Consider the following 57219-nt stretch of genomic DNA (forward strand, 5'->3'; position numbering starts at 1 on the left):
CGTTCTTCAACGGACTGCCCACCGCCGAGCTGACCGTGCCCGCCTACCGGGGGCTCGGGGTGAGCCTGTACTCCAGCGCCGTGTTCGCCTTCGCGCCCGAGATCGCGCTGGCCTTCCACCAGGCGGTGACCCGCGGGGACGACCTGCTCGTGCGGCGGCTGCTCACCGGGTTCTACCTGCCGCTGGTGGAGCTGCGGGACCTGGTGCCGGGGTACGCGGTCTCGCTGGTCAAGGCAGGCGTGCGGATGCGGGGGCTGGACGTCGGCGGTGTCCGCGCCCCCCTGACGGACCCGGCCCCCGACCACCTGGCCACCCTGCGGCACCTCATCGCGAGGGGCCTCGAACTGGCCACGCCCTGACCCGCTCTTCGCTTCGAGAAGCGCCTGGTGGGTCCGCTTTCCACGGCCGTGGGCGGCCTGTCACGCCGTCCGCGGGCGGCCGTCCACCCGGCGCGGGATCCCGAGGGGGTTGGCGTCCTTGAGCTCCTCCGGGAGCAGCGCCTCCGGCCAGTCCTGGTACGCGACCGGCGCCACCCACCGCCCGATCGCCGTCGCCCCCACCGACGTGTACGCCGACGTCGACGCGGGCCACGGCCCACCGTGGTGCATCGCCCAGCAGACCGCCACCCCGGTCGGCCATCCGTTCCAGATCAGCCGCCCCGCCTTCCGGCCGAGCACCTCGACGATCGCCTCGGCCTCGTCCGGATCGCCGCCGTGAACGGTCGCCGTGAGCGACCCCTCCAGCCGCTCCAGCACCCTCCTCAGCTCGGAAACCTCCCGATAGGTCACCACAACAGCGGCCGGTCCGAAGCACTCCTCCGCGATCCCCGGCAGCCGCTCGCCGAACGACTCCAGATCGGTCGTGAACACCTTGGGCGCCACCGCCCAGGCCCCCTCCCCCGGCTTCCCCTCCGCCAGCAGGGTCAGCTCGCCGAGCCGGCCGAGCCCGCCCAGATACCCGTCCCTGATCCGCTCGGCCAGCATGGGGCCGCCGCTCGTGCCCTCCACCGCCGCGACCAGCGCCTTGCGCAACTCGTCGTCCTCGGGCACGAACACGAGCCCCGGGTTCGTGCAGAACTGCCCGACCCCCAGCGTCAGCGACGCCGCGAACCCGCTCGCCACCTCCTGCGCCGGCGCCGACGGCAGCACCACGACGGGGTTGACGCTGCCCAGCTCGCCGTAGAAGGGGATGGGCGTCTCCCGCTCGTCGATCAGCTTCTGGATCGCCCTGCCGCCCGCCACCGACCCGGTGAACCCGGCCGCGACCACCCGCGGGTGGCGTACCAGGTCGGCGCCCGCCTGCATCCCCTGCACCAGCCCGAGCAGGTCCGGATAGGGCAGGGCGTTCCGTACGATCTTCGCCACCCGCTCGGACGTGTGCGGATGCCCCGGATGCGCCTTGACCACCACGGCACACCCCGCGGCCAGCGCCGAGGCGGTGTCCCCGCCGGCCACCGAGAACGCGAACGGGAAGTTGCTCGCCGCGAACACCGCGACGACCCCGGGCAGCGGATGGTTCATCCGCCGCACGTCCGGCCGCGGCGGCGTGAGCGCGGGGTCCGCGTGGTCGATGACGGCCTCCAGGTAGCCGCCGTCTCTGACGACCTGGGCGAAAAGCCGGAACTGGCCGGCCGTACGCGCCACCTCGCCCCGCAGCCGTGCCTCTCCGAGCGCGGTCTCCCGGTTGGCGAGTTGCCACAGTTCGTCCACGTGCGCGGCGAGCGCGTCGGCGACGGCCTCCAGCGCCGCCGCCCGCTCGTCCGCCGGGGTGGCGCGCCACGCGGCCCCGGCCGCCGTCGCCGCGGAGACGATCAAGTCGACCCCGGCGCCGTCGGTCTCGGGCAGGCCGCCGCCCACGGTCTCACCGGTCCTGGGGTCGTATCCGTAGATCATCGAGTGGCCCTTCGGAGTCTTGACACTTTCTCCGCCCGATTCTTACAGTTGCGGCAACCTGTCCACAAATCTGGCTATTGTTCACATATATGGACGGCGGTTCTGAAATGATTATCCGGCAGATCCACGTCACCCCCGTCGCCTTCCGGGACCCGCCCCTCCTCAACGCCGCCGGCGTGCACGAGCCGTGGGCCCTGCGGACCATCGTCGAGATCGTCACGGACGAGGGCATCTCCGGACTGGGCGAGACCTACGGCGACCTCGGCCACCTCACCAAGGTCCGCGAGTGCGCGCAGGTCCTGCTCGGGCTCGACGTCCACGCGACCAACGAGATGTACGCCCGCATCGCGGCCACCGTCGGCGACGTCGTCACCGACCTGCACGGACTGACCGGCGTCGCCACCAAGGAGAAGAGCGTCGACCGGGTCTTCTCCCCCTTCGAGGTGGCCTGCCTGGACATCCGCGGCAAAGCGGCCGGCGTGCCCCTCGTGGACCTGCTCGGCGGGCGCGTCCGCGACGCCGTCCCCTACAGCGCGTACCTGTTCTACAAGTGGGCGGGCCACCCCGGCGCGGACCCCGACCGCTTCGGCCCGGCCCTCGACGAGGCGGCCCTGGTGGCGCAGGCCACCCTCCTGATCAAGGAGCACGGCTTCTCCTCGATCAAGCTGAAGGGCGGCGTCCTGCCACCCGACCAGGAGATCGCCGGCATCCGCGCCCTGCACGAGGCGTTCCCCGGCGTCCCCCTCCGCCTGGACCCCAACGCCGCCTGGACCGTCGAGACGTCCATCCGCGTCGGCCGCGAACTCGACGGCGCCCTCCAGTACCTGGAGGACCCCACGCCGGGCATCGCGGGCATGGCCGAGGTGGCCAGGGCCGTCCCGATGCCGCTCGCCACGAACATGTGCGTCGTCACCCCCGCACACCTGCCGCCCGCCATCGCCGCCGGCGCGATCGGCGTGCTCCTGCTGGACCACCACTACTGGGGCGGCCTCGTACGATCCGCGCACATCGCCACCCTCTGCGGCACCTTCGGCCTGGACCTGTCGATGCACTCCAACTCCCACCTCGGCATCAGCCTGGCCGCGATGACCCACCTGGCCGCCGCCACCCCGAACCTGACCTTCGCCTGCGACACCCACACCCCCTGGCAGGACGGCCAGGACGTGGTGCTCCCCGGCAGCCTGCGCTTCGTCGACGGCGCCGTACCGGTGCCCACCGGCCCGGGCCTGGGCGTCGAACTGGACCGGGACGCGCTGGCGGTCATGCACGAGCAGTACGAGACCTGCGGCCTCCGCGCCCGCGACGACACGACCTACATGCGGCGCATCGAACCTTCCTTCTCCGCGAAGATCCCCCGCTGGTGAACGTCGCCTACGTCTACCCCTGGGACGTCGTCGGCGACCCGGCCGCCCCCGCCCGCCTGGCCGAGCTGGGCGTCGACACGATCGCCCTGGCCGCCGGCTACCACTCCACCCGCGCGGCCACGCCGCACCACCCGGCACACCGCGTCCTGGACGTCCCCCATCCCGCCTTCTACCTGCCGATCCGCCCCCATGCCTGGTCCCGCCTGGTCCCCGCCGCCCCCACCTGGACCCCGCCGGACGCCTACCTCCAGGCCCAGACGGCCCTGCGGCAGGCCGGCCTGAAGGTCCATGCCTGGGCCGTCCTCACGCACAACTCCTACCTCGGAACCCGGTTCCCCGACGTGGTCGTGCGCAACGCCTTCGGCGACCCGTACCCGTACGCGCTCTGCCCCGCCCATGAGGACGTCCTGGCGTACTGCGAGGCCCTCGTCACGGAGATCCTCACCCTCGCCGAACCGGACGGTCTGATCCTGGAGGCGTGCGGGCCGATGGGGTTCGGGCATCAGGGCGTGCACGAGAAGACGTCCGGCGCCGACTGGACCCCCACCGACGCCGCCCTCCTCTCGTTGTGCTTCTGCACCACCTGCGCCCCTCGATACCCCCCGGAAACCGCCGCACAAGTCCGCACCACCATCGACACCGCCAAGCCCCCCTCCACCACCATCCCCCTCCCAACCACCCCCCTACCTGCCTCACCGCTCCCCGCCCTTGCCTCCCAAACCCCAGCCGACGCCCCTTCGGCTGCCGACACCTCAACCAGCTCCACCGCGACCTCTCCTCCCCCAACCACCTCCACCGCGACCTCTTTGTCCCAAGCCGACACCACCGCGACCACACGCGCGAAAGGCGCACCGCCCGCAGCTCCAAGCAGCGCACAGACCGTCTCCCGAGCCCCCCACCCCCCGAATCCCCCCTCCCCAGGCCCCGGCTCCGCGTGCCTTGGCACCCCGCTCTTGGGCACCCCGCTCTTGGGCACCCCACCCCCGTGGCCCTCAGCCGCGGAGACCCCAGCTCCAGGGCTCTCAGCCTCGGAGACGCCGGCTTCCGGTCGGCCAACCTCAGAAACCCCGCCCTCAGAGGCCCCCACTTCAGGGACCCAAGCCTCAGAGGTCCAACCCTCACGGACCTTCACCTCAGAGACCCCACCCTCACGGCCCCTCACCTCAGAGACCCCACCCTCACGGCCCCTCACCTCAGAGAACCGAGCCCCAGAAGCCCGAGGTTCGGCGCCCCGAGCGTCAGGGGGCCCAGCGCCCACCCCCACCGCCTCGGACACCACCGGCCATCCCACCCCCCACCACCCCATCGACACGATGGACCTCGCCCTCGGCCCCCTCGCCGACGAGGTAAGAGCAACCCGGGTGAGACTGTCAGCCTCCCTCCGCCACCGCCTCATCTCAGCCGCCCGGCGAACAGCGCCGAACATCCCCATCACACTGCACGCCGACCCGAGCCCATGGGCCACCGGCGCCTTCGCCGCCCTCCCCTCGGGCGACCCGAACCTGAACGTCCTCGTGGGCAATTGCTGGGGCGACACCCGCACCGACGCCGCCCGCCTCACAGCCCTGGCGAACCTCTGCACGCCCGGCCAACGAGTAGGCGCCTACGTCCTGACGCTCCCACCCCGCCCCGCCGACGCAGCCGCCCTGGCCGAACAACTGAGCATGTACGCCGATGCCGGCGCCTCAGAGTTCCACCTCTACCACGCAGGCCTGGCGTCCCCCCATCGCCTCTCCGCCATCGCAACCGCGCTCCGCCTCTTTGAGTAGCCGCACTCCAACGGCCTGCACCAGCCCCCCGAAGCCCGACCACGAACCACTGACCGGTCACCGCTCCGAACCGAGCCAACAGCGGGCCCTGAGCTCCCAAGAGACCACCAACAGCGCAGCCCACAGCGAGCCCCACGCCTCACCACCAACAGGGCAGCCGCCGACAACTCACCGAGACACGGAACCACCTGATCAGTAGCGCCGCCCCGTGACCCGGCACCTCACCCCCTCAGACGGACAGACACCAACCCAGCGGTGCCTCACTCCTCACCCGCCGATGCCTCTGTCGCGAACGAGCCACCCTCGCAGAGAGCAGCGATGCACCAGGCACGCGTCGATCTCCAAGCCCTCGGATTCACACCGGAGAGCCCGCACGAGGTCGCTGATAGCTCGCCCTGCGAGCCGAAGCTCCAAGCAACGATCGCCCCCCCAGCGTGATCGACCACCTGGCGAAGGTCGCAGACCGCCCTGCCACGATCACCGATTGCCCGCCTTGGCGCAGCCACAGGCGGGCGAACACTCACCTACCAGCGCGAGCGAAGAAAGCCACAACCAGCCGCTCTCGAACAGCACGCCATGACACAGGCAACCCGCCGCACCTCAACGGGCGCAAGATTCCCACCACAGACCAGGTGCTCCCCCGCCACCCATCACCATCACCGTCCGGAACCCAAGGTCACCCACCTGACCAGCGCCAGCCGCCACCCGACGCACCCCGCCGTGTCAGCCGTCGGCGCAAGCCCGAACTCGCCGCCCCACTTCGCCCACCACCCGAACCGACGGCACTCATTCCATCATCGCAAGCCACTTCACGTGCGCTCCCCCGAACGGCCCTCTACGAGCCCCGACCGCGTCCATCAGCCACCGCGCGCTCGCTTCCGCCCCGGCGATCAACTCCGGCGGATACCCCAGCACCACCTGATGCTCGGCGAACTCGTCCTCATCGTCGAGAATGAGCCGCCCATCCCGCTTCCTGATCACGTCGAGATCGAGATCCAGCATGGTCACCTCGTCATCCCGCCACTCGGGAACCGTGGTGACATCCACATAGACCTCAGTGCGATGCGGTGCCGCATTGAACGATGCCGTCCACCAGGCATCCCGCGGGAACAGCATGATCGCGTGGTTGTCCCAGGTGATGGCCGGCCCATCTCCCTTGCGGGCAACCGTCCCTCCGGGCACGGCCACCCAAACCCCGTATTGATCATCTCCGAGCACCGTGCCCGGATGGTTCCAGTGCAACGCCCCGCCGTACTTCCGAAACACCACCCGTACATCACTCATAGAACAAATCTACTTTTCGTCGCCCCCCACCACGAGGACCGAGAGGTCACCTCTCTCCTCCCCTCCTCAGCCCGCCCTCTCCCAGCCCCTGGAACCGTGCCTTCGCCACAGACTCAGTCCGTACAGCACATGCCTCAAGCCACTCAACACTCCCCAGAGTCGATGGACCTTCCCCTTATCCCACTCCTAGAAGACGAGCCAGCCATCAGCGGCCACTCCCGACTACCCTCGAGACCTCTGAGACCTCTGAGACCTCTGAGGGACTTGCACTGGAAGCAGAAATACAGCTCGTCCATAACTCAAAAGTCCACATCGAGCACATTCAGACTTCTGACCTGCGAACCACAACGACGAGCGCCCCGTACTCCCAACCGGTCCAGCGCCAGCCCACTCGCGCCACACCAACGCCAGCACGCTCTACTCCCGCCGGAAAGTCACATCAATCTAAACAGTCACGCCCTCATCAGGACAAAGCCCATCACGCATCAGCAGAACCGCATCGCCCACAGCCAGCTCTATCCGTTTCCACTTCAAGCAATCCCCGAGGAACTTCTACAACCGCACGCCAGATGCCACAAAGTAGCCTTGTCAACCCATCAGGCCCTCAACAATATCAGCCTTGACAGGCTGCGACCTTTCACCCAAATACCCAGGCATTTTCACCGTTCCCACCCCCGCTCACACACTTCCAGCCGAAGAACGCTCCAAGGAGCCCCTTACCACTCCCCTCAAATCCCGCTTAAATAGTGAGCCGTGGCAACACGTAGCGACTTGACCGATAAAGCATGGGGCCGGACCGCCTCCTACTCCCGTCCGCCGCGGGCCCTGGCCGCCCCTGGCGTGAACACCGGCTGCTACGAACGCTACAAACGCTGGACCGAGGACGAAACATGGGCATGGGTCCTAGCGGAATCACAAACCAAAGAAGACCCTCTCCCCCAGAGCATCACCCAACCACCCATCAACCCGCACACCCCGAAACCCTCAAAAAGACTCAAATCCCACCAGACAACCCCTCAAATTCGCGACAATTGCACCTAAGGCGCAAAAAGCACCTGGCCCCACTCGCACCAAACCGTCCACCTTCGCCATCCCACCAGCATCAAGATAAGAATTCGCTACCACAACTAGGCCACCGACTAGTAATCTTCACCCTGAGCAAGCCGAAACAGCGAACAGCTCCACACCCACCTGTTCAAGTAGGACAGATCGATCCGATACCGGATCCCATAGACACCCGCGCGGGCACATAGAATCCCCCTCCATTTTGCCCGCGCGGGCACCTACCAGTTCCCCCATTCCGGCCCGCGCGAGCACCAACCCCTACACCTGTGCCCGCGCGGGCCGCTCCTTTGGGGTCATGCAATGCCGCACAAACCCACCATCGATGTTCACACCAAAGCCCCACGAGCGCGTGAGCCCCCCGAAGGCACAACCGCCTCCATCACGACCAAACAGACCCTGTAACCCACCCCAGCATGTCCATCCTCAGTACGCCCCCATGCCGCTCACGCCGCCCCTGCCTGCTGCCCCCATCGAGCCATCGGCCAACGACTTCAGCCGCACCTCCCCGAAACCAGGCATGCATTTACACGCCTCGGCACCGACATCACGCGGCTCCAGCGGAAACCCCTCCCGCCGCCCCGGCTCCCCTACGCCGGAACACTTTCCCCTCGGCGCCCGTCGATGCCGACACAGTCGACGAACACACCACCTGGTCGAACCCACTGCCCCCGACTCGGTTGACGCGAATCGCCCCAGGACCGCCCCCTGAAGCGAGAACCAAAAGCACCCTCAGCGGCGGAGACGTCGCCCGCGTCTTCGCCGCGTAGCCATGATCGAGCCTGATCAGTACCTACGCCCCGCCTTCGCCTCGCATAAGGCCCGAACCAGCCGAGAATCGATCAAGGACGATTGCCACGCGCCCGGCAGACAATGGTTCCCCCGGCCCCCTGAACCCCGCCGCCGAAACTCGGCCGACCGCCCAGAAGCCCAAATCATGAACGGTGCGGCTCTGCTGGAGTGAGCGGTTCCACGAGCGTGGGCCGCGTGGGTGTGCCGAAGTTCATGCGCCAGCGAGGAACTTCGGCGAGGTTTGGACCGTATCTCTTAATGTGAGCGATGAGGTGCAGAACGACCGGTTCCGGCATCTGCCGGAGCGGCCCGACCCGGCCACGTGGCGGTCCGGCGTGGACGAGGAACCGCTGCCGCAGGTCATCCTCGAGCCGGCGGAGGCGGAAGACACTGGCCTGCGCTGGGTGGCGCCCGAACTGGAAGCGGCACGGCAGATCAGCGACGCGATCGTACGGCGCCGCAATTCCCGTGTCTGAACCGGACAAGATGTAGCTCGTTTCAACGACTGAAGCGATCAAGCCCCTGCTCGGTGATGGTCTCCTCCAGCCGGTCATGGGGCAGCGTCCCGGTCTGCGCGTCGACGAGGTGTCCGATGAGCCAGTTGAGTGCGTTCTTCGCCTTTGCAAAGACGTCAGCGGACATCTCGGGTCCTCCTCCATACGACCGGCGACGCACGATCGCCTAATACGCGCGGATCGGCTTCCCCAAGTCTCGACCCCGGCCTTACGAAATCCGCCTCTTGTGAAGATCCCTTACGCCCAGAGAAGCATTGAGCACTGGGCGATCCAGGCCCGCTTGAATCACCGCCTTGCAGAAACCAACCCGCTCTCGTACGCCGCGATGACCAACTGCGCTCTGTCACGAGCATCCAACTTCGCGAGCAAGCGGCCGATATGTGTCTTGACGGTGGCCAAGCTCAACTGCAAGTGATCAGCGATCTCCCCGTTGGACAGCCCACGAGCGATCAACAGCAGCACTTCCCTCTCGCGCTCCGTCACCCTGTCCAACCCCTGTGGCCGCTGCGCCACAGGGGTCTTCGTGAACTCCTCGATCAAGCGTCGCGTCACCGTTGGCGCCAGCAAAGCCTCACCGCTCGCAACCACACGAACAGCAGCGAGCAGGTCAGCAGGCGGCGTGTCCTTAAGGAGAAATCCACTCGCACCGGCCCGAAGCGCGTCGTAGACATACGCATCCAGGTCGAACATCGTCACTACAAGAACCCGAGAGACATCCCCGATACGCCGAGTCGCCTCGATGCCATCCATGTGCGGCATGCGAACATCCATCAACACCACATCGGGTCGATGCTCCAAGACGACCGCCACTGCTTCAGCACCGGTTGACGCCTCGCCCACCACTGTCATGTCAGGCTCGGAGTCGACCAGCATCGTGAAGCTCCCCCTGAGCAGAGCTTGATCGTCAGCAACGACCACCTTGATCACGACACCTCCTGATACGGCAGACGCGCGAAGACACGAAACCCTCGTCGAGGCAGACTCGCCGCCTCAAAAACTCCGCCGTACATCATGACCCGCTCCCGCATCCCGATCAGTCCGTGGCCGGAGCCGTCCCCGGGCGACACCCGTCTTCCTGGGCCCTCGTCAACCACCTCGATCCGCACCTCGCCCCCGTCCGTCACGACAGAGACCTGACAGCGGGTCGGTGAGGCATGCTTGACCACGTTCGTGAGTGCCTCCTGCACGATGCGATACACGGACAGCTCGACGCCATCGGGCAACCGTCTTGCCTGCGCCGGACCCCCTCCTCGTCGTCCCCCCACTTCATTCGGGGCGACGACTCCTCCGAACAAGCCTTCATCCGGCACACGGTCACCGGTCCACGGCATGGCCTGTTCCCCATCAAGAGGCCCACCTACTTCGCCAGGCCCCGGTTTTGGCCGTCCCCGTGGCGTGCTTTCAGCCTGCCCCCGCAGACCTGGACTTTCCTGGCCGGCCTCATCTCCACCGATCCGGAGATCAAGGTCGATCTCGACCCCAGCTTGCCTGGCCTGCTCCACCAAACCCTCCAGGCCCGCGATACCCGGAACGGGAACAAGATCTGGCAGTTGGGTCGAACGGAGCATGCCTAGAAGATGGCGCATCTCCACCAGAGCACTCCGGCTGGCGGTCTCGATCACACGCAAGGCGTCGTGTGCTTCTTCAGGCCTGTTCGCCAGCACATGATTGGCCACGCCTGCCTTGACCGCGATCAATCCCACGCTGTGAGTCACGACGTCGTGCAGTTCCCGCGCGATGCGTAACCGTTCCTGCGTCACTGCATGCTCGGCCATTCGCTCGGCCTCACGAGCGGCGTACAACCTGCGTTCCCGGACGGCCCGACCGATGGTCCAGGCTCCACCGAGCGCGGCGATGCCGACCAGCGGTTGATCGATGTGCACCAGCCAAGCTGGCGTGCCCCCGCGCGGCGCGCCGCCTGCGACCACCAGCCCGAAGACACTGATCATGCTGACCACACCGATGGCCGAGGACGGCAGCACGGCCCCGAACCTGTCGGACATCGCCACGATATAGATCGCATAAGCCGGTGCGATGCAGGCGTACCCCACCACGTCAACTGCAACTGCGAAGACGGCGAGCGTCAGGGTGAAACAGAAGACGGGCACAGGCCACAGCCTTCGCACCGCCAAAGGCAGGCCCAACCCGCAGGGGAGGGCTATCTTCAACCACGGCGGCATCCCAGGCGCGGTGACCGCTGCTGTGACGAACACGAACGCAAACCCCAGCCCCGCTGCCAGATCGAGCACGATCAGCTGACCGCGACTCCAACGCCTGGCGAAGAAGGGATGGTTCTCGTTCACGCGTTGAACGGTAGCCTCTCGCCGAGCTGAGCACGTCAACCCAGGGTCTGACCTTCAAGTTCGAACCGTGGTCTGATGCGCCGCCGGCCCGGCATGCCGCATCTTCTTCAGCGTGATCGAACTTCAGCACCTCACCAAGCGCTACGACGACACGGTCGCCGTGGATGATCTGTCTTTCAAGGTCGAGCCGGGCCATGTGACGGGTTTCCTCGGCCCCAACGGCGCCGGCAAGTCCACCACGCTGCGCCTGATTCTCGGCCTGGACGCGCCGACCTCCGGCCAGGCTCTGATCGGTGGCCGACGATACGCCTCCTTGCGCAAGCCCATGTTCGAGGTGGGGGCGCTGCTCGACGCGAGTGCGGTCCATGGCGGGCGCAGCGCCTACAACCATCTGCTCTGCCTGGCCGCCACCAACGGCATCGGCGCCACACGCGTGGCCGAGGTGCTTGAGCTGGTCGGATTGGCGAGTGTGGCACGAAAGCGCGTGGCCGGCTTCTCCCTCGGCATGAAGCAGCGACTCGGCATTGCCGCTGCGCTGCTCGGCGATCCTGGTGTGCTGCTGTTCGACGAGCCCGTCAACGGCCTCGATCCCGACGGGGTGCGCTGGATCCGCGACCTGATGCGGTCACTGGCTGCCGAGGGCAGGACCGTTCTGCTCTCCAGTCACCTGATGAGCGAGATGGCGTTGACCGCTGAACGCATCGTGATCCTGGGCCGCGGGCGGTTGGTCGCGCACTCCACGCTCAACGAACTGACCGCACGCTATCCCTCGCTGGAGGACGCCTACATGGCTCTGACGGCGAGCAGCGTCCAGTTCGGAGCAGCGAGATGAGGGCGGCCATGCTGGCCGAATGGCTGAAGCTCCGGTCAGTGACGTCCACCTGGCACGCGATGGGCGCGGCGGCTCTCATGGCGGTGCTCGGCGTGGTCTGGACGCTCTACGTCAGTGACCTCGCCGAAGATCGAGGGACGCTGCAGGCAGCCGCGCCGGAACAAGGATTCCTGCCCCTTCTTCAGATGAGCCTCACCGTGCTCGGCGTGCTGGCGGTCACATCCGAATATGCGACAGGGATGATTCGCGCCAGTCTTACCGTCGTTCCGCGGCGCAGCACCTTATTTCTGGCCAAGGCCGTCGTCGTCGGTCTGGCCACGTTGACAGCGGCTCACGTCATCCTTCTGGTCACCTATTCGGCGAGCCGCCTGATCGCCCACGACCATCGGCTGGGCTTCAACGAGACTTCGCTGGCCGACGACGTGCCGATGCTGTTGGCTGCGGGGATCTCGGTGACCGCGCTGGCTCTGGTGGGGCTCGGCCTGGGCATGGCCACGCGGTCGACGGCTGGCGCGCTCATCTCGGTCGTGGCCTTGCTGTTCGTCCTGCCCGGTGTCGTCGTTTACCTACCTGCGCCGTGGAACACGCGTGCCGCATCACTACTGCTGCCGAACCTGGCTCCCCAACTCGTCGGCGATCACTTGTCGTCCCGACTTGGAGACGGCTTTCTTCCGCCTTGGGCCGCGCTGTTGGTCCTCCTGGCATACCCGGTAATCACGCTCGTTGCCGGTTTCATCTCGCTCAAGCGGAGGGACGTATGAGCGTTCTGGCCTCGGAGTGGCTGAAGGTCCGTTCGGTCCGCTCTTCCTATCTCATCGTCGGCATCAGTCTCGGCACGATCCTTCTGGGCCTTGCCTTGGCCTCCATGGCAGCCGGCATGTACGACGACGCCCCCGTGGAGCAGCGTCCGACTGCCCGGATAGCGGATCTGGAGGAGGTTCTGGTGATCGTCCCGCAGCTTTGCATGGGCATCCTGGGCACATTGGCCGTCACATCTGAATACGCCACCGGCTTGATCAGGACGAGTCTGACGATCGTCCCCCGTAGATGGCCGCTTCTTGCTGCGAAGGCCGCCGTGGTCGGCGTATTGAGCCTGGTCATTGGCCCGATGGCGGTGTTCGGGACGTATTTCGTCTCACGTTGGGTGCTTGGCGACCGATTCTCCGGCGCATATCTGACCTCGTTCGCGGACAAGCTTCCGTTCCTGCTCGTCACCAGTTCCACGGTGGTCGTATTCGCGCTGCTCGGCTTGGGATTGGGCGCGCTTCTGCGTTCCGCCACCGGTGCGATCGCCATGTTGGTGGGTCTGGTCTACGTCCTTCCGATGATCGTGGGCAACATCCCAGAGCCTTGGAGTGAGCGGCTGGGCTCGATCATGATCGGTGCACTTCCCCGCGAGATCACCGGCGACATCATCACCACGTCGGTGTACGGGTCACTTCTGCCTCCGCCTGCGGCCGCCACCGTGCTGGTGTTGTACGCGGTTCTTCCCCTGGCGGCCGCCCTCTGGCTCATACGCAGGAGGGACGCTTGAAATGCCCACTCCATGGACCTTGTTGCGATGCACCATCTGCCGTCTCGTTCCACAACTGCGGGTACGGCAGGCTCAGGTGCCTGCCGTACCGCTCAGTGGCTCAGACTTCGAGCACGACGGGAATGATCATGGGTCGGCGGCGGTAAGTGTCGCTGACCCAACGGCCGACCGTGCGGCGCACGACCCGGCGGATCTCCTGCATGTCGACCACGCCGTCCGCGGCCTTGTCCTGAAGAGCTCTTTCGATCTGCGGAATGAACTCCTCGAACTGCGCCGGATCAATGCCGGAGCCTCGTGCGTGAATCTCGGGGCCGGCGGTGAGCTTGCCGGTGGCCGAGTCGACCACGACGACCACCGAGATGAACCCCTCGTCGCCGAGAATCCTGCGGTCCTTCAGCGAGGTGTCGGTGATCTCGCCCACCGAGGTGCCGTCGACATAGACGTACCCGGCGTGAACCGCTCCCACGATCTTCGCTCTGCCGTCGACCAGGTCCACCACGACGCCGTCCTCGGCGATCACGATGTGGTCATCGGGAACACCGGTGAGCGCGGCGAGCTTGGCGTGCGCCCTCAGGTGCCGCCATTCGCCGTGAACCGGCATGAAGTTCGAGGGGCGAGTCAGGTTGAGGACATAGAGCAGCTCGCCTGCGGCCGCGTGGCCGGAGACGTGCACCTTCGCGTTGCCCTTGTGCACGACACGAGCGCCCCACCTGGTGAGCCCATTGATCACCTTGTTGACCGCGGTCTCGTTCCCCGGCACCAGCGACGATGCCAGCAACACGGTGTCACCCTCGGCGATGCGGATCGGATGATCGCGATTGGCCATCCGCGACAGCGCCGCCATGGGCTCGCCCTGGGATCCGGTGCAGACGAGCACCACATCCTCCGGCGGCCACTGCTCGATGTCGCGCGAGTCGACGATCAACTCCGGCGGCACCTTGAGGTAGCCCAGATCACGAGCCACCCCCATGTTCCGGACCATCGACCGGCCCACCAGGGCCACCTTGCGGCCGTGCCTGGCCGCCGCATCCATCACCTGCTGGATGCGGTGCACGTGCGAGGCGAAGCTCGCCACGATCACGCGCTGCTCGGAGGTGCGGATCACCTCGTCGATGACCGGCCCGATCTCCCGCTCGCTGGTGACGAAGCCCGGCACCTCGGCGTTGGTGGAGTCCGACATCAGCAGGTCGACGCCCTCAGTGCCGAGCCTGGCGAAGCCGCCGAGGTCGGTGAGCCGGCCGTCGCTCGGCAACTGGTCCATGCGGAAGTCGCCGGTGTGCAGGACGATGCCGGCGGGCGTCCTGATCGCCACGGCCAGCGCGTCGGGGATCGAGTGGTTCACCGCGAGGAACTCGCAGTCGAAGGGCCCGAAGATGTGCCGTTCGCCCTCGACGACCTCGACCTTGGTCGGCTGGATCCGGTGTTCCGTCAGCTTGGCCTCGATCAGGGCCAAAGTGAGTCTGGATCCGATGAGCGGAATGTTGCGCCGCTCCCGCAGAAGGTAAGGCACCGCCCCGATGTGGTCCTCGTGGGCGTGGGTCAGCACGACGGCTTCGATGTCGTCGAGCCTGTCCCTGATGTATTCGAAGTCGGGCAGGATCAGATCGACGCCCGGCTGATCGGGCTCGGGGAACAGCACCCCGCAGTCGACGATCAGCAGCCGGCCGTCGTATTCGAAGACGGCCATGTTCCGGCCGATCTCCCCCAACCCGCCGAGCGCGACGATGCGCAGGCCACCGTAAGGCAGCTCCGGCGGGGGGCCAAGCTCAGGATGCGGATGGCTCATGCCCGGCCCCCATGGTCAAATCGTGTTCTCAAAACTCCCGGTTCCTCCCCGTTCCTATGCGTCTGTCAACTTCACCCCGCCGGCCACCAGGCAAGCACGCAGCTCGGCGATTTGCTTCTCTGTCGCGGCCACGAGCGGCAGACGTACCGGTCCCACCGGCACGCCCACCAAGCTCAGCGCCGCCTTTGCCATGATCGCGCCACCGGCCTTCAGCATGATCCCGTCTACTACAGGGGCCACCTGGCCGTGTACCTCCAGCGCTTGCTTCACGTCACCGCTCCTGTGCAACTCGATCATGCGAGCCAGTTCGGAGCCCACGACATGTCCGACGACGCTGACGAACCCCGCGGCGCCGAGGGACAGCCAGGCGAGGTTGAGCAGGTCGTCGCCGGAGTAGAAGACGAGATCGGTCGCCGTCATGACCTGGCTCGCGGCAAACAGGTCGCCCTTTGCGTCCTTCACTGCCACGATGCGGTCGTGCTGCGCCAGGCGGATCAAGGTCTCGGTCTTGATCGGCACGCCGCTGCGCCCAGGAATGTCATAGAGCATCACCGGGAGCTCGGTGGCGTCGGCCACGAGGGTGAAGTGCTGATAGAGCCCCTCCTGCGGGGGCTTGCTGTAGTAGGGAGTCACCACCAGCAGCCCGTGGGCGCCCACCTCCGCCGCCTGCTTCGCGAGCTTGACGGTGTGGCGTGTGTCATTCGTCCCCACCCCCGCCACTACGGCGGCGCGGTCGCCAACGGCCTCCAGGACGGCGCTGACGATCCGTCGCTTCTCATCGTCCGAGGTGGTGGGCGACTCGCCTGTCGTCCCATTGACGATCAGGCCGTCGTTGCGCTGCTCGTCCACCAGGTAGGTGGCCAGGCGTCGTACGCCTTCGTAGTCGACGTCGCCGTCAGAGGTGAACGGCGTGACCATCGCGGTCAGCATGCGACCGAAGGGCGCTTCGGCGGTTCCAGTTGGCGATGCCATAGTGCGAACGCTACCTGGATTCGGAAAAACGTTGGACGTCGCCACCCCGCTTTGCCTGCCCGACGGAGCCATTTGCCCTCATTCGCAGGCATTTGGAGGAGCAAGGTGACAGGGATGACCGCATGGGGTAACCCGATCTACTTCGCTCGCGATCACCTCGCCAGCAGCCGAGTCCCCATCATATCCGCCCACGTCCACCTTTCCCTGGACGGGTCCGAAGAGGGAAGATCAGCCACCACCCGGCGCCCCCTACCGGGACAGTTCGATCTGGTACCTGATGAAACCTCTGTTCTCGGCCACCTTGTCATAGAGGCGGCGCGCGGTGCTGTTGGATTCGTGGGTGTTCCAGTAGACACGGGAGCAGCCGCCGTCCCGAGCCCAGTCCGCCACAGCCTCGATCAGTTTGCGTCCCACTCCCTTGCCTCGGACATCGGGAGCGGTGAACAGATCCTGGAGGTAGCAGACGTCGGCGTCAGGGGCCGAGGTGCTGGCATGGACCAGGAAGTGGGTGATGCCGACGAGCCGCCCGTCCAGTCTCGCGCCGAAGGCGTGCATCCGAGTGTCTGCCTGGAACTCCTGCCAGGCCCGTCCATACATCTCGTCGGGTTCGACTCTCTGGTAAAAGTCGATGTACGCCCGGAACAAGCTCTCCCACGCATCCCGGTCGGACGGCATGAGCTTGCCAATGCTGATCACGTGGTCTCCTTACAGGCACGGCCTCAGACAGCCGAGCCCAGGGGATGGACCGGGCCGACAACTAAGACGAAGGCGGAGCTCACAACCTAGGGAGAAGGTGGCTCTCTACGACACGGCCACTTCTTTGGGATACCAGAAGACCACTCTTCCTGAGCCGACCACAGCCCAGGGGTATGCGGCACGAAAATCCCGCCGCTCTCACCAGCCATCAATCTAGAGAGGCACTCCGACGCTGCACCGCCGCACAACCCCTCGGCGAGAGCACTGAGCTGCGGGAAATCCCGCCGACTGACAACTCCTGCCGGCGCTAAGGCTCTACAGGCACTGATGACACTGGAGTGCTCCTGATGACCTTGCGCGTGTTGATGACCTTCTGGGCGTTGGTGGCGCTGCGGGCGTTCGTCGCCCTGCGGGCGTTGGTGGCCCTGGGGGCGTTGGTGGCCCTGGGGGTGCCAGGGGCCTTTCGGGTGCCGGCGGCCGCTGCTGACGGCCGTGCGGGTACCGATGACCCTACGGGTGTGAGCGCCGTCCTCGGCTGCCCTCTCGGCCGCTGAGCACCACAGCTGGGACTCCTGCCGGGGCCGATCACGTGCGCCCGTTCAGCCCGTCACTCTCCGCGTTTGCGGGCACGCGCGGCTGCGGCCGTCTCGTGGTCGCGGGCCGGGACAGGGCAACTGGGTGCTGTTTCCGTTCCCATCCGACAGGTTCTTCTCGCAGCGCTCCGCTGTTGCGCGTGCCCAGCCGTCCATCCGGCAAGTTGGGTGGGACATGCCATGAAAAGACAGGAAGCGGAGCTCGACGTACTGAATGAGCTGCGCAAGCGCGCCTCGACGGCTGCATCTGAGGGCGCGCATTGGAAGAGGCCGCCGATATGTGCTCGGGGGTACACACATCGACGACCTCTACCGGAGAATCGGTGTCCCTTACATCAGCGTTACAGGGTTTCTCCGATAATTTTGCGCCATCGCAAAGTTGGGGCTCCAGCAGTCATCGATGACGGTCGGTTACCTGTCGAATACGGCAACATGGGGCAACGCCTCACACGAACCCCCAGGGATGGACTAGTGGCCACCTCAGATCCGGTCTACCTGCGTGTCGTCGAAGACATCCGGCGGCAGATCCTCGACGGCACCCTCCCCCCAGGCGCGCCCATTCCCTCACGGGCGCAACTGACCCGTAAGTATCAGGTCGGTGAGACCGCTGCCCGCCACGCTCTACGCGTCCTTGCGGGCGAGGGTCTCATCATCGGCCGTGTTGGTTCAGGCCATTACGTCAGGGACCGTCCAAATTTGACCCCCTTGCATCGATGGCGCTTCCTGGACCACCCCGCGCCGTTCGCATCCGACCTGCAGTCCCAAGGCAGGCGCGTGACGTGGGACTGGCACAGCGAACCGGCCGACGCCAGCCCCGACATCGCCAGACGTCTACGCATCGACGAACATTCCACGCTGACCAGAACGCACTACGTCTTTCGCGGCGACGGCAAGCCAATCCAACTTGTCACCGCCTACGAGCCGATGGCGTTCGTCGCCCACACTGAGGAGGAACGCCGTAGCTTGGTCGCGAGAATGTACGCGCATGGCATAAAGATCACCGAGGTCGTCGAGAGCATCCACACCCGGGTGCCCCAACCGGCCGAGAGCGATGCGCTCGATCTGGCAGCAGGGGTTCACGTTCTGCATGTCGAACGTACGCACTGGGCCGGCGAACGTCCTGTCGAAACGAGCGACATCGTCATCCCGGGCGATCGCTTCAGAGTGATGTACAGCATGCCAGTCTGACCGGTTCAGGGCTCCGGGTGGCGCCGCACCTCGCCGCCTGGAGCCTCACGTACCCACACAAAGGCCCCCTGGGAAGCGACACCTCAAGGAACCGAAGGACCGCAGGCCGGATCGCCATCCGCCGATTAATCGGCCGCAGGGCGCGGTAAGACTCACCCTGCCCCATTCCCCTCGTGGAGCCCCACATGGGGACTACGCGCCATGAGGCTCCGATGTTCTGGTACTCGGTCGCCTCACAACGAATCCTCTTCCGGCCGCGAATCACCTCCGGCTCTGGCGGGAGGATCGCATCAGACCACGTCAAGAGCGGCCGCAACCTGAGCCGCGGATCATGAGTCTCGCCCGCTTGTGATCAGCATTGGTGACGGGCCTCCGCGCCACTGCACAGGCTCACTGTTCGTAGATCAAGTCCGGCCATCCGTCGTAGATGGCGGCTTGCGCCTGCGGGCGAGGAACGCCTCACTGCTTGCCCCGTCAGTGGTCGGCGTCCTGCACGGCCCCGGGCGGTGGGACGCGATAAGCCGCGCAGCCGCACGCGAATAACCTGGCGACGTCGGTGGTCATCCTCGCGATAATGGCCGACGTGGAGCAGATCGAGGTCGTCGTCGCGCATAACGAGCGCGCGACCCTGCGTGCCGGGGACGTGTTTCTGAAGATCGACGCCGACCAGACGCGCACTGACGTCGAGGTCAAAGCCATGGCCATGGCGCCGATCCCGACGCCGGAGGTTCTGTGGCGCAAACCGCCCGTGCTCGCGCTCGCCACTGTTCCAGGGACGGCACTCGGTCGCCTGGGCGAGCCGTCTGTCGCGTCGCCGGCGGCATGGGCCGCGGTGGGTGCCGCCGTGCGGATGCTGCACGACGCGCCCCTGCCACCATGGCCTGGTCAGAGCTTGGACGCGGTCACCTCGCGTCTCGACGCCGAATGCGAGTGGCTCGTCACGAATGGCGTCCTTTCGACCGATCTGGTCACGCGCAATCGCGAGGTTGCCGCGACTGCGCTCCGGCCATGGAAACCGGTGTTCACGCACGGCGATCTGCAGATCGCGCACGTGTTCGTCGACGGCGACGAGGTCACCGGCGTGATCGACTGGTCCGAGGCTGGCCAGGGCGATGCGCTGTTCGACCTCGCCATCTTGACGCTCGGACATGAGGACCGCCTGGGCGATCTGATCGCCGGCTACGGGGCCGATGTCGACCTCGACGTGATCCGCGGGTGGTGGTCTTCGCGAAGCTTGCTGGCGATCAGATGGCTGATCGAGCACGGCTTCGACCCGTTTGCGCCAGGCTGCGAGGTCGACGTGCTGAAAGCCCGGATGTGAGCTGGACGAGCTGACGGCCAGGAGCGCTGCTCCGCCGGGTCGAGTGAGGCGTATCCGCAAGTGCGTCGTCTTCCTGGCCGACGATGTGATGGCCTCGATAACCGCTGGAAGGCGGTCAACGACATCGGGCTGCCGAAGCACGACTCGAGGCGACGATACGCCTCGACTGCCGAAGGCGTGGGTCACGAACATGCCCGCGATGAAGCCTCGGGACGGTTGGTATAGCTCGTGCTCGGCGGGGATCTCCGAATCGACGCTAATGAGGCTCACTGCCCTGTATCGGAATCAGCGCGATAATCACCACTTCGGCGAGCGAGCCTCCAACGAAGCCATCAATACAGCCCCTGGAACCATGGGCTTGGATGACAGAAATCCGGATACCGGATCGACTTCTTCTGCATAGAATCTGATGTCCGAGCATTCTGTCACTTTTTCGGGCGAACAAGAGCGGTCGAGAGCAAGCGGTAGATCGTAAGTAGCGCTGCCGGGCGCCCCGGGGCGAGCGCCTAGAGCACCCACCAGCGTCAACGGTCCCAACATCGACGCCGGCCAGTCGCGTGTTCCAGCTGGCGACCATGCGGTGGCTGGAGAACAGCCCTCTCATCATGCCACGCAAGATCACTCGCTTGCGGTTTGATGCGCGTCACGGCATTGCGAAGACGGTCATTCTTCGCATTCATGGATAGCGGTTGCCATCAACGTAGCTCAAGCGCGATATATCCGCCCACTCCGTCCTTATCGGCCTGGATATCAGAGCCTGAGATTGTCGGTCCTCGTTGATAGAACGGGTGCGGAGGTTGCGAATGCGAGTCAAAGATCTGTGCGAGCGCGATCGGCCGCGAGAAAGGCTCATGTCGAGCGGCGCGGCGGCGCTTGCCGACCGGGAGTTGCTGGCCGTTCTGCTCGGCTCCGGCTTCCGCGGGGCGAGCGCGCTGGAACTGGCCAGTCAAGTCATCGAACACTGCGGCGATCTCGATGCGCTCGGGCGCGCTGATCCGCACCGGCTGCTCAGACTGCGAGGCATAGGGCCGGCCAAAGCCGCGCGCGTGGCGGCGGCCTTTCATCTCGTACGGCGTGCGGCGTCGGAACCTGCGCGGATGCGCATCGCCAGCACATCCGACCTGGCGAAGGTCTGCGCCCCCTTACTGCGTGGCCTCGGGCATGAACGCTTCGTCGTGGTGGTGTGCGATACGCGCGGTGGTGTGCTGAAACGTTCGGTGCTGACAGAGGGCGGCGCCGATCACACGACGGTGCCCGTGCGGGAGACGATCTCCCTTGTGCTCACCACCGGTGGCGCCATGTTCGGCGTCGCCCATAATCACCCTGGAGGCTCTCTCGATCCCAGCGAGGCCGATCTGGAAGTCACCGCCCGCCTCGCCGAGGCCGCCCGGACAGTGGGGCTGCGTCTCCTCGACCATCTCATCATCACGGATGCGGCTTGGAGGCGGATCTCCATGTGAATCATTTCATCCAGGACCTCGGCGGACGTATTAACCGCGGGGCGCCTAAAGACCTCTTCCTCCGGCAGCGTCGAACAGGAGAAACACATGAGGCGGCCATGAGAGCCTAATGGCACGAGTTGCGGCCGTAATGGACGTCGGCCGGCCAACACACCCATCCAGGCGTGGTCCCGCACATCCGAGAGAGCACGGGACCACGTTCTCCTTTCTTGCGAATAGATTTCGTGGGGCTAGAGGTCGGCGGCAAGAAGGGACCGCGGCCCCTGAATCTGCTCGATGGCTGGCAGCACACGGAAGCCTGCACCTGCACCCGTCCGTCCGTCCGTCCGCCAAGGAAGCCTGACGGGTGGCGCCGGGACAGATCGCATGTCCGAGGCTCGCTTGACCACTCAAAGGACATGGCCGGATTGTCCATCATCTCTAAAATGGTGACTGTTCGGGTTACAGGTTACTGTTGAGCGCAAGACGGTAGTCATGAGGAAAAGTCGTTGATGGCCTACGTCCTCGTCACAGGTGCTCGAAAATTTTGGCCAATCCTTGCCGATCTGCTGCGCTGGCCATGACGGAGAAGGCACACTGGTTCCTGCGGCCATTGCAAGCCTCCTTCACCCCTTGAATCGTTGCTATTCGAAGGAGCTTGCGATGGCCGTCCTTATTGTCCTGGTGACGAGGATGAGAGAAGAAAGCAGCCGAGGATAGGGATCAATGCGCCATACGGACCTGACGAATGCGGAGTGGGAACGACTGGTGCCGTTGCTGCCTGACGGCGACGTTGGACGCCGGCGGCACGGAGACCAGCGAACGCTGATCAACGGGGTGCTGTACCAGGCGCGAACCGGGTCGCCTTGGCGCAGCCTCCCGGATCGGTTCGGATGCTGGATCACGGTCTACAAACGGCAGCGCCGCTGGGCGGCGGACGGGACCTGGGGGCGTCTACTCAGGGATGTGCAGGCCGCGCAAGGCTTCGGCAGGCACGTGAACGGGGATGTTGTGGTGCATCCTGGCGCTGTCGTGACTTACGACATCGGGCCGTCGGCTGGGGCTGCTCGCGAGACGGGGTCCGGATCGGTACAGCAGAGAGATCCAGTGTTGGCGAGCTTGGAACTCCGGCTGACCGAGGTGATCAAGATGGGGAAACGTAAGGGTTGATGTGAGGGCGCTGGTGCCGGCAGGCGCCTGTTGGCTGTCTGGGGAGGGTGCCTGCCGTCCCGATTTGATCGGCTGTGTGATCAAGGGGCGGCGGGTGAATCGGTGTGGTGCTTCGCCTATGGGATCTATCCGGCCCACGCGCAAGCATCAAGCGTCCGGCTGATCATCGCCTACCTCCGCTCGGAGGGTCACTGGTGGGGGTGAGCGAGCTTGTTCAGTTGCTGACAGGTCGCGCCAATGCGGACAAGGGGCGAGTGCGGTGGCGGCCTGGGCGCCTCGGTCGTGGCTTTGGGCGCCGAGCGGCACGGGGGCCGCACTCGACGAGGCGACGAAGGTCTCGTGACGTCCTGGTCGACGGCCACTTTGTGTGCGAAACAGTGGTCACGAATGTTGTGTGTAGTAGTTCGGGCGAGACCCAGCTTCCGCTTGCTGCGGTCGCCGGCTCGCCGCTTGTTACCAACGGCTCGCCTGTACGTCGGGAGGTGGGCCAGTCAGCAGGGTGTGATGCCCACGCATTTAGCCAATTCTGCGGTCCCTGTTTCGGGAGGCTGCCATCCCATATCCGACCATATGCCAGGTAATAGCAGGACATGACGGTGCTACGTCCGCACTTCTGCGTGCTTCTACAGGCGGGCGAGCGAGGCTGAACGATGGCGTACCTTCGATCTGGCTGCTCATTTGAGCGTTCCGGCCCGACTGCGGCCCTTTGCCGCGGGCGGCGGCAGATTGATCCACCTCATCTAGGTGGTCTTATTTCCCCCGACAAGGCGGATGGATGGGGATGTTCACTGGAAAAGCGTCGGTGGGCGGAGGAAGAAAACCACTCCGGGGCGCTTGTCGGGGATCGCTTCAGGCAGGGACGTCTTGCCAATATGTGCTCGCAGCAAGTGGGGGCCGGCCGCTGTGGGTGGGCTCCCTTGTCATCCGCTGGTGTAGGGGGTAGGGGTACGTGAACGTTGAGGTGGAGATCCTCGATCTACAACTCCGTCTGCAGGCGCTGGAGGCTCGCTCGTGCACGGGTGAGCGTGATGCGGTGTTGGCAGGGCTGGCTACGGCGAGGGCGGAGATCGTCGAGGTTCGCTCAGGGGTCGGTCGGGACTTTGAGATCCTCAACTTCGAGATCGCGCGCCTTCGCGAACGGTTCGACGAGAGCTGCAAGGCCAGCCTGGCGGAGACGTTGACGATGCTTGAGGGGCTACGGTTCCAGCTCGATGATCTCGGGCTCAGACTGGATCGTCTGTTGGCGAAAGATGATGCTTGAGCGGCCTTGAGCCCCCGGTCTGATCCGGGGGCTCTTTGTTGAGGTCTATCGGCTGCTCCAACATTTGGTGGCGATGATGCTGGAGGTCATCTTCAGAGCTCGTTTGGACCGCATCGGCCAGGAGAGGCGTCGGGAAATGGTGACGGCCATCCCGTACTCCTTCTAGGGCCTTGTCCGAGAACGAAGGAGCCAACGTGATGGCCGCGAGGAACAGTGTGCCGTCTTCGAGATGGCATGCAAAGCCGTTTCGAAACTGTGGCTCCTACTTCTCTCTTCTCGGGCCGGCTTCGGACGGAATGCCAAGGCGTCCCTCTTAGTCAGGAAATCTGGCTTGAGTGACAGCTTGTTGGCGAATTGCAGTACAGCGACCGGGCCGTTGAACGTTGCCCAGGATGGCGCATGAATATCTTCAGGGGGCAAAGGGTCTCGGCAAGCCCTGGTGTGCAACTGCGAGCTTGTAGAGGTGCCGCCATCGTCGTTGGCCGGCGCTGCCGGCCACTCAGACGACCGCACGCAAGTAGACCGTGTTCGTGTCGCGAGACGAATAGGTCCGCGGGGGCCTACGCAGGGCCGCAGAGCTGCGCTTGAGTGGCACAGGGAGCTTGGGGGTGCGTTCGAGCGGGAGGGCTGGTTTTGTCAGGCTCTCTCGATAGGTTGCCTCAGGTGGGCGAACAACGCGGGGTTCGTGCTGCTGCAGGTAGCGACTCAGGGGCGGGGGCTTCTCTACGCCTAGAGGATGCGCCGAAGGTGAGTGCTGGTCTGGCGGGCGCCCGGGCTATCGGGCGTTGCCGGCCAGCAGGCAGTCCCAGAGCAGCTGGGTTCTGAGGGCGGAGCCTCGGGAGGTCTCCTCCAGGATCGGGATGCTGCCATTCTTGCGGGCTCGGCGGATGAAGCGCTGCCCTCCGATCTGGCAGAGCTCGTAGATCATGGGCTCGCAGTGGCAGGTGTATGCCCGGACCCGTACGCGTTCGTAGGGGGAGCGGGTGGGATACCAGCGGATGGCTGTGCGGCCTGGGCGGGGTTCTGGGAGGTGGATGCCGATGCAGGGTTCGTAGTCCAGGGAGAGTACGGCCATGGTCGGAGAATACGTCTGGTTGTATCCGCTCGTCTATTCGGAAAGATGACTCTGTCTGGGCAGGCAGGAGGATATGGGAGGGCTCGTACACCTTCGTCTATGTTGCCGGTGTGCTGGACTACGACGGCGACACCCACATCTACGTACAGATCGCGGAGATCCTTCGACAGCGGGTCGAAGGGCTCGCGTCTGGGCATCCCGTGCCGAGCGAGGCCGACATTCAGCACGAGTTCGGGGTCGCCCGGACGACGGCCCGCCGGGCCATCCACGTGTTGCGCGAGGAAGGGCTCATCTACACGGTCCAGGGCGAGGGAACGTTCGTCGGCGCGCCTGATGAAGCGCCGCGTAAGCAGCGGAAAGTGCCGCTCTACCGGCAGATCGCTTCCGATATGGCCAAGCAGATCAGGGCGGGGCACTTCCAGCCCAAGCGTGCGATCCCGGGTGAGACAGCGTTGGTGCAGCAGTACGACGTGGCGCGGGAGACGGTGCGGCGGGCCATGGCGTTGTTGCGGGAGCAAGGGTGGATCTACACCGTGCCGCAGCGTGGGAGTTACGTGTCTCCGGAAGAGTCGTGGCCCCAGGATTGAGATTCACTCATCTGCTTGTATCCAGACGTCTAAGGTATGAGCATGCTCGACCGAGACGGCCCTGTGCCGATCTATGTGCAGATTGCCGAGATGATCGAGGGGCAGATTCTGAGAGGTGAGCTGCTGGCCGGCGAGGCGGTGATGAGCGAGCTGGCCATGGAGGCCGAGTTCGACGTGGCGCGGTCAACCGTCCGGAACGTGGTGCGGGAGCTGCGTCGGCGGCAGCTCGTGCACACGGTGGCAGGGAAGGGGACGTTCGTCGGAGGCGCCATGGATGGGGTGTGACGACGGCACAGGGGACGACGGAGGTGGAAGTACGCGGGAGTCGGGTGGGGCGGTTCGCTGAGGGCGTCGGTGGGGAGTGACGGCGGCGCGGGTTGGATCGCCTTTGTGGCAGGACTTGAGTCCGGGGCCGTGAATGCGTGCCTGGCGGGAGGCGGATGCTTGGCTGGGAATGGGTGCTTGGCCGGGAACGGATGCTCGGCCCCAGGGGTGGATGCTTGGCCGGGAGTGGATGCTTGGCCGAGGGGCGTGGTCGGGGTCTGAATATAGGTGGTTGATGGGCGCGCGCCCCCCAAGCGTGGGTTGAGGGGCGGTGCGGTTGGAGGTGGTTGTTCGGGGGCTGGTTGTGTTTGGGGGCTTGGTGTTTGGGCGCGGGGGCTAGGCGGGGAGCAGGCGGTAGTGGAGGCAGACGATTGTGGAGGTGTCGTTCACCTCGTGGCCCAAGGATGACCAGTAGCGCTGGTGGACGTCCCGCCAGTGCTGGATCGAGGTGAATCCTTCGCCTTCCGCCTCGGCGAACTCCCACGGCACTTCGGCGAACGGCACCAGCGCCACTGAGGTGATCTCGATCGTGGCGGCCTTCTCGCCGGCGTCGTTCACGAGGATCAGGTGTTCGCCGACGTGTTCGACCTCTTCGCCCTCCGCCTCGTAGTCGAGGGGCAGGAGACCGGCGGTGGCGGTCTTCGTGCCTGAGAGGGTGAGGTCGGCCAGCAGGGTGCGCACCTTGCCGGGCGTGCCGAGGGCAAGGACTCTGCGTCCGTCGATGCGGGGCCACATACGCGCATTCTAGAAGACGGGGATGATCTCCTCCGGGTCGATGACGTTCACCTCGACGCCTTCCAGGTCCAGTTCGGGAATGGCGGGGAAGGCGATGCCCCATCGTTCGACGATCGCGCGGACCTTCGCCATGGCCACGCGCCAGTTCTCCTTCTGTTCCTCGTACGACAGCACGCCCAGTCCCGCTTCCCTGGCGTGGTCCATCAGGACGCGGTGGTTGCCGAGGAAGTAGGGCGGGAGTTCCCAAAAACCTTCCGGAGGCTCCCAGAGAATCATGGAGAGGAACACGAAACCGGCCCGCAGCTGGCGGGTGATGAGGCTGCGGGTCTCGTCGGTGAGGCCCGGCCACTCGTTTTCCAGAATGGTCATGCAGATTTGCAGATGACGGGACTCGTCGAGGCCGATGCGCTGGAACATCTCGCCGAAGACCGGATGCCGGGTGCCCGTGGCCATGCCTCTGAACAGCGTGGAGGCGGCCATCTCGCCCATCATGAAACTCGTGAACAGGACCGGTAGCGAGTATCTTCCGACGGCGCTGGTGTAGCCGTTCCAGTAGCGGCCGCCGTTGTGGTAGAGCCAGCCGATGTTGTTGTGGGCGGCCTTTTCGAGATCGTCTTCGGGGGTCCAGTTCAGGGGGCCGCCGGGCCACAGCCGGGCTATGGTGCGCTGGCAGCACTCCTCATGGTTCATCTCGTCGCGGGTGATGGAGAAGAAGCACTTCCGGACCGGGTCTTCCTCGTGTTTCTCGAAAGCCTGGATGGTTGCGCGGGCGAACACGGCCGGGCCCGAGGCGTCGAAATTGGCGAGGACGGCGAACCAGTACATGATGCCCAGGCGCTGTTCGCGGGTGAAGTCGTCCGGGTCGAGGCCGTCCCATGGGAGGTCGGCCGGGTTCCAGAGTTTGCGCTTGGACTTCTCGTAGATGGCCGCGAGTTTCTCGGTCTCCACGCGCCATTCCATCGGATAGATGTTGGGCTGCGGGATCTCCGGCGCGGGCCAGAAGCCGCCTTCCGGGATCGTGAGGTCCGCCATGGTTGTGACACCTCCCCTGCCATCCTGCGTGGCGGCGTCACGCCATGCAAGCTTCGCCGCGGCCCGGTGCGCACGTCGTCGTGCCAGGCCTTTCCCTACGAGCGGGTGCGCTGCGTGACGGCGACGCAGGCCAGGACGGCGAGTGCGGCGGCCACGGTGGCCGGGCCGAAACGTTCGCCCATCAGGACCCAGGCCCAGATGAGGGTCAGCAGCGGCTGCGCCAGCTGGGTCTGGCCGGCTCTGGCGATGCCGCCTCTGGCCAGGCCGGCGTACCAGGGGATGAAGCCGAGGAACATCGAGATCAGCGCCACGTAGGCGAAGCCGGCCAGGGCGGGGGCGGTCGGCGTGATGGGGGTGGTGAGGGCCAGGACCGCGGTGATCACGGCGGTCAGCGGGAGGGAGAGGACGAGGGCGTGGCTGATCACCTGCCAGCCGGGGGTCGTCCTGGTCAGGCGGCCGCCTTCGGTGTAGCCGAGCGCGGCTGACAGGAGGGCGCCGACCAGGAGCAGGTCCGGCCAGGCGGCGCCGGCCTGGCCTCGGGTGAGGGTGAAGGCGGTGATCGCGGCGGCGCCGGCGGCGCAGGCGGCCCAGAACAGGGGGCGGGGGCGTTCGCCGGCCCGTACGACGGCGCAGGCGGCGGTGGCGGCGGGAAGCAGGGCGATGACCACGGCGGCGTGGGAGGTGCTGGCGCCCAGGTCGAGGGCGAGGCTGCTGAACACCGGGAAGCCGAAGACCACGCCCAGGGAGATCACGGCGTAGGAGGGCCAGTGGCGGCGCGGCGGGAGGAGGGGCAGGCGGGCGGCCTTGAGGCAGACCAGGGCGATGAGGCCGGCGACGGCGGCGCGGCCTATGGCGACCAGCCAGGGGTCGAAGCCGCGCATCGCGTAGACGGTGCCGGGGAAGCTGCCGGAGAAGGCCAGGACGCCCAGGAAGGCCAGCATCGTCCCTTGCCGGGCGCGGGCGGCTCCGCCGGTGCCTTTCAGGGCGTCGCGAAGGGTGGGGGCGCCGTTGGAGGTCCCGGCGCCGTTCGAGACCCCAGCGCCGTTCGAGACCCCAGCGCCGTTCGAAGTGGCGGTCCCGTTGGAGATCTCGGCGCCGTTGGAGGTGGCGGTGGCGTTGGAGGTGGCGTGTCCCTTCAAGAGGGCGGGAGAGAAGGCGGGAGGGGCGGCGGGCTCCAGGACAGGAGCGGGGGAGGTGGAGGGTGAGGTGCTGGTCCTGTCGGACGGACTGGAAGAGGTGGCCGGGTTCTGAGGGGCGGCCGGCTGGTTGAGGGTGGCGGAAGAGCCGGTGGTGGAAGAGCCCGAGGCGAAAGAGCCGGGGGCGGGAGAGCCCGGGGCGGGAGGTGGGGTGGGGGTTGTTTTGGGGCGAGGGGTGGGTGGGGGTGCTACTGCGTTTTGGGCGGTAGCGCTATCCTTGTCCTTCATGACCAACGATAGCAGTATCGCCCAGATTGCTGCGATACTGCGGGAAGAGGCCGCCCGGTTGGGGCCTGGTGCGCGGCTTCCGTCCAGCCGGGAGATCATGCGGCGGCACAACGTCAGCCCCGTGACGGTCTCGCGCGCCATCGGCCAGCTCGCCGCAGAAGGGCGGGTGGTGTCGCGTCCGGGAAGCGGCGCGTTCGTGGCGCCGCGGCAGGTCGTGCGCGGGCAGGACCCTCTGGACCTGTCCTGGCAGACGGTCGCCCTCGGCGACCGGGTGGTGGACGACGGGTCGGTGGCGGCGCTGCTCGCGCAGCCACCCGAGGAGGTGGTGCCGTTGACCGGCGGCTACCTGAACCCGGGGTTGAGGCCGGACAGGCAGCTCGCGGCGGCCGCCGCGCGGGCGGTGCGCCGTCCGGACGTCTGGGCGACGCCGCCGTTGAACGGCCTGCACGAGCTGCGCGGCTGGTTCGCCCGCCAGGCCGGGGGCGACGTGACGGCGGCGGACGCGCTGATCGTCAGCGGCGGCCAGGCGGCGCTGACGCACGCGTTCAGGGCGCTGGCGGCCCCCGGGACGCCGGTGCTGGTCGAGACGCCCACCTATCCCGGAGCGCTGGCGGCGGCCAAGGCGGCCGGGCTGCGGGCGACGGCCGTGCCGATGGACCGCGACGGCGTACGGCCGGACCTGCTCGCCGAGGCGTTCGCCGTCACCGGCGCGCGGGTGTTCTTCTGCCAGCCCACCCTGCACAACCCCACCGGCGCGACGTTGCCTCTGGAGCGGCGCGCGCAGGTGCTGGAGGTGGCCAGGGCGGCGGGGGCGTTCGTGATCGAGGACGACTACGCCCGCTACCTGTCCCCCGCCGCTCCCCCGTCGCTGGCCTCAATGGACGCGCACGGCACGGTCGTCAACGTGGGCTCGCTGACCAAGATCCTGTCCCCCAGCCTGCGGGTGGCCGCGGTCGTGGCCCGTGGGCCGGCCGCGCACCGGCTGCGGGCCAGCCAGCTCGTCGAGTCGTTCTTCGTGGCGCGGCCGTTGCAGGAGACGGCGCTGGAGTTCGTGGGCTCGGCGGCGTGGGGCAGGCATCTGAACACCGTGCACGCCGAGATCGCGACCAGGCGGGACGCGCTCGCCGCGGCGCTGGCGGCCCACGTCCCGGGGGCGGAGGTGCATCTGCTGCCGATCGGCGGTCTGCACCTGTGGCTGCGGCTGCCCGCGGAGGTGGACGAGAACGCCCTGGTCGAGACGGCCCGGCGGTACGGGACGCTGGTGAGCCCGGGGCGGATGTACTACCCGTCGGAGCCGCCGGGCCCGCGGATCAGGGTGACGCACATGGCCGCCGCCAACCTGACGGTCCTGGCGGAGGGGGTGCGGAGGCTCGGGCGGGCGCTGGAGGCACAGGTCCGGTGATGGGACGCCCGGTTCGGGCGACATGGGCGCGCCCGGCCGCGATCACCGCCGCATGGGCCGTCCCGCCTCAGTCGGTGGGCGGGGATCGACACGCGCGGATGGGCCGGCGCGGACCAGCCGGCGCGGATGAGCGGACGCAGATGGGCGGACGGCTGGCGGCGGCGGGCGGAGGCCGTTGGAGCGGGGCGTCGTACGGGTGGAGGGGATGTGTCGGCGGGTGTTCGGCGATGTGCCCGGGAATCGTTCGCGCTCATGGTGTTCGATGCGGGTATGCGGTGACAACACCAAGACACGCGCATACCGGGCGTGGAAGCGGGGTTCGCGTCATCTCCAAGGCTCAAACACCGATACGGTGTAACTCGTGCCTTGTGGCACGAACGGCAGGCGAAGGAGCGGGCCGAGATGGCAGACGTAGGCGTCCGGGCGGCCCGGCGCGAGGATGTTCTCCAGGTTGCGAATACTCAGATCCGCGCCTGGCGCTACGGATATCGGGAGTTCCTCCCGGAAGGCCCACTCGAGCAGATGACGGGGCCGGCGGCCGAGAAGATGTGGCTGCGTCAGTGGGACGAGGCGATCGTCGCCCCGCCCGGCCCCTCGCACCGGGTGCTGGTCGCGGTGGAGACCATCCTCGACACCGAGGGTTTCCCCGCGCTGGGTGCGGGCGGCAGCGCTGCGCTGACGACCCCGCGCGGTGGCGAGCGGGTGGTGGGGCTGGCCTCGCACGCCCCCGCCGAGGACCCCGACCTGGATCCGGGCAGGGTCGCCGAGATGCTGACGCTGCTGGTCGATCCCGACTTCGTCCGCCGCGGCCACGGCAGCCGCCTGCTCAACGCCACCGTCGACTACCTGCGTGAGGACGGCTTCCGCCAGATCGTCACCTGGGTGTTCGCCGACAACTACGCTGTGCTCGGTTTCCTGGAGTCGGCCGGCTGGGGCGAGGACATGGCCGAACGCGTCCTCGACATGGGCCGTCCGATCCGCATGGTCAGGCTCACCACGGATATCAGCTAGAGGTTCGACAGCATGGCAACCCCCGGTCAGTGGATCGCGGGCGCACGCCCGCGCACGCTTCCCAACGCCGTAGTCCCCGTCATGGTCGGTACGGGCGTGGCGATCGGCGACGGCGGATTCGTCTGGTGGCGCGCGGTCCTGGCGCTGCTCGTGGCGCTGTCCCTGCAGATCGGCGTCAACTACGCCAACGACTACAGCGACGGCATTCGCGGCACCGACGACCAGCGCGTCGGCCCGATGCGGCTGGTGGGCTCGCGGGCGGCCACGCCCCGGCAGGTCCTGACGGCGGCGCTGGGCTGCTTCGCGGTCGCGGCGGTGCTCGGGCTGGTGCTGGTGGTCGTGACGCGGGCGTGGTGGATCCTGCTGGTGGGGGTCGCGTGCATCGCGGCGGCCTGGTTCTACACCGGCGGCAAGCGACCCTACGGCTACCGCGGCCTGGGCGAGCTGGCGGTCTTCGTGTTCTTCGGCGTGGTCCCGGTGATGGGCACCGCGTACGTGCAGACCGAGCAGCTGAGCTGGACGGCGTTCCTGGCCTCGATCCCGGTGGGGTTGTTGTCCTGCTCGATGCTGGTGGTCAACAACCTGCGCGACGTCCAGACGGACGGCACGTCGGGCAAGCGCACGCTGGCGGTGGTGCTCGGTGCCGAGCGCACTCGGGCGTTGTACGTGTTGTGCCAGGTGGTGCCGTTCGTGGTGGCGCTGGCGATGATCGCGGTCACGCCGTGGGCGGCGCTCGCGGCGCTGGCCGCGCCGCTCGCGGTCACGCCGATCAGGACCGTGCTGGGCAAGGCCGTCGGGCCGGCGCTGATCGCGGTCCTGCAGCAGACGGGCAAACTGCAGATGGCGTACGGCCTGCTCTTCGCGGTCGGCCTGGCGATCACCCTGTAGCCAGTTCCAGCGGTCGGCCTGGCGCACACCCTGTAGCCAGTCACAGCAGTCGGCTTGGCGATCACTTTGTAGCCGGGGCACAACTGGCTCCCAGCACGCTCGTATGTCCCGATAACTCACCAGGTCACCCCCCTACGGTTCACTGTGTGCGCACACACCCAGCGACCCTCAGGAGGGGCCATGGAACAACGCGGGATCGAACTGGTCTCGGCCGGCGAAAGGTACGGCCGCCCGCGTGACCTGCTTTTCCTCTGGTCCGGGACGACGATGGGCATCTTCACCCTCGTCTACGGCATCACGATCGTGGCGGCGTTCCAGCTCAGCTTCACGCAGGCGGTCATCGCGATCGTCATCGGCAACCTGCTGTCGTTCCCGCTGGTCGGCCTGACCAGCCTGCAGGGCCCGGCCACCGGCACCTCCACCATGGCGGTCTCCAGAGCCGCCTACGGCCCCAAGGGCGCCCGCGTGCTCAGCTTCTTCGGCTGGCTCAACATGGTGGGCTTCGAGGCCGGCGGCATGGTGCTCATCACATTCGCGGCGCTGTCGCTGCTGGAGCAGGCGGGGGTGAGCGACCAGGGGCTCGGGCTCAAGGTCGTGGTGATCCTGGTGGCGGCGGCGATCCAGCTCGTGCTGCCGCTGATCGGGCACGCCGCGGTGATGAAGGCGCAGAAGTACTTCACCTGGGTGTTCGTCGTGCTGTTCGGCCTGATGGCGATCCTGATCGCGCCCAAGGTGGAGCTCGGGGGCGGCGGCGGGTCGGCGGACTTCGCCACGTTCACGATGGCGATCGCGATGATCATGTCGGCGGGCGGGCTGTCATGGGGGCCGCTGGGCGGCGACTACTCCCGCTACCTGCCGGCGAACTCCTCCAGGAAGGCGGTCTTCGGGTACGCGGCCCTGGGCGGGTTCGTCCCGTACGTGCTGCTGATGACGCTCGGGGCGGCCGTGGCGACCGTGGTCAAGGACAACACCGACCCGATCTCGGGGCTGCCGGGCGCGCTGCCGCAGTGGTTCGTGGTGCCGTACCTGCTGCTGGCGATCGTGTCGCTGTTCGCGGTCAACACCACCGACCTGTACTCCTCGGGGCTGAACCTGCAGGCGGCCGGGATCAAGGTCAAGCGCTGGGTGGCGGTCGTCGGCGACCTCGTGCTCTGCGTGCTCATCACGTTCGTGGCGGTCACCTCGAACAGCTTCAACACCATGCTCAACAACTTCCTCGCGCTGCTGATCATCTGGCTGGCGCCCTGGGCCGGGGTCTACATCACCGACTGGCTGCGCAGGAGGGGACGCTACGACGCCGAGGCGCTGTTCGACGAGCAGGCGCCCGGCCAGGTCCGGTGGCCGGCGATCATCGCGCAGGTCCTGGGCATGGTGGCGGCGGCCCTGTGGATCAACTCGGCCGTCTTCGTCGGGCCGCTGTCGGAGGCGACGGGCGGCAGCGACTTCAGCATCTTCGCGGGCTTCCTGGTGGCCGGTGCGGCGTACGCGCTGCTCGTGCCACGGCCCGCCGTACGGACTGTGGAGGCATGATGGACCGCGACCTGCTGGACGTGGCGTACGGGCGGCGGCCCGCGGACACGATCATCACGAACGGCACGCTCGTCAACGTGCTGACCGGCGAGCTCTACCCGGCCGAGATCGGCATCGTGGGCGGCCGGATCGCCGCCGTCGAGCCGGTGCTGGAGCGCGGCCCGGACACCGAGGTGATCGACGCCCGCGGCGGCTACCTGGTCCCCGGTCTGATCGACGGGCACCTGCACATCGAGTGCAGCAAGTTGTCGGTCACCAGCTTCGCCGACCTGGTGGTGCCGTTCGGCACGACGAGCGTGGTGTCGGGGCTGGACCAGATCCTCGTGGCCGAGGGGCTGCCGGGCGTCCGGCGTTTCCTGGACGAGTCGGCGGCGACCGGCATGCGAATCTGGTGGGGTGCACCCGCCAAGGCGCCCTACACCGTGCCGGAGTCGACCGTCGGGCATCCGTTCGGTCCGGCTGAGCACAGGATCGCCCACGAATGGCCGGAATGTGTGGGGATCTGGGAGACCGTCCAGGAGATGGTGGAACACTCAGATCCTGCCGTCATGGAGGCCCTCGACCTGGCTCGGGAGCGGCGGCTGCCGGTGTTCGGCTGCGCGCCGCTGTCCGACCCGCGCCGGATCAGCGGGCTGGCGGCGGCCGGGGTGCGGCTCGACCACGAGTCGTACTCGCACGAGGAGATGCTGGAGAAGCTGCGCCGCGGCATGTACGGCATCATCCGCGAGTCCTCCGTCGCCCACTTCCTCGACGAGAACATCAAGGCCGTGGCCCTGGCCGGCGCCCGCAGGCTGGCGTTCTGCACCGACGACGTGCACGCCGCCGACGTGCTGGCGGGCGGCCACATGGACAAGCTCGTCCGGATGGCGGTCGCGGCGGGGGTCGACCCGGTGACGGCGATCCAGATGGCCACGGTGAACTGCGCGGAGATGTACCGCATCGACCACCTGGTGGGCAGCCTGTCCCCCGGCCGGTTCGCGGACGTCCTGATCGTCGACTCGCTGGAGGACTTCCGGGTCCGTGAGGTGATCGCGGGCGGCGTGCCCGCCGCCCGCGACGGCCGGATGGTCACGCCGACGCCCGCCCCCGAGCGCGGCCCGGTCCGGCCGTTCCCGATCGCCCCGGTCACCGCCGGCGACCTGGTGCTGCGCGCCGAGGGCGAGCAGGCGACCGTGCTGACCCTCGGCTTCACCGAGCAGGTCTTCGTCCGCCGGAGGCGCGACGTGACCCTGCCGGTGACCGACGGCGTCGTGGAGCCGTCCGTGGAGCAGGACGCGCTGCTCGTCACGGTCGTCGAGCGCTACGGCAAGACCGGCAACAAGCCGGTCGCCATGGTCAGCGGCATGGGCCTGCGGGCCGGCGCGATCGCCACCAGCGCGGCGCCCGACGACAACAACATCATCTGCGTGGGCGCCTCCCGCGAGGACATGGCGCTGGCCGTCAACACCGTCGCCGAGCAGGGCGGCGGCCAGGCCGTGGTGGTGGACGGCGAGGTGCGGGCGCTGCTGCCGCTGCCGGTCGGCGGCATCGTCTCCGACCTGCCGGCCGCCGAGATGGCGGTGCTGGAGGAGCGGCTCGACGACCTGGCCCGCGAGCTGGGCTGCACGCTGCCGGCGCCGCTGATGTACCTGTTCTTCCTGTCGATCACCGCGATCCCCGACTACGCCGTCACCGACCTCGGGCTGGTCGACTGCGTACGGCTCGAGGTCGTCGACCCCATCCTCACGGAGGTTTGATCATGAAGGACTTCATCGCCGGTCTCCCCAAGTGCGAGCTGCACCTGCACATCGAGGGCACGCTGGAGCCGGAGCTCAAGTTCGACCTGGCCCGGCGCAACGGCATCGCGCTGCCCTACACGTCGGTCGAGGAGATGCGGGCCGCCTACTCCTTCGACGACCTCCCCTCCTTCCTCACGGTCTACTACGAGGGCATGCAGGTGCTGCGCACCGAGCCCGACTTCTACGACCTGGCCATGGCCTACCTGCGCAAGGCCGCCGAGCAGAACGTGCGCTACGCCGAGATCTTCTTCGACCCGCAGGCGCACACCTCGCGCGGGGTGCCGTTCGACGTGGTGATCCGCGGGCTGTGGCGGGCGCTGATCGACGCCGACCGGCAGCTCGGCGTGCGGGCCCAGCTCATCATGTGCTTCCTGCGCGACTTCCAGGCCGAGTACGCGATGGCGACGCTGCTGGAGTCGCTGCCGTACAAGGAGTGGATCGTCGGCATCGGCCTGGACTCCGACGAGAAGGGCAACCCGCCGGCCAAGTTCGCCGCCGTGTACGAGCGGGCCCGCCAGGAGGGCTACCTGCTGACCATGCACTGCGACGTCGACCAGGACAACTCGATCGAGCACATCCGGCAGGCGATCGAGGAGATCGGCGTCGACCGGATCGACCACGGCGTCAACATCCTGGAGGACCAGCGGCTGGTGGACCTGGTGCTGGCCCGCGGCATCGGCCTGACCTGCTGCCCGATCTCCAACGGGTACGTCACCGACTCCATGAAGGCCGAGGGCATCCGCAAGCTCATGGAGCTCGGCGTGCGGGTGACGATCAACTCCGACGACCCGGCGTACTTCAACGGGTACGTGGGCGAGAACCTGGTGGCGCTGCAGGAGGAGCTGCAGCTCACCCGCGAGGAGCTGGCCCGGCTGGAGCGCAACGCGTTCGAGATCACCTGGCTGCCGCGGCACCTGAAGGACGCCTACCTGGCCGAGGTCGACGCCTACCTCGCCTGAGAAGTCCCGGGAAAACCTCCGGCGGGGCCCGCTTAGAACCCCGCTGGAGGGGCAGGCTGTCTGGTCGCAGGCGTGAGCCGCAGCCGAGCGCGAGGGATTTGTTGAACAGGACCGCTGTTCCGGCCGGAATCGACGAGTTCGAACGGGCACTGGCGCGGAGTGTCGTCGTCGCCGCCCGGGCGATGCCCGACTCTCCGCTGGTCAGCGTGACGTTGTGCACCGAACGCGGCATCCGTCCGGCGGCGTGCGCGCACGCCCGCGCCGGGATGCTCGACGGCATGCAGTCGGCGGCCGGGCGGGGGCCGAGCTTCGACGCGATCGAGGCCGGGCGCGCGGTCACGGCGGCCGGCCTGGCGCCCGACGACGGCCGCTGGGGGTCCTTCTCCCCGCAGCCGCACGGGATCCTCAGCCTGCACGCCGAGCCGCTGACCTCCCAGGGGCGGCTGCTGGGCACGCTCAACCTCTACTCGGCGGGCGCGGGCGGCTTCGCCGCGCGGACGCACGTCGCGGCGCAGGTGAGCGCCTCGACGATCGGCGTGCTGTTCGACGTGGCGATCGGCGCGGCCCGTACGCGGGAGGTGGCGGCGCAGCTGAAGGAGGCACTCGGCACCCGCCCGGTCATCGACCAGGCGATCGGCATCGTCATGGCGCAGCGCCGGTGCACCGCGCACCAGGCGTTCGAGATCCTGCGCAACGTCTCCCAGGACCGCAACCTCAAGGTGCACCACGTCGCGGCGACGATCGTCCGGTCGGTGAGCGGCGGCCCGCCGCAGCGGCCGCGGTTCGAGGATCCGCCGCCCGACGACCACGGGCACCCGGCATAATCGCCCCATGCCCTCCTTTCTCGCCCACGACGGGACCGAGCTGGCCTATCACGTGTCCGGGACGGGCGAGCCGCTGGTGTGCGTGCCCGGCGGCCCGGGCCGCGCCTCGGTCTACCTGGGCGACCTCGGCGGCCTGCCCCGGCGGCTGATCCGGCTGGACGGCCGGGGCACCGGCGACTCGGCGATCCCGGCTGACCCCGGGACGTACCGGTGGGACCGGCTGGCCGAGGACGTCGAGGCGCTGCGGGAGCACCTGGGGCTGGACCGCATGGACCTGCTGGCGCACTCGGCGGGCGCGAACGTGGCCGTCCGGTACGCCGGGCTGCATCCGGCCCGCCTGAGGTCGTTGTGCCTGGTCGCGCCCTCGCCGGTCGCCGTCGGTCTCACGCCGACCGAGGAGGACTGGCAGGCCGGCCTGGAGCTGCGCGCGCACGAGCCGTGGTACGCCGCCGCCCTGGCGGAGTTCCTGGCGGAGGAGGGCGTGGAGCGCCACCGGTTCTTCTACGGCCCCTGGACCGAACGCGCCGCGGCCCATTCCGCCAGTGCCGAGCAGGAGTGCGGCGAGGCCGCGGCGGACGGCTTCTACGCGCCGTCCCCGGTGCCGCCCGAGGAGGTCAGGGCCGGGCTGGCCGCGCTGGACGCGCCGGTGCTGCTGCTGACCGGCGACCTGGACGTCCACCCCTGCCGCCTGCACGCGCGGCCCTTCGCCGCCCTGTTCCGCGACGCCACGCTGGTGACGCTGCCCGGCGCGGGGCACTTCCCGTGGGTGGATGACCCGGGCGCGTTCGTCTCCGCGGTGTCCGGTTTCCTGGACAAGACGGCCTGACGCGCAGGGCATGATGGGGGTGGACGCCGGGACAGGAAGGACTCACCACGTGCGGCAGGAACTCGCGGTCACCAACGGGCAGGCCGCCGGGGTGCGCGGCGCGCTGGCGGGCAACCTGCGGCGCACGCGGCTGGCCCGGGGGTTCAGCGTCCGCGAGCTGGCCGAGCTGACCGGGGTGAGCAAGGCGCTGATCTCACAGATCGAGCGCGGCGTGGCCAACCCGACGATCGAGGTGCTGACCCGGCTGGCGGGGGCGCTGGAGCTCACCTTCGCCGAGCTGACCCGTACCCGGCTCGCCGAGCCCGAGGTGCTGCGCAGGAGCGAGGGCCTGCCGGTGACGGTGGGCGACACGACCGTGCGCGGCCTGTTCGCCGCGGCCGACCGGCGGCGGTTCGAGCTGGCCGAGGGCGAGCTGCCGCCGCTGACGCGCAGCGCCAGGAGCGCCCACGGCCACGGGTCGGTGGAGCACGCCTACGTGGTGTCCGGCGAGGTGACGGTCGAGAGCGACACGTGGTCGGTGCGGCTGGGCGAGGGCGACGCGGTGCGGTTCGGGGCCGAGGTCGACCACGTCTACGCCACCGGCGAGCGCGGCTGCCGGATGCTCACGCTGATCTCCTACGACTAGCCGGGCCAGCGGCTGCTTCCGTCGGGCACGCTGGCCAGCAGCTCGCGGGTGTAGGGGTGGGCGGGGGCGTCCAGCACCCGGTCCACGTCGCCGGTCTCGACGCATTCGCCGGCGCGCAGCACGTACAGGCGGTCGGCGAGCTGGCGGACGACGGCCAGGTCGTGGGTGATGAACAGCAGGCCCATGCCCAGGCGTTCCTTGAGCCCGGCGAGCAGGGTGAGCACCTGCGCCTGCACGGAGACGTCGAGGGCGGAGACGGGCTCGTCGCAGACCAGCAGGCGGGGCTCGCCGGCCACGGCCCGCGCGATGGCCACGCGCTGCCGCTCGCCGCCCGACAGGCCGGCCGGGCGCTTGCGGGCGAGCGCGGGGTCGAGGCCCACCAGGCGCAGCAGCGCGCCGACGTCCGTGGGGCGTCCGTCGGCGGCGAGCGCCTCCTTGAGCGTCGCACCGACGGTACGCGCCGGGTTGAGCGTCGAGTACGGGTCCTGGAAGATCATCTGTGCCGTCCGGCGGGCCTGGCGCACCGCCTGCCGGGACATGCGGGTGGGGTCGGAGCAGTCGAGCCCGTCGAGGGTGACGACGCCCGCGTCGGGGCGTTCCAGGCCGGTGACGCAGCGGGCCAGCGTGGTCTTGCCCGACCCCGACTCGCCGACAACGGCCACGACCTCGCCCGGCGCCACGGTCAGGTCAACGCCGGCCAGGGCCGGCCGCGACGCGCCCGCGTACGTCTTCCGCAGGCCCGTCACCGCGAGCAGGGGCGCGGCGGCGGTGCGCGGCGGCGACGGCACGCCCGGCGGGGGCGGCGGCGCCTCGGGCAGCGCGGCGGCCCGTACGCAGGCCGACAGGCGAACCTCCGCGCCCGGCACCGGAACCAGGGCCGGGACGCCCGCGCGGCACTCCTCCCCCGCGTGCGCGCACCGGTCGGCGAACCCGCAGCGCCCGGCCACCGCGTCGTGGGCCGGCACCGAGCCCGGCACGGACGGGATGACCGGCAGCCGCCGGTCGGCGGGCGGCTCGGCGGCCAGCAGCGCCCGCGTGTACGGATGCCGCTGCTCCTTGCGCAGCTCGGCGGCGCGCCCGACCTCCATGACCCGGCCCGCGTACATGACCACGACCCGGTCGCACATCGAGAACGCCAGCCGCAGGTCGTGCGTGATGAGCAGGAACGTCATGTCCCGTTCGCGCTGGATGCGGCGGATGAGGGCGAGCACCTCGCGCTGCGTGGTGGCGTCGAGGGCGGTGGTCGGCTCGTCGGCCAGCAGGATCCGCGGCGCGGCGGCCAGCGCGCAGGCCAGGCCCACCCGCTGCCGCATGCCGCCGGAGAGCTGGAACGGGTAGCGGCCCGCCACCTCGCCCGGCAGGCCCACCTCGGCCAGCAGCCGCGGCACCTCGGTCTTGGGGTCGGCGCCGTCCGGCAGGCCGTCGGCGATCTGCTTGCCGGCCCTGCGCAGGGGGTTGAGCAGCGTGAACGGGTCCTGCATGAGCAGCGAGACCGTGCCGCCGCGCTGCCGCCGCCTGGCCCTGGGGTCGTCGTCGACCCGCCGCCCGTCGATCTCGACCAGGCCGGTGGACTCCAGCCCGGCAGGCAGCAGCCCGAGCAGCGCGCGGACGGTCAGCGACTTGCCCGAGCCGGACTCGCCCACGATCGCCACCGACTCGCCGGCGGCGACCTCGAAGGACACCTGCGACAGCAGCGTACGGCCGGTGTCCGGCTGCCGTACGGTCAGGTCGGCCACCCGCAGCATGGTCACCGGGCCCTCCGCTCGAAGCGTTCGTGCAGCCAGTCGCCCACCAGGTTGAGCGCGGCGGCGGTGACGATCACGGCCAGGCCGGGCGCGATGACCGCCCACGGGTTGGCCAGCAGCTGGGTGCGGTTGTCGGCCAGCGTGCGCCCCCAGTCGGGCGATCCGGCCGGGACGCCCAGGCCGAGGAAGGACAACGACGACAGCGAGACCAGGGCGAAGGCGAAGTTCAGGAAGGCCGAGGCCAGGCTGACCGGGACGATGTTCGGCCAGATGTGCCGGGTCATGATCCGCCAGGACGACAGGTTCTTGAGCAGCGCCGCCTCGACGTAGGGCCGGTGCCGCTGCTCCAGGACGGCGCCGCGCACGACCCGCGTGTCGGTGGGCGCGAACAGCACCACCAGCACGGCGACGGCCAGGCCGTAACCGCCGCCGAGCACGCCCGCCACGACGATCGCGACCAGCAGCGCGGGCAGCGAGAACATCAGGTCGGCCCAGCGCATGACCAGGGTGTCCGGCCAGCCGCCGAAGTAGCCGGCGGCCAGGCCGAGCAGGTTGCCGATCAGCATGGAGCCGGCGGCCACGGCGAACGCCCCCGGCACGGCGGTGCGGGCCCCCGCGACGAGCAGGCTCAGCACGTCGCGGCCCAGGTCGTCGGTGCCGAGCGGGTGGCCGGGGCCGGGCATGGAGATGCCGGTCATCAGGTCCTGCGCGGTGGCGCCGGGGACGAGCCAGGGCGCGAACGCGGCGGCGGCCACGACGACCACGAGCACGGCCAGCGCCAGCGGCACGGCGATCGGGAACCGGCGGATCACGGCACGCCCGCGCGTACGGGCCGGCGCGGTCACGACGCGCCCCCGCCGAGCCGCACGCGCGGGTCGGCCACCGAGTAGGCGACGTCCACCAGCAGGTTGACGGCGGCGATCAGGAGGGTGAGCAGCAGCGCGAGCGCCTGCACCACCGGCACGTCCTTGAAGGTGACCGAGTCGACCAGCAGCGACCCGAGCCCCGGCAGCGCGAACGTGACCTCCACCAGCACGGTCCCGGCGAGCATGCCGGTGACGACGAGCCCGGCCGCGGTCAGCACGGGCACCAGCGAGTTGCGCATGGCGTAGCCGAGCACGACGGGCGCGCTCAGGCCGCGGGCGCGGGCGAAGACCACGTAGTCCTGGTCCAGCTCGCGGACGAGCGCGGCCCTGCTGAAGCGCAGCAGCATCCCGGCCGCCCCGGCCGCCAGCGCGACGGCGGGCAGCGTCAGGTGCCACAACTCGCTCGCGAACCCCTCCCCCGTGCCGTAGACGGGGAACCAGCCGAGCCCGAGCGCGAACACCACGAGCAGCAGCAGGCCGACCGCGAACGGCGGCGCGCTCAGCCCCACCACCCCGGCGGTCACCACCAGGCGGTCGCTCGCCCGGCCCTTGCGCAGCGCGCCCAGCACGCCGAGCGGCAGGCCCGCCAGCGCGGCCAGGAGCGTGCCGTAGCCGGTCAGGACGAGCGTGCGCGGCAGGCGTTCGCCGAGCATCCCGGCGACCGGCTGGCCGGTCCTGATGGAGGTGCCGAGGTCGCCGCCGAGCACGCCGCCGAGCCAGCGCAGGTACTGGACGGCGACGGGGTCGTCGAGGTGGTAGCGGCCCCGCAGGGCGGCGATCGTGTCGGCGGTGGCCGGACGGGTGCCGAGCAGGGTCTGCTGGATGTCGCCCGGGGCCAGGTAGAGCAGGCCGAACACGCCGGCCGACAGCAGCAGCACGACGGCCGCGGTGCCCGCGGACCTGCGCAGCAGGAACCCGGCCCAGCCCATCACAACACCCCGCCCCCGGTCAGCCAGCCGATCACGCGCTCCGCCGCGTCCCTGCGGTGGGCGGGCTCGACCAGCTCGTGACCCTCCCGAGGGTAGAGGACCAGCTGAGTGCTCACGCCCGCCGCCGACCAGGCACGATAGAGCTGTTCCGCCTGGCCGGGTGGGGTGGTGCGGTCGCGCTCGCCGTGCAGGATCAGGGTCGGGGTGGCGGCTTTGGCGGCGTGGTGCACGGGTGAGCGGGCGGCCAGGCGTTCGCGTCCCTCGCTGGTGGCCGGGTCGGCCCCGGCGTGGTAGAGCGGGTCGAAGCCGCCCGCGAGGTTGCTGGCGGTGGAGAAGCTCAGCCAGTCGCTCACGCCGGACATGACGACGGCGGCGCGGAAGCGGCTCGTGCGGGTGACGGCCCAGGCGGTCAGGTATCCGCCGTAGCTCAGGCCCATGACCGCGGTCCGGCCGGGATCGGCGATGCCCGCGGCGACCAGGTGGTCCACGCCGGCCAGCACGTCGTCCAGGTCCGCCGCGCCGACCTGGCCGATGACCGCGCGGGCGTAGTCCTGGCCGCGGCCGCTGCTGCCTCTGGGGTTCGGCAGCAGGACGGCGGCGCCGGCGTGCGCGAGCGGCACGGCGAGCTGGTTGGACTCGGCGGGCGCGAACGAGCTGGACCACAACCAGGTGGGCCCGCCGTGCACCATGACGACCAGCGGCCTGGGTCCCTCTCCGGCTCCGGGGGTGGTGAGCAGCAGGCCGCTGACCGGCAGGCCGTCGCGGCCCGTCCAGGTGATCTCCTCCTGGTGCGCCGCCAGCCCGGCCAGCCCGGCGTTGAGCGCGGTGACCGCACGCCAGTCGCCTTCCCGCAGCACGGCCACGGCGACCTCGGGCGGCTGCTCGGGGCTCTCCCAGCAGGCCGCGGCCACCGTGCCGGTGCGGTCCACGGACAGCGAGGGCTGGCCGTCGCGGCCGCCCAGCGTTCCCCGGGCCGTCCAGCGGCTCAGGACGCGGCCGTCGGCGGCGCTGAGCACCCCGCCGTGCACGCCGGTGCCCGACCAGCCGGTGAACCACAGGGTGTCGTCGTCCAGCCAGCCGAGGTCGGTGACGTCGTCCAGGTCGCCCAGGTAGGCGACCTCCCCCGTGACCAGGTCGGCCCGCAGGACGCGGCCCGAGACGATCGACAGCCCCTCGACCACCACGGCGGCCCGTCCGCCCGGGGCCAGCCGGGGCCGGGCGAGCTGCCAGGACGTGCGGTGCAACGTGCGCACCTCGCCGTCCTCGACCAGGTCGAGCCGGGGCCGGTAGTACCCGGCGGGCGTCTCGTCTTCCGAGGTCACGGCCAGGGCTCGGCGTCCGCGCCAGTCGGCGTCCCACACGGTCAGGCCGGGCAGCGCGAGCTCGCGCGGGCGGTCGTCGCCGATCTCGAACCAGGCCAGGCGGCGCAGCCGGCCGCCCGGCGTCAGGACGAAGGGGTCGGACGGGTCGTGCACGCGCAGGCCCAGATGGCTGCCGTCGCGCTCGCTGCCGGGGTCGGCCAGCCGGACCAGGACGGTCCCGTCGTCGCCGGGGATCAGGTCCTCGATCTCGCCGTCCACGCGGGCCCGCCAGCCCTCGACGGCCAGCTCGGACGGCGACGGCGTGCGCAGCAGCCGCCCGTCGGGCAGCCAGCGGACCGGGCCGTGGCAGTCGCCCGCGGCCTCCATGGCGCCGTCGAGCCCGACGACGTACGCGACGCCGTCGATCACGCAGGCGACGCGGTCGCCGCCGGGGTGCAGCGACACCGACTCGGGATAGCGCATCCCGGCCAGCGCCTGATGCACTTGAATAGGGTCGGTCATCAGCGTGCGGCCACCTTCGTCGCCCACGGGCCGACGAAGAAGTAGGGCCCGAAGCCCTCGGCGGTGACCGCCCTGCCGAACGCGGTGGCCGCCTCGCCCCACCACAGCGGCTGGTACGGCACGTCCGCCGCCGCCCTGACCAGCGCCTGGCCGAGCAGCTTGCCCCGGGCGGCGTCGTCGGTGCCCGCCTTGGCCTGGTCCAGCAGGCCGGTCACCTCGGCGTTGTCGTACTCGGCGATGTTGGTGCCGTTCTCGCCGGTGGCGCCGCCGTGCAGGAGCTGCTGGACGTACTCGGCGGGGTCGCCGGTGGTGGCGAAGTACCAGCCGAGGTAGACGCCGGAGCCGTGCTTGCCGAGGTCGGCGATCCACTGTTCGAGCGGCACCTCCTTGACCTCCAGCGTGATGCCGATGGTCTTGAGGTTCTCGGCCAGGGTGAGCGCCGCCCGCCCGAGCTGCGGGCCGCTGCTCGGGTACGTGAGCGTGTCGGCGAACCCCTGCGGCGTGGCCGACTTCGCCAGCTCTGCCTTGGCCTGGGCCAGGTCGAAGCCGTACTGGGGGATGGCCGCGTACAGGGCGGTGACCTCGGCCTCGTCCAGCACGCCGCCCCACTGGGCCGGGTCCGGGACGGCGGTGGCGACCTTGCCGTGGCCGCGCAGCACGCTCCTGACGATGCCCTCGCGGTCCACGGCGTGGGCGACGGCCCGGCGCACGTGCACGTCGTCCCAGGGCTTCTTGGCCGTGTTGAAGGCCAGCGTGACCAGCGAGCGGTCGGCGGCGGTCAGCACCTGCGCGCCGGGCACCGCCTTCCACTGGTCGATCTGCTCGGCGGGCACGTTGAGCGCGACGTCCACGTTGTCGCCGCGCATGGCCAGCAGCCGGGTGGACTCCTCGGGGATGAAGTCGATCCTGATCTGCCGGAAGGCCGGCTTGCCGCCCCGGTAGGCGTCGTTGCGGTCCAGCGTGACGTGCGAGTCGGGGGCGAACTCGGCCACCTTGTACGGCCCCGTCCCGAGCAGCTTGCCCTCCGGCGTGCCGATGCGCTCGCCGGTGGCCTCGATGAACTTCGAGCTGGTCACCAGCAGCGTGCCGGGCGTCGGCACCCACGCGAAGGCCGCGTCGGGGCTCTTGAGCTTGATCGTCACCTCGGCGTCGCCGGTGGCCTCGATCGTGTCCACGTTGGCGTAGGCGTAGGCGAAGGCGGTGGTCGAGCCCTTCTTGGCGTGCAGGTTCAGGCTGGCGACCACGTCGGCGGCGGTGAGCGGGCTGCCGTCGGAGAAGGTCACGCCGGGGCGCAGCTTGTAGACGTAGGTGGTGGCGTCCTTCCTGGCCCAGGACTCGGCCAGGGACGGCTGGAGGCTGCCGTCCGGGCCGACGCCGACCAGGGACTCCTGCACGAGGAGGGCCACGACGTAGTTCATGATGCCCGCCTCCTTGGCCGCGTCCAGCGACCCGATGGAGGAGGGCAGCGCGACGCGCAGGACGTCGAGGCTCTTCTTGGCGGCCGTCCCCGCCTCCTGCTCGGCCGGCCCGCACGCCGACAGCAGGCCGGGCAGCACGGCGAGCGCCCCCGCGAAGGCGGCGGACCGCAGGACAGAACGCCGGGAGACAGGCAGATCGGTCACCGGGGGACCCTACTTTCACACGACCGGTCAACCCGCCTAGCTGCAGTGTCTACCGGTAAACTCCAGTTGGCACATGAGAGTATTCGGCGCCTGCGCCACGAGTCAAACCCACCTAACGAATCGGAAATACATGATCACCGTGTACAGCGCTCCCTGGTGCGGTCACTGCCACCGGCTGAAGGCGCAGCTCTCCCGCGCCGGCATCCCGTACACCGAGATCGACGTGGACGAGGCCCCCGGCGCCGTCGACCTCATCGCCGAGCTCAACGGCGGCTCCTGGCTCATCCCCACGGTCGTCTTCCCGGACGGCTCCGCCCTGGTCAACCCGGGTGTGGAGGAGGTGCGGGCGCGGCTCAGCGCATCCTGAGGGCCAGCATGAAGTCGACCCGCTCGTCCCAGGAGTTGAGCGACCTGCCGGTCAGCTCCTCGATCCGGCGCAGCCGGTAGCGCAGCGTGTTGACGTGCACGTGCAGGCGCTCGGCCGTGGCCGCCCACGAGCCCGACTCCTCCAGGTACGCCTGCAACGTCTCCAGCAGGTCCGTCTGGTTGGCCGCGTCGTACGACTCCAGCCGCCCCAGCAGCCGCGACCGGAACGCCCGGCGCAGCTCCCCCGGGATGGCGGCCAGCAGCGTGCGATGGGAGCTGACGTCGTCGCCGGTGATCACGCTGACCCGGTCGCCGCTCAGGCCGGCCAGCGTGAGCGCGTGCCTGGCCTCCTCGATCAGGCTGCTCAGCGCCGCCGGGCCGGTCGTCACGCTGCTCACCCCGAGCGTGATGCGGCCCTGACCGAGCCCCGCCTCCAGGGTGCGCGCGCCCCTGAGCACGTGGGCCGTCAGCTCGTCGGCCGTGTTGCCCGCCAGCGGGACGAGCGCGACCGCCTCGGCGGGGCCGGTGGCCGTGACGATGCCGGGCGCCAGCGGCCGCAGCAGCTCGTCCAGCACGGGCACGGCGACCTCGCCGCCGCCGCCACCGTCGTCGAGCCGCGCCGACAGGGCGACGGCCAGCAGGCCGTGCTCGGTCTCCACGTGCAGCGTGTGCAGCCGCGACACCACGCCGGGCAGCGCCGCGTCGCCCGACTCCAGCAGCGTCAGGAGCTGGTCGAGCACCCGCCGCTCGATGCGCTGCGCCGCCTCCAGCCGCGAGCGCTCCAGCGCCACCAGCGCGGCCAGCTCGACGACCAGGTCCTCGTTCTCGCCCTGCACCTGCTCCCCCGCGTACGCCAGGAACCAGTTGGCGATGCGGTGCGGCGCCCCCTTGCTGACCGGGAACACCGACAGCGCCGTGCCGTCCTCCTGCGTCACCATCCCGGGCAGAAAACGGGCGGTCAGGAACGTGTGCGCCAGCCGCAGCCGGGCCGCGGCGTCCAGCGGCTGGGAGCCGACGACCACCCGGCCCGTGGGCGAGAGCACCCAGCAGGGCACGTCCAGCTCGCCCGCCACCGCCGTGACGAGCTTGGTGAGGCTGCCGCCGTCGACCAGGGTGCTGGCCAGCCGCCTGCGGGCGGCGTACGCGGGCCGCGGCGGCGTGCCCAGCTCGGCGATCAGGGCCCGCAGGACGTGCTCGGTGACCTGGCTGAACGGCACGTCCACCGGCAGCGTGAGCAGCGGCAGCCCGGCCTCGGCGCAGGCGTCGATCAGGTCGGCCGGCGGCACCTTGAGCGCGGTGCCGGCGACCAGCGCCGCCACGTCCCCGAGCTTGGCGACGAAGTCGCGCGAGGAGGCCGGGCCGGTGTGCCAGGTCAGCTCGGTGAGCACCAGCTCGCCCGCCTTGACGAACATGGCCGGGTCGGGCAGGTCGGTCGTGGCGACGCCGCGTACGCGCCGGTCGAGCAGGTCGTGCCCGGTCAGCACCTTCAGGGCGAGCTGGCCGGCCTGGAGGAGGTCCCTCAGCCGCATGGCCAGCCTTCCCGGCGCCAGGCCGCGTCCCAGAACATCCACTCGTAGCGGGCGGTGGTGAGCGCGCGGTCGAGCAGCCGCAGCCGCTCCTCGCCGGCCGGCGCCAGCCCGTCCAGCAGGTCGAGCACTCCCGCCACGGTCTCCTGGTAGCCCTCGCCGCCGTAGGTGTCGATCCACCAGGCGTAGAGCGGGTCCGGAGAGGACCGGCCGAGCAGGGTCTCGCCGACCCGGGCGTAGATCCAGTAACAGGGCACGATCGCGCCCAGCGCCTCCGGGAACGTGCCCAGCGAGCACGTGCGCACCAGGTACGAGGTGTACCCGACCGTCGTGGGCCCGGCGGGCGTCTTGCGCGCGTCGGCCTCGTCCAGCCCGAACGCGGCCAGCAGCTCCACCACCAGGCTGTGCTCCACCTCGACGGTCATGGCGGCGTCGCGGGCGAAGCGCTGCACGCCGGACGGCTCCGGCGAACGCGCCGCGCACGCCGCCAGCGCCCTGGCGTAGTCGGGCAGGAAGTGCGCCTCCTGCACCACGTAGTGGCGGAACGCCTCCCGCGGCAGGGATCCGTCGGTCAGCCCCGACAGGAACGGGTGGGCCAGGATCTGGTCGTACACACCGCCGACGACCTGCCACAACTCATCACGAAACCGGCTCACCCGCCCAGGCTATCGGCGCATCACGACCCGCGGCGCCACCTCGATGCCCAGCTCGCGCTCGTGTTCCACCAGCGCCCGCAGCTCCGGCCCCCACTCGGCCTCGGGCAGCACCGCGAAGCCGTGCCGCTCGTACCAGGGGGCGTTCCAGGGCACGTCGCGGAACGTCGTCAGCGTGACCGCCGGCGCCCCGACCGCCCGCGCGTGGTCGGCCACCGCCTCCACCAGCCGCCCGCCGATGCCCTGCCGCATGTGGTCGGGGTGCACCGCGAGCTGGTCGAGATGCAGGTTGCCGTCGACCCGGCCGATCAGCGCGAACCCGGCCGGCGGGTCGCCTTCGACCAGCACCGAGGTCGCGTCCGTGACGTCCTCGACCATCGTCGTGCCCGCCGGGAAGACTATGCCGGCCTGCTCGAACAGCTTGTCGGCGGCCAGTTCCACAGAGATCAGCCCGGCCAGCTCGCCCGGGTCGGCCCATCGCACCATGACGACACGGTCTCATGTTTCGGGTGGACCACGCCGCTGGTATTAGTGTTGATGATCGTAGGCCCGGCTGTGCGGAGCCGGGACCCTCTCCTCACGACGTGCCCATGACCGCTGTCACATGCGGTCATGGGCACGTCGTGCAGCGGTCACAGGTCGAGCAGGGGCTCCAGGCCCACGGTGAGGCCGGGCAGCTCGCGCACCCGGCGCACGCCCAGCAGCACGCCCGGCGTGAACGCCGACCTGCTCATCGTGTCGTGCCGGATGGTGAGGATCTCGCCGTCGCCGCCGAGCAGCACCTCCTGGTGGGCGATCAGCCCGGACAGGCGCACCGCGTGCACGTGCACCCCGCCGACGTCGGCGCCGCGGGCGCCGTCGAGGGCGGTGCTGGTGGCGTCGGGCATCCCGCCGAGCCCGGCCTTGCCGCGCGCCTCGGCCACCAGCTCAGCGGTACGCCGGGCGGTGCCCGAAGGGGCGTCGGCCTTGTTCGGGTGGTGCAGTTCGATGATCTCGACGGACTCGAAGTGGCGGGCCGCCTGCTGCGCGAAGTGCATCATGAGCACCGCCGCGATGCCGAAGTTGGGGGCGATCAGGCAGTTGACGCCCGGCGAGCGCTCCAGCCACCCGCGCACGGTCTCCAGCCGACCGGCGTCGAACCCCGTGGTGCCCACCACCGGGTGCACGCCGTGGGCGATGGCCCATTCCAGGTTGCCCATGACCACGTCGGGATGGGTGAAGTCGACCACCACCTCGGCGCCTTCGAGCCCTTCGACGGGATCGTCCTTGTCGAGCGCGGCCACCAGCTCCAGGTCGTCCGCAGCCTCGACCGCCTTGCACACCTCGACGCCCACGCGACCACGCGCGCCCAGCACACCAACCCTGATCACGCCCCCAACCCTATTACGCCCGCCACCCCCTCCCAAGCACCCCCCAGAACCGAGAGGGGGAGAGCGGAATCCCGCTCTCCCCCTCCACAACGACCCCGGCCGGGGCGAACCCGGTCAGGCGATGGCCTCCGAGAAGTCCTTGTCCCCGTACGGCCCGATGACGGCCAGCGTGAGCGGCCGGCTCAGGACGTCACGGGCGACCTCCCCGATCTCGTCGGGGGTGACCGCCTCGATCCGGGCCAGCACCTCGTCGACCGACATCAGCTCGTCGTAGACCAGCTCGTTCTTCCCGATCCGCGACATGCGCGACCCGGTGTCCTCCAGCCCGAGCACCAGCCCGCCGCGCATCTGCCCCTTGCCGCGCATGATCTCGTCGGCGGTGATGCCTTCGGCCACCACCCGGGACACCTCGTCGCGGCAGATCTTGAGCACGTCGTCGATCTTCGAGGGCAGGCAGCCCACGTAGATCCCGAACTGCCCGGTGTCGGCGTAGGCCGAGGTGTAGCTGTAGGCCGAGTAGGCCAGCCCGCGCTTCTCCCTGATCTCCTGGAAGAGCCGGGAGGACATGCCGCCGCCGAGCGCGGCGTTGAGCACGCCGAGCGCGAACCTGCGGTCGTCGGTGCGGGACATGCCGGTCGTGCCGAGCACCAGGTTGGCCTGCTCGGTCGGCCGGTCCAGCACCCTGACCCCGGAACGGGTCTCGGCGCCCGGACCGCTGGTGCGCGGCGGGGCGAACTCGTAGGGGCCCTCCAGCGCGCCCGCCCGCTCGTACGCGCGGGCGACCAGCTCGACGACCTCCTCGTGCCGCACGTTCCCCGCCACCGACACCACCGTCGTACGCGGCCGGTAGTACCGGTGGTAGTACTCGGCGATGCGCTCCTGGCCCAGGGCGTTGATCGAGTCGACCGTGCCCAGGATGGGCCGGCCGATCGGCGAGTCGCCGTAGAGCGCGGCGGCGAACTGCTCGTGCACCACGTCGGACGGGTCGTCGTCGTGCATGGCGATCTCTTCCAGGATCACCCCGCGCTCGGACTCGACGTCCTCCTCGGTGATCAGCGAGCTGGTCACCACCTCGGCGAGCACGTCGACCGCCACGGGCAGGTCCTCGTCGAGGACCCGCGCGTAGTAGCAGGTGTACTCCTTGGCGGTGAAGGCGTTGATCTCGCCGCCGATGCCCTCGATGGAGGCCGAGATTTCCATCGCGTCCCGCGTGGGCGTGCCCTTGAACAGCAGGTGTTCGAGGAAGTGGGTGGCCCCCATGTGCTCGGGGGCCTCGTCACGCGAGCCGATGCCGACCCACATGCCGACCGCGACGCTACGCACGGTCGGCATGGTCTCGGTCACCACACGGAGCCCACCCGGCAGGACGGTGCGCCTGACGACCCCGGCTCCGTCCTTGCCGGGGTGCAGCGTGGTGGTCATCACGAGGCCTCCTGCTTCGGGGGTGCCGAGAACTGTGGTTGCCCGGTCACGAGTTGCGGTCGTCGCCCTCGTTGGGGCGGCTGGTGCGCACGCGGGTCCGGGTGCGGCGCGGCCGCTCCGGCTTGTCCTCGGCGGCGACGGAGTCGGCCTCGGGCGCGGGAGCCTCGCCGTCCTCGGCGCCGGCCGCGGCCTTGGCCTCCTTCTCCGCGGCCTCCTTCTCGATGACCTCGACGGGCACGAGGGAGAGCTTGCCCCGGCCGTCGATCTCGGCGATCTCGACCTGGATCTTCTCGCCGACGCCCATGACGTCCTCGACGTTCTCGATGCGCTTGCCGCCGTGCAGCTTGCGGATCTGGGAGACGTGCAGCAGGCCGTCCTTGCCGGGCATGAGCGAGACGAACGCGCCGAAGGCCGCGATCTTGACGACCGTGCCCAGGTAACGCTCGCCGACCTCGGGCATGTGCGGGTTCGCGATGCCGTTGATCGCCGAACGGGCCGCCTCGGCGGAGGGCCCGTCGGTGGCGCCGATGTAGATCGTGCCGTCGTCCTCGATGGTGATCTCGGCGCCCGTGTCGTCCTGGATCTGGTTGATCATCTTGCCCTTCGGGCCGATGACCTCGCCGATCTTGTCGACCGGGACCTTGATCGTGATGATGCGCGGCGCGGTCGGGTTCATCTCCGCCGGGGAGTCGATCGCCTCCTGCATCACGTCTAGGATCGCCAGGCGGGCGCCCTTGGCCTGCTTCAGCGCGGCGGCCAGCACGGAGGCGGGGATGCCGTCGAGCTTGGTGTCGAGCTGCAGGGCGGTGATGACGTCCTTGGTGCCGGCGACCTTGAAGTCCATGTCGCCCATGGCGTCCTCGGCGCCGAGGATGTCGGTCAGCGTGACGTAGCTGCCGCCCTCGCTGATCAGGCCCATCGCGATGCCGGCGACCATCTCCCTGAGCGGCACACCGGCGTCCAGCAGCGCCATCGTGGACGCGCAGACCGAGCCCATCGAGGTGGAGCCGTTGGAGCCGAGGGCCTCGGAGACCTGGCGGATGGCGTACGGGAACTCCTCGCGCGAGGGCAGCACCGGGATGAGCGCCCGCTCGGCCAGCGCGCCGTGACCGATCTCGCGGCGCTTGGGCGAGCCCACGCGGCCCGTCTCACCGGTGGAGTACGGCGGGAAGTTGTAGTTGTGCATGTAGCGCTTGGTCCGCTCGGGGTTGAGCGTGTCGATGTTCTGCTCCATGCGCAGCATGTTCAGCGTGGTGATGCCCAGGATCTGGGTCTCGCCGCGCTCGAACAGGGCCGAGCCGTGCACCCGGGGCACCACGTGGACCTCGGCCGACAGGGCGCGGATGTCCTTGGTGCCGCGGCCGTCGATGCGGACGCCCTCCTTGACGACCCGCTCGCGCATGAGCTTCTTCATCACCGAGCGGAACGCGGCGGAGATCTCCTTCTCGCGCCCCTCGAACTCGGGCAGCAGCCGCTCGGCGGCCAGCGCCTTGACCTTGTCGAGCTCGGTCTCGCGCTCCTGCTTGCCGGCGATGGTCAGCGCGGCGGCCAGCTCGGTCTTGATCGCGGCCTCGACCGCGTTGTAGACGTCGTCCTGGTAGTCGAGGAAGACCGGGTACTCGGCGGTCTCCTTGGCGGCGACCTGCGCGATGCGGGACTGCGCCTCGCACAGCACCTTGATGAACGGCTTGGCGGCCTCAAGGCCCTGCGCGACGGTCTCCTCGGTCGGCGCGACCGCGCCGTCGGCGACCAGCTTGAGCGTGTCCTTGGTGGACTCGGCCTCGACCATCATGATCGCGACGTCGCCGTCGTCGAGCAGGCGGCCCGCCACGACCATGTCGAACGTGGCCCGCTCCAGCTCGGGGTGCGTCGGGAAGGCCACCCACTGGCCCTCGATCAGCGCGACCCGCACGCCGCCGATCGGGCCGGAGAACGGCAGCCCGGCGAGCTGCGTGGACAGCGAGGCGGCGTTGATGGCGACCACGTCGTAGAGGTGGTCGGGGTTGAGCGCCATGACCGTGGCGACGACCTGGATCTCGTTGCGCAGGCCCTTGACGAACGACGGGCGCAGCGGCCGGTCGATCAGGCGGCAGGTCAGGATCGCGTCCTCGGACGGACGGCCCTCACGGCGGAAGAACGAGCCGGGGATGCGGCCCGCGGCGTACATGCGCTCCTCGACGTCGACCGTGAGCGGGAAGAAGTCGAAGTTCTCCTTGGGAGCCTTGGACGCGGTGGTGGCCGAGAGCACCATCGTGTCGTTGTCGAGATAGGCGACGGCGGAACCCGCCGCCTGGCGCGCGAGACGACCGGTCTCGAACCGGACCGTGCGCGTGCCGAAAGAGCCGTTGTCAATGACGGCTTCAGCGGTGTGGACACCCTCCACGGGGGACCTCCTTGTGGTCGGTCACCCGCGCCCTCTTTTCTCACCGGCACCCTCGTGCCTATGAAGGGACCCGCTCGTCAGACGGCCGCCCATCCGTCGTGCCCGGTGGCACGGTGGCGGCGATCCGTCAGCGTGTCCCCCATAGAAGGTGCAGCGCCGGTCTTCGATCGAAGCGCCCGGTCGTTCTTACCGGAAGCCACTACCGAGGACCGGCCCGCAGGCGTCGCGGGTCGCATGGTGCTGAATCGGACGCGGGGGCTGTGTGTCTCGGATATTCAGTTGTACGCCGACGGCGCGGCGGCTCGCCGCCACGACGCGCCGGTCGTGTGTGCTCCTACCCACATGGGCGGAGCCATATGAGAAGGGAGCGGCGCCGGGCGCCGCTCCCTTTCATGCTATCGGCGCAGACCGAGTCGCTCGATGAGCGAACGGTAACGCTGGATGTCGACCTTCTGCAGGTACTTCAGCAGACGACGCCGGCGACCGACGAGCAGAAGCAGGCCACGACGGCTGTGGTGGTCGTGCTTGTGCGTCTTCAGGTGCTCGGTGAGCTCGCTGATGCGCTTGCTGAGCAGCGCGATCTGCACCTCGGGCGAACCGGTGTCGCCTTCGGCCGTCGCGTACTCACTGATGATGGTCTTCTTGGCAGCGGTGTCGAGGGACACGGCTCTCCTTCGATCTACGGACACGCGCGAATGAGATGAGAGTGCGAACGACCGTGCGTGCCTACAGTCGCCGCGTGAAGGCCGTCATGGGCAGCGCAGCAGCGCCACCGTTACAGAGCCGACATGCAAGGTTACCATCGGAGTCAAGCGTTTCGCGCCCGCGAACGTTCCGCGCCCGCCGCGGCCGGCGTCACGACGTGATGCGGCGGGCGGCGTCGACGTCGGCGTGGATCTGGTCGATCAGCGCCTCGATCGACTCGAAACGGGTGTTGCCCCTCAGCCGGGCGGCGAACTCCACCGCCACGTGCACCCCGTAGAGCTCCAGGTCGTCGCGGTCGAGCGCGTACGCCTCCACGGTACGCGGCACGCCCTCGAACGTCGGGTTCGTGCCCACCGAAATCGCCGCCGGCCACCGCTCGCCCGCGTACGGCGCGGGCAGGTTGGCCACCGGGACGCACTCCAGCCACCCCGCGTAGACCCCGTCGGCCGGGATGGCCGTCTGCTGCGGCGTCTCGACGTTGGCGGTCGGGAAGCCGAGCTGCCGCCCGCGCTGGTAGCCGCGCACCACCACGCCCTCCACCCGATGGGGACGGCCCAGCTCGGCCGCGGCGCCCTCGACGTCACCGGCGACGATCAGCTCGCGCGCGGAGGACGAGGAGACGCCGTCGAGCAGGGGCACCACCTCGACCTCGAAGTCGTACTTGTCGCCCAGCGTGCGCAGCGTCTCGACGTCGCCGGCGGCGTGGTGCCCGAACGTGAAGTCCGCACCCACCACGACCACCGCCGCCCCGAGGCGCTCGCTCAGCACGCCCTGGGCGAAGTCGTCGGGGCTCGTCCTGGACAGGTCGAGGGTGAACTCCACCACCTCGACGTCGTCGATGCCCAGCTCGGCCAGCAGCTCGGCGCGCCGCTTGAGCGTGGTCAGCCGCGCCCGCCGGGTGCCCGGCCGCACCACCTCGTCGGGATGCGGCTCGAACGTGACCGCCACGCTGCGCGCCCCCCGCTCGCGGGCCAGCTCGACCGTCCGCTCGATCACCTTGCGATGCCCGCGATGGACCCCGTCGTACACGCCGATGGTCACCACAGACCTTCTCGAACCCCGCACGCTAGGCCCCATTCGTTCGTGGCAGATCAATCCGACACAAGCCTGCCATGCACCTCCCGCTCACCTCCAATCGAGGGGCGGAGCGCGGTATTCCCGCAAGTAGGATGAGCCATCATGCCTCGATACGCGCTCCTGATCCTGCCCGCCTTCAACCGGGTCTACGGCGAGAGCTCCCCACGTCTGACCAGGGGCGAGCTGGCCGTCTTCAGCGACCACGCCATCGAGAACACCGTGCTGGACAGCGCGGAGACCACCATCGGCGGCGTCCCGTACATCACGTTCGAGACCGCCGAGCCGCTGTCCGAGTCCGACGTCGCGCTGCTGTCCAACCTGTCCTCCGTCTACGCGGTCTTCGGCGTCGAGGGCGACCTGCTGCGCCCGCTGGCCATGCGCCCCCTCGACCGGCTGAGCAGCGACCTGCTGACCATCCAGAAGTACGCCGGCAAGACCAACGAGCACTTCACCAAGCTGCTGCTCAACGTCACCGTGCTCGCCTCCGACCGGCCCATGTCCGGGAGGTTGTCGGTGTTCGACCCGATGTGCGGCCGCGGCACCACCCTCAACCAGGCCCTCATGTACGGCTACGACGCCTACGGCCTCGACGTCGACGGCAAGGACTTCGAGGCGTACACGACGTTCATCAAGACCTGGCTGCGCAACAAGCGGCTCAAGCACACCGCCGAGATCGTGCCGGTGCGGCGGGCGCGGGCGCTGGTGGGGCGGCGGCTCAACGTCACGTTCGGGCTGTCGAAGGAGGCCGTCAAGGCGGGCGACGTGCAGCAGCTGGCGGTGGTCAACGCCGACACGCTCAAGAGCCGCGAGTTCTTCAAGCCCCGCACGTTCGACGTCGTCGTGACCGACGCCCCCTACGGCGTCCAGCACGGCAGCAAGGGCGGCGGCGGCCTGTCCCGCAGCCCGCTGGAGCTGCTGCGGCAGGCCGTGCCGGTCTGGGCCGAGCTGCTGCGCCCCGGCGGCGCGATGGGCATCTCCTGGAACACCTACGGCGGCAAGAGCGCCGAGCTGGCCGCGATCCTCACCGGCGCGGGCCTGGAGGTCATGGACTACCCCGACTTCGAGCACTGGGTCGACCAGGCGATCGTCCGCGACATCCTGGTCGCCCGCAAACCCGCCTGACGAGCGAAGGCCGCGGCTCAGCCCGCAAGCCCGCCTGACGGACGAGGGCCGCGCCTCAGCCCGCAAGCCCGCCTGACGGACGAGGGCCGCGGCTCAGCCCGCAAGCCCGCCTGACGGACGAAGGCCGTGGCTCAGCCCGCGAACACGGCCAGGGGCTTGGCGATCCGGCCCTGCTCCTCCACCAGCGCCAGCAGCTCGCCCTCCGGCCCGAACACGCCGATCGGGCCGGCCCCGAGCCCGGCCGCGGGCAGCCGGCCGCCGTGGCCGATCACGCGCGCCTCCTCGGCGGTCACGTCCCGGCGCGGGAACGCCGCCGACACCGCCTCGCCGATGGGCAGCACCACGCACTCCTCGGCGAGCTGGTCGATGCCGCGGGCCAGCGACAGGTCGTAGGGGCCGACCCGGGTCCGGCGCAGGCTCGTCAGGTGACCGCCGACGCCGAGCGCGGCCCCCAGGTCGCGGGCCAGGGCCCGGATGTAGGTGCCGCTGGAGCAGGTGACGACCGCGTCGACGTCCACGACGTCGCCGGCGGCCCTGATGTCGAGCACGTCGAAGCCGTACACGGTGACGGGCCGGGCCGCGAGCGCGACCTCCTCGCCCGCGCGGGCCATCTTGTACGCCCGCTGCCCGTTGACCTTGATGGCGCTGACCTGCGGCGGCACCTGCATGATGGCCCCGGTGAGCGCCTCGACGCCCTTGTGCACCTCGGCCGCGCCCACCTCCGCCGCCGACGCCGTGGCCACGGTCTCGCCCTCGGCGTCGTCGGTGTTGGTGGACACGCCCAGCCGGATCGTGGCCTCGTAGACCTTCTCGGTCA

Annotated in this window: 53 protein-coding genes and 1 pseudogene (2 of these 54 cut by a window edge); 27 read left to right on the plus strand and 27 right to left on the minus strand. The window is 69.2% G+C overall.

All coding sequences use genetic code 11. The features are described from left to right. Positions 1–359: the 3' portion of a 5-dehydro-4-deoxyglucarate dehydratase gene (locus ACIBK9_RS22550; RefSeq protein ID WP_397160812.1), read on the plus strand. 550 nt of this gene lie to the left of the window's left edge; 359 of the gene's 909 nt are visible here — the last part of the coding sequence; the start codon falls outside the window, past its left edge; the stop codon is at positions 357–359. A 60-nt stretch (positions 360–419) separates the two neighbouring features. Here the strand turns inward: ACIBK9_RS22550 and ACIBK9_RS22555 are convergent, their stop codons facing one another. After that, positions 420–1892 (minus strand): aldehyde dehydrogenase (NADP(+)), encoded by a 1473-nt coding sequence (locus tag ACIBK9_RS22555; RefSeq protein WP_397160814.1) that lies wholly within the window; start codon positions 1890–1892, stop codon positions 420–422. Positions 1893–1999: 107 nt separating this feature from the next. Here ACIBK9_RS22555 and ACIBK9_RS22560 point away from each other — a divergent pair, with 107 nt between their 5' ends. Continuing rightward, the gene (locus ACIBK9_RS22560) at positions 2000–3256 is read left to right on the plus strand and encodes a glucarate dehydratase family protein (RefSeq protein WP_397160816.1); all 1257 of its coding nucleotides are present in this window, start codon (positions 2000–2002) and stop codon (positions 3254–3256) included. A gap of 502 nt (positions 3257–3758) precedes the next feature. Here ACIBK9_RS22560 and ACIBK9_RS22565 read toward each other — a convergent pair. Then, the gene (locus ACIBK9_RS22565; RefSeq protein WP_397160818.1) at positions 3759–4091 is read right to left on the minus strand and encodes a hypothetical protein; all 333 of its coding nucleotides are present in this window, start codon (positions 4089–4091) and stop codon (positions 3759–3761) included. A 478-nt stretch (positions 4092–4569) separates the two neighbouring features. On the opposite strand from ACIBK9_RS22565, the gene ACIBK9_RS22570 reads away from it, so the two are divergent. Beyond that, entirely contained in the window at positions 4570–5025 is a 456-nt protein-coding gene (locus ACIBK9_RS22570) for a hypothetical protein (protein ID WP_397160820.1), read from the plus strand. A 786-nt stretch (positions 5026–5811) separates the two neighbouring features. Here ACIBK9_RS22570 and ACIBK9_RS22575 read toward each other — a convergent pair. Beyond that, a complete protein-coding gene (locus ACIBK9_RS22575; RefSeq protein WP_358291838.1) occupies positions 5812–6309 on the minus strand; it encodes a DUF402 domain-containing protein in 498 nt (165 codons plus the stop codon). A 2114-nt stretch (positions 6310–8423) separates the two neighbouring features. On the opposite strand from ACIBK9_RS22575, the gene ACIBK9_RS22580 reads away from it, so the two are divergent. Next, a complete protein-coding gene (locus ACIBK9_RS22580; RefSeq protein ID WP_397160822.1) occupies positions 8424–8639 on the plus strand; it encodes a hypothetical protein in 216 nt (71 codons plus the stop codon). A gap of 22 nt (positions 8640–8661) precedes the next feature. Here ACIBK9_RS22580 and ACIBK9_RS22585 read toward each other — a convergent pair whose 3' ends face one another. The 3 genes from ACIBK9_RS22585 to ACIBK9_RS22595 form a co-directional block, all read right to left on the minus strand. Further along, positions 8662–8805, minus strand: a complete 144-nt coding sequence (locus ACIBK9_RS22585; protein ID WP_397160824.1) for a hypothetical protein — start codon at positions 8803–8805, stop codon at positions 8662–8664. 158 nt (positions 8806–8963) lie between these two features. Then, positions 8964–9605, minus strand: a complete 642-nt coding sequence (locus ACIBK9_RS22590) for a response regulator (protein ID WP_387683407.1) — start codon at positions 9603–9605, stop codon at positions 8964–8966. Continuing rightward, a complete protein-coding gene (locus ACIBK9_RS22595) occupies positions 9602–10981 on the minus strand; it encodes a sensor histidine kinase (protein ID WP_397160826.1) in 1380 nt (459 codons plus the stop codon). The genes ACIBK9_RS22590 and ACIBK9_RS22595 overlap by 4 nt, the downstream gene beginning before the upstream one ends. A gap of 112 nt (positions 10982–11093) precedes the next feature. Between ACIBK9_RS22595 and ACIBK9_RS22600 the strand changes: the two are divergent. The 3 genes and pseudogenes from ACIBK9_RS22600 to ACIBK9_RS22610 form a co-directional block, all read left to right on the plus strand. After that, positions 11094–11747: pseudogene (locus ACIBK9_RS22600) on the plus strand (ABC transporter ATP-binding protein); the annotation flags it as partial. Between the two features lie 74 nt (positions 11748–11821). Continuing rightward, positions 11822–12574 carry an ABC transporter permease gene (locus ACIBK9_RS22605; protein WP_397160828.1) on the plus strand — a complete coding sequence of 251 codons (753 nt, stop codon included), beginning with the start codon at positions 11822–11824 and terminating at the stop codon, positions 12572–12574. After that, entirely contained in the window at positions 12571–13347 is a 777-nt protein-coding gene (locus tag ACIBK9_RS22610) for an ABC transporter permease subunit (protein ID WP_397160830.1), read from the plus strand. The genes ACIBK9_RS22605 and ACIBK9_RS22610 overlap by 4 nt, the downstream gene beginning before the upstream one ends. Positions 13348–13447: 100 nt before the next feature. Here ACIBK9_RS22610 and ACIBK9_RS22615 read toward each other — a convergent pair whose 3' ends face one another. The 3 genes from ACIBK9_RS22615 to ACIBK9_RS22625 all read right to left on the minus strand — a co-directional run bounded on the left by ACIBK9_RS22615 (position 13448) and on the right by ACIBK9_RS22625 (position 16801). Next, on the minus strand, positions 13448–15133 hold the full coding sequence (locus ACIBK9_RS22615; protein ID WP_387683415.1) for a ribonuclease J: 1686 nt from the start codon (positions 15131–15133) through the stop codon (positions 13448–13450). Between the two features lie 54 nt (positions 15134–15187). Further along, positions 15188–16105, minus strand: a complete 918-nt coding sequence (dapA, locus tag ACIBK9_RS22620; RefSeq protein WP_387683417.1) for a 4-hydroxy-tetrahydrodipicolinate synthase — start codon at positions 16103–16105, stop codon at positions 15188–15190. Positions 16106–16354: 249 nt separating this feature from the next. Next, entirely contained in the window at positions 16355–16801 is a 447-nt protein-coding gene (locus ACIBK9_RS22625; protein WP_364344650.1) for a GNAT family N-acetyltransferase, read from the minus strand. Positions 16802–17148: 347 nt separating this feature from the next. Here ACIBK9_RS22625 and ACIBK9_RS22630 point away from each other — a divergent pair, with 347 nt between their 5' ends. The 6 genes from ACIBK9_RS22630 to ACIBK9_RS22655 all read left to right on the plus strand — a co-directional run bounded on the left by ACIBK9_RS22630 (position 17149) and on the right by ACIBK9_RS22655 (position 23773). Beyond that, positions 17149–17355, plus strand: coding sequence for a hypothetical protein (locus ACIBK9_RS22630; RefSeq protein ID WP_397160833.1), 207 nt, complete (start codon positions 17149–17151; stop codon positions 17353–17355). Positions 17356–17865: 510 nt separating this feature from the next. Further along, on the plus strand, positions 17866–18582 hold the full coding sequence (locus tag ACIBK9_RS22635) for a GntR family transcriptional regulator (RefSeq protein WP_352320788.1): 717 nt from the start codon (positions 17866–17868) through the stop codon (positions 18580–18582). Between the two features lie 574 nt (positions 18583–19156). Further along, on the plus strand, positions 19157–19903 hold the full coding sequence (locus ACIBK9_RS22640; protein ID WP_397160835.1) for a phosphotransferase family protein: 747 nt from the start codon (positions 19157–19159) through the stop codon (positions 19901–19903). A gap of 803 nt (positions 19904–20706) precedes the next feature. Then, a complete protein-coding gene (gene radC / locus ACIBK9_RS22645; RefSeq protein WP_358298369.1) occupies positions 20707–21363 on the plus strand; it encodes a DNA repair protein RadC in 657 nt (218 codons plus the stop codon). Between the two features lie 705 nt (positions 21364–22068). Next, the gene (locus ACIBK9_RS22650) at positions 22069–22512 is read left to right on the plus strand and encodes a transposase (protein WP_397160838.1); all 444 of its coding nucleotides are present in this window, start codon (positions 22069–22071) and stop codon (positions 22510–22512) included. A 949-nt stretch (positions 22513–23461) separates the two neighbouring features. Further along, positions 23462–23773 (plus strand): hypothetical protein, encoded by a 312-nt coding sequence (locus tag ACIBK9_RS22655; protein ID WP_364340243.1) that lies wholly within the window; start codon positions 23462–23464, stop codon positions 23771–23773. A gap of 775 nt (positions 23774–24548) precedes the next feature. Here the strand turns inward: ACIBK9_RS22655 and ACIBK9_RS22660 are convergent. After that, the gene (locus ACIBK9_RS22660; protein ID WP_397160840.1) at positions 24549–24848 is read right to left on the minus strand and encodes a hypothetical protein; all 300 of its coding nucleotides are present in this window, start codon (positions 24846–24848) and stop codon (positions 24549–24551) included. 110 nt (positions 24849–24958) lie between these two features. On the opposite strand from ACIBK9_RS22660, the gene ACIBK9_RS22665 reads away from it, so the two are divergent. Next, a complete protein-coding gene (locus tag ACIBK9_RS22665; protein ID WP_387683431.1) occupies positions 24959–25435 on the plus strand; it encodes a GntR family transcriptional regulator in 477 nt (158 codons plus the stop codon). 42 nt (positions 25436–25477) lie between these two features. Next, a complete protein-coding gene (locus ACIBK9_RS22670) occupies positions 25478–25720 on the plus strand; it encodes a GntR family transcriptional regulator (RefSeq protein WP_358298379.1) in 243 nt (80 codons plus the stop codon). Positions 25721–26095: 375 nt separating this feature from the next. On the opposite strand, the gene ACIBK9_RS22675 is transcribed toward ACIBK9_RS22670, so the two are convergent. The 3 genes from ACIBK9_RS22675 to ACIBK9_RS22685 form a co-directional block, all read right to left on the minus strand. After that, positions 26096–26494 carry an ASCH domain-containing protein gene (locus ACIBK9_RS22675; RefSeq protein WP_397160843.1) on the minus strand — a complete coding sequence of 133 codons (399 nt, stop codon included), beginning with the start codon at positions 26492–26494 and terminating at the stop codon, positions 26096–26098. 9 nt (positions 26495–26503) lie between these two features. Continuing rightward, complete coding sequence (locus ACIBK9_RS22680) at positions 26504–27526, minus strand: hypothetical protein (RefSeq protein ID WP_397160845.1); 1023 nt, start codon at positions 27524–27526, stop codon at positions 26504–26506. A gap of 95 nt (positions 27527–27621) precedes the next feature. Further along, positions 27622–28665 carry an EamA family transporter gene (locus tag ACIBK9_RS22685; RefSeq protein WP_397160847.1) on the minus strand — a complete coding sequence of 348 codons (1044 nt, stop codon included), beginning with the start codon at positions 28663–28665 and terminating at the stop codon, positions 27622–27624. 283 nt (positions 28666–28948) lie between these two features. Between ACIBK9_RS22685 and ACIBK9_RS22690 the strand changes: the two genes are divergently transcribed. From ACIBK9_RS22690 to ACIBK9_RS22735, 10 genes are all read left to right on the plus strand, one after another. Next, on the plus strand, positions 28949–30352 hold the full coding sequence (locus ACIBK9_RS22690) for a PLP-dependent aminotransferase family protein (RefSeq protein WP_397160849.1): 1404 nt from the start codon (positions 28949–28951) through the stop codon (positions 30350–30352). A gap of 205 nt (positions 30353–30557) precedes the next feature. Then, on the plus strand, positions 30558–30710 hold the full coding sequence (locus ACIBK9_RS22695; protein ID WP_397161075.1) for a CGNR zinc finger domain-containing protein: 153 nt from the start codon (positions 30558–30560) through the stop codon (positions 30708–30710). A gap of 164 nt (positions 30711–30874) precedes the next feature. Further along, on the plus strand, positions 30875–31363 hold the full coding sequence (locus ACIBK9_RS22700; protein ID WP_352320766.1) for a GNAT family N-acetyltransferase: 489 nt from the start codon (positions 30875–30877) through the stop codon (positions 31361–31363). A gap of 12 nt (positions 31364–31375) precedes the next feature. After that, complete coding sequence (locus tag ACIBK9_RS22705) at positions 31376–32251, plus strand: 1,4-dihydroxy-2-naphthoate polyprenyltransferase (RefSeq protein ID WP_352320764.1); 876 nt, start codon at positions 31376–31378, stop codon at positions 32249–32251. Between the two features lie 180 nt (positions 32252–32431). After that, positions 32432–33781, plus strand: coding sequence for a cytosine permease (locus ACIBK9_RS22710; RefSeq protein ID WP_364340261.1), 1350 nt, complete (start codon positions 32432–32434; stop codon positions 33779–33781). Continuing rightward, complete coding sequence (locus tag ACIBK9_RS22715; RefSeq protein WP_397160852.1) at positions 33778–35517, plus strand: adenine deaminase; 1740 nt, start codon at positions 33778–33780, stop codon at positions 35515–35517. The genes ACIBK9_RS22710 and ACIBK9_RS22715 overlap by 4 nt, the downstream gene beginning before the upstream one ends. Before the next feature lie 2 nt (positions 35518–35519). Then, positions 35520–36518, plus strand: coding sequence for an adenosine deaminase (locus ACIBK9_RS22720; RefSeq protein ID WP_397160854.1), 999 nt, complete (start codon positions 35520–35522; stop codon positions 36516–36518). Positions 36519–36619: 101 nt separating this feature from the next. Beyond that, the gene (locus ACIBK9_RS22725) at positions 36620–37342 is read left to right on the plus strand and encodes a GAF and ANTAR domain-containing protein (RefSeq protein WP_397160856.1); all 723 of its coding nucleotides are present in this window, start codon (positions 36620–36622) and stop codon (positions 37340–37342) included. Between the two features lie 7 nt (positions 37343–37349). Beyond that, the gene (locus ACIBK9_RS22730; protein ID WP_397160858.1) at positions 37350–38168 is read left to right on the plus strand and encodes an alpha/beta fold hydrolase; all 819 of its coding nucleotides are present in this window, start codon (positions 37350–37352) and stop codon (positions 38166–38168) included. Between the two features lie 49 nt (positions 38169–38217). After that, on the plus strand, positions 38218–38793 hold the full coding sequence (locus ACIBK9_RS22735; RefSeq protein WP_397160860.1) for a helix-turn-helix domain-containing protein: 576 nt from the start codon (positions 38218–38220) through the stop codon (positions 38791–38793). Here the strand turns inward: ACIBK9_RS22735 and ACIBK9_RS22740 are convergent. Genes ACIBK9_RS22740 through ACIBK9_RS22760 form a run of 5 tightly spaced genes read right to left on the minus strand, consistent with a single transcriptional unit; the run spans position 38790 to position 45778 of the window. Then, positions 38790–40538 (minus strand): ABC transporter ATP-binding protein, encoded by a 1749-nt coding sequence (locus tag ACIBK9_RS22740; protein WP_397161077.1) that lies wholly within the window; start codon positions 40536–40538, stop codon positions 38790–38792. The genes ACIBK9_RS22735 and ACIBK9_RS22740 overlap by 4 nt on opposite strands. Before the next feature lie 2 nt (positions 40539–40540). Then, positions 40541–41383: an ABC transporter permease gene (locus tag ACIBK9_RS22745; RefSeq protein WP_387682081.1), complete on the minus strand. Its 843-nt coding sequence runs from the start codon at positions 41381–41383 to the stop codon at positions 40541–40543. Next, entirely contained in the window at positions 41380–42333 is a 954-nt protein-coding gene (locus tag ACIBK9_RS22750) for an ABC transporter permease (protein ID WP_358298405.1), read from the minus strand. The genes ACIBK9_RS22745 and ACIBK9_RS22750 overlap by 4 nt, the downstream gene beginning before the upstream one ends. Continuing rightward, the gene (locus ACIBK9_RS22755; RefSeq protein ID WP_397160863.1) at positions 42333–44183 is read right to left on the minus strand and encodes a prolyl oligopeptidase family serine peptidase; all 1851 of its coding nucleotides are present in this window, start codon (positions 44181–44183) and stop codon (positions 42333–42335) included. Before ACIBK9_RS22755 ends, ACIBK9_RS22750 begins: the two co-directional genes overlap by 1 nt. After that, positions 44156–45778: an ABC transporter substrate-binding protein gene (locus ACIBK9_RS22760; protein ID WP_397160865.1), complete on the minus strand. Its 1623-nt coding sequence runs from the start codon at positions 45776–45778 to the stop codon at positions 44156–44158. The genes ACIBK9_RS22755 and ACIBK9_RS22760 overlap by 28 nt, the downstream gene beginning before the upstream one ends. A gap of 130 nt (positions 45779–45908) precedes the next feature. Between ACIBK9_RS22760 and ACIBK9_RS22765 the strand changes: the two genes are divergently transcribed. Continuing rightward, on the plus strand, positions 45909–46145 hold the full coding sequence (locus ACIBK9_RS22765) for a glutaredoxin domain-containing protein (RefSeq protein WP_397160867.1): 237 nt from the start codon (positions 45909–45911) through the stop codon (positions 46143–46145). Here the strand turns inward: ACIBK9_RS22765 and ACIBK9_RS22770 are convergent. The 8 genes from ACIBK9_RS22770 to ACIBK9_RS22805 all read right to left on the minus strand — a co-directional run bounded on the left by ACIBK9_RS22770 (position 46132) and on the right by ACIBK9_RS22805 (position 55280). Next, positions 46132–47673 carry a PucR family transcriptional regulator gene (locus ACIBK9_RS22770; RefSeq protein WP_397160869.1) on the minus strand — a complete coding sequence of 514 codons (1542 nt, stop codon included), beginning with the start codon at positions 47671–47673 and terminating at the stop codon, positions 46132–46134. The two genes, ACIBK9_RS22765 and ACIBK9_RS22770, sit on opposite strands and share 14 nt — an antisense overlap. Further along, positions 47664–48326: a TenA family protein gene (locus ACIBK9_RS22775; protein ID WP_352320742.1), complete on the minus strand. Its 663-nt coding sequence runs from the start codon at positions 48324–48326 to the stop codon at positions 47664–47666. Before ACIBK9_RS22775 ends, ACIBK9_RS22770 begins: the two co-directional genes overlap by 10 nt. Positions 48327–48335: 9 nt before the next feature. Then, positions 48336–48809: a GNAT family N-acetyltransferase gene (locus ACIBK9_RS22780; RefSeq protein ID WP_358298416.1), complete on the minus strand. Its 474-nt coding sequence runs from the start codon at positions 48807–48809 to the stop codon at positions 48336–48338. Positions 48810–48955: 146 nt separating this feature from the next. Beyond that, the gene (dapB, locus tag ACIBK9_RS22785; RefSeq protein ID WP_357988077.1) at positions 48956–49693 is read right to left on the minus strand and encodes a 4-hydroxy-tetrahydrodipicolinate reductase; all 738 of its coding nucleotides are present in this window, start codon (positions 49691–49693) and stop codon (positions 48956–48958) included. Positions 49694–49807: 114 nt separating this feature from the next. Next, on the minus strand, positions 49808–51115 hold the full coding sequence (locus tag ACIBK9_RS22790; protein ID WP_397160872.1) for a M16 family metallopeptidase: 1308 nt from the start codon (positions 51113–51115) through the stop codon (positions 49808–49810). Between the two features lie 46 nt (positions 51116–51161). Beyond that, positions 51162–53498 carry a polyribonucleotide nucleotidyltransferase gene (locus tag ACIBK9_RS22795; protein ID WP_397160874.1) on the minus strand — a complete coding sequence of 779 codons (2337 nt, stop codon included), beginning with the start codon at positions 53496–53498 and terminating at the stop codon, positions 51162–51164. Positions 53499–53893: 395 nt separating this feature from the next. Beyond that, a complete protein-coding gene (gene rpsO, locus ACIBK9_RS22800) occupies positions 53894–54163 on the minus strand; it encodes a 30S ribosomal protein S15 (protein ID WP_090945762.1) in 270 nt (89 codons plus the stop codon). Positions 54164–54353: 190 nt separating this feature from the next. Further along, positions 54354–55280, minus strand: coding sequence for a bifunctional riboflavin kinase/FAD synthetase (locus ACIBK9_RS22805; protein ID WP_397160876.1), 927 nt, complete (start codon positions 55278–55280; stop codon positions 54354–54356). Between the two features lie 102 nt (positions 55281–55382). On the opposite strand from ACIBK9_RS22805, the gene ACIBK9_RS22810 reads away from it, so the two are divergent. Further along, positions 55383–56402 (plus strand): TRM11 family SAM-dependent methyltransferase, encoded by a 1020-nt coding sequence (locus ACIBK9_RS22810; protein WP_397160878.1) that lies wholly within the window; start codon positions 55383–55385, stop codon positions 56400–56402. A 131-nt stretch (positions 56403–56533) separates the two neighbouring features. Here ACIBK9_RS22810 and truB read toward each other — a convergent pair whose 3' ends face one another. Further along, positions 56534–57219, minus strand: the 3' portion of a protein-coding gene (truB, locus tag ACIBK9_RS22815) for a tRNA pseudouridine(55) synthase TruB (RefSeq protein ID WP_397160880.1). 187 nt of this gene lie beyond the right edge of the window; 686 of the gene's 873 nt are visible here — the last part of the coding sequence; its start codon lies off the right edge, out of view; the stop codon is at positions 56534–56536.

Source organism: Nonomuraea sp. NPDC050227, from assembly GCF_044459705.1.
Taxonomy (GTDB): Bacteria; Actinomycetota; Actinomycetes; order Streptosporangiales; family Streptosporangiaceae; genus Nonomuraea.

Bases quoted from the DNA above. Each gene is read 5' to 3' on its own strand.
- ACIBK9_RS22555 (WP_397160814.1), bottom strand. From the start codon at position 1,892: ATGATCTACGGATACGACCCCAGGACCGGTGAGACCGTGGGCGGCGGC.
- ACIBK9_RS22560 (WP_397160816.1), top strand. From the start codon at position 2,000: ATGATTATCCGGCAGATCCACGTCACCCCCGTCGCCTTCCGGGACCCG.
- ACIBK9_RS22570 (WP_397160820.1), top strand. From the start codon at position 4,570: ATGGACCTCGCCCTCGGCCCCCTCGCCGACGAGGTAAGAGCAACCCGG.
- ACIBK9_RS22575 (WP_358291838.1), bottom strand. From the start codon at position 6,309: ATGAGTGATGTACGGGTGGTGTTTCGGAAGTACGGCGGGGCGTTGCAC.
- ACIBK9_RS22585 (WP_397160824.1), bottom strand. From the start codon at position 8,805: ATGTCCGCTGACGTCTTTGCAAAGGCGAAGAACGCACTCAACTGGCTC.
- ACIBK9_RS22605 (WP_397160828.1), top strand. From the start codon at position 11,822: ATGCTGGCCGAATGGCTGAAGCTCCGGTCAGTGACGTCCACCTGGCAC.
- ACIBK9_RS22610 (WP_397160830.1), top strand. From the start codon at position 12,571: ATGAGCGTTCTGGCCTCGGAGTGGCTGAAGGTCCGTTCGGTCCGCTCT.
- ACIBK9_RS22615 (WP_387683415.1), bottom strand. From the start codon at position 15,133: ATGAGCCATCCGCATCCTGAGCTTGGCCCCCCGCCGGAGCTGCCTTAC.
- dapA (WP_387683417.1), bottom strand. From the start codon at position 16,105: ATGGCATCGCCAACTGGAACCGCCGAAGCGCCCTTCGGTCGCATGCTG.
- ACIBK9_RS22630 (WP_397160833.1), top strand. From the start codon at position 17,149: ATGACCTTGCGCGTGTTGATGACCTTCTGGGCGTTGGTGGCGCTGCGG.
- ACIBK9_RS22640 (WP_397160835.1), top strand. From the start codon at position 19,157: ATGGCCGACGTGGAGCAGATCGAGGTCGTCGTCGCGCATAACGAGCGC.
- radC (WP_358298369.1), top strand. From the start codon at position 20,707: ATGCGAGTCAAAGATCTGTGCGAGCGCGATCGGCCGCGAGAAAGGCTC.
- ACIBK9_RS22650 (WP_397160838.1), top strand. From the start codon at position 22,069: ATGCGCCATACGGACCTGACGAATGCGGAGTGGGAACGACTGGTGCCG.
- ACIBK9_RS22660 (WP_397160840.1), bottom strand. From the start codon at position 24,848: ATGGCCGTACTCTCCCTGGACTACGAACCCTGCATCGGCATCCACCTC.
- ACIBK9_RS22670 (WP_358298379.1), top strand. From the start codon at position 25,478: ATGCTCGACCGAGACGGCCCTGTGCCGATCTATGTGCAGATTGCCGAG.
- ACIBK9_RS22675 (WP_397160843.1), bottom strand. From the start codon at position 26,494: ATGTGGCCCCGCATCGACGGACGCAGAGTCCTTGCCCTCGGCACGCCC.
- ACIBK9_RS22680 (WP_397160845.1), bottom strand. From the start codon at position 27,526: ATGGCGGACCTCACGATCCCGGAAGGCGGCTTCTGGCCCGCGCCGGAG.
- ACIBK9_RS22690 (WP_397160849.1), top strand. From the start codon at position 28,949: ATGACCAACGATAGCAGTATCGCCCAGATTGCTGCGATACTGCGGGAA.
- ACIBK9_RS22695 (WP_397161075.1), top strand. From the start codon at position 30,558: ATGTGTCGGCGGGTGTTCGGCGATGTGCCCGGGAATCGTTCGCGCTCA.
- ACIBK9_RS22700 (WP_352320766.1), top strand. From the start codon at position 30,875: ATGACGGGGCCGGCGGCCGAGAAGATGTGGCTGCGTCAGTGGGACGAG.
- ACIBK9_RS22705 (WP_352320764.1), top strand. From the start codon at position 31,376: ATGGCAACCCCCGGTCAGTGGATCGCGGGCGCACGCCCGCGCACGCTT.
- ACIBK9_RS22710 (WP_364340261.1), top strand. From the start codon at position 32,432: ATGGAACAACGCGGGATCGAACTGGTCTCGGCCGGCGAAAGGTACGGC.
- ACIBK9_RS22715 (WP_397160852.1), top strand. From the start codon at position 33,778: ATGATGGACCGCGACCTGCTGGACGTGGCGTACGGGCGGCGGCCCGCG.
- ACIBK9_RS22720 (WP_397160854.1), top strand. From the start codon at position 35,520: ATGAAGGACTTCATCGCCGGTCTCCCCAAGTGCGAGCTGCACCTGCAC.
- ACIBK9_RS22730 (WP_397160858.1), top strand. From the start codon at position 37,350: ATGCCCTCCTTTCTCGCCCACGACGGGACCGAGCTGGCCTATCACGTG.
- ACIBK9_RS22740 (WP_397161077.1), bottom strand. From the start codon at position 40,538: ATGCTGCGGGTGGCCGACCTGACCGTACGGCAGCCGGACACCGGCCGT.
- ACIBK9_RS22750 (WP_358298405.1), bottom strand. From the start codon at position 42,333: ATGGGCTGGGCCGGGTTCCTGCTGCGCAGGTCCGCGGGCACCGCGGCC.
- ACIBK9_RS22765 (WP_397160867.1), top strand. From the start codon at position 45,909: ATGATCACCGTGTACAGCGCTCCCTGGTGCGGTCACTGCCACCGGCTG.
- ACIBK9_RS22770 (WP_397160869.1), bottom strand. From the start codon at position 47,673: ATGCGGCTGAGGGACCTCCTCCAGGCCGGCCAGCTCGCCCTGAAGGTG.
- ACIBK9_RS22780 (WP_358298416.1), bottom strand. From the start codon at position 48,809: ATGGTGCGATGGGCCGACCCGGGCGAGCTGGCCGGGCTGATCTCTGTG.
- ACIBK9_RS22790 (WP_397160872.1), bottom strand. From the start codon at position 51,115: ATGACCACCACGCTGCACCCCGGCAAGGACGGAGCCGGGGTCGTCAGG.
- ACIBK9_RS22805 (WP_397160876.1), bottom strand. From the start codon at position 55,280: ATGGGGCCTAGCGTGCGGGGTTCGAGAAGGTCTGTGGTGACCATCGGC.
- ACIBK9_RS22810 (WP_397160878.1), top strand. From the start codon at position 55,383: ATGCCTCGATACGCGCTCCTGATCCTGCCCGCCTTCAACCGGGTCTAC.